This window comes from Aliiroseovarius crassostreae (assembly GCF_025137635.1).
Lineage (GTDB): Bacteria > Pseudomonadota > Alphaproteobacteria > Rhodobacterales > Rhodobacteraceae > Aliiroseovarius > Aliiroseovarius crassostreae.
The window spans coordinates 454,116-511,387 of sequence record NZ_CP080772.1 but is presented as its reverse complement, the minus strand read 5'-3'; the positions used below and the strand labels follow the sequence as shown (position 1 = coordinate 511,387).

Below are 57,272 nucleotides of genomic sequence, written 5' to 3'. Positions count from 1 at the left end.
ATCATCCATCCGGTCGCCACCCACGCGCACCGAGCGCGCATAAACGATGTCGCCCAGGGACAGGACCGCCACCTCGGTGGTGCCGCCGCCAATATCCACAACCATGTTGCCGGTCGGGTCGGTGATCGGCATGCCAGCCCCGATGGCTGCGGCAATCGGTTCCGCGACCAGCCCGGCGCGGCGCGCGCCAGCAGACAGAACCGACTGGCGAATCGCGCGTTTTTCAACCGGGGTGGCGCCATGCGGCACGCAGACAATGATCTTCGGTTTTGAGAAGGTGGTGCGTCTGTGGACCTTGCGGATGAAGTTCTTGATCATCTCCTCCGCACTGTCGAAATCGGCAATCACCCCGTCACGCATCGGGCGGATCGCCTCGATCGAGCCCGGTGTACGGCCCAGCATCAGCTTGGCATCTTCCCCCACGGCGAGCACTTTTTTCACGCCATCCTTGACGTGATAGGCCACCACCGAGGGTTCATTCAGGATCACGCCCTTGCCCTTGACATAGACCAGCGTGTTCGCCGTTCCCAAATCAATGGCCATATCCGATGAAAACAAACCTGCGAGACCTGCCATGTGTTGCCAACCTTCATGCAAAATAGAAATGGTCCACGACTCCCCCCGAGTGCAGACCATAGCGTTATAGGCCCCGATGGGGTTTGGTGGAAGCCCGAATTGCAAGGGTCCGGCGGCTTCTCGCCGCCCTCAATCGACGGGTTGCACATTTCCGATTTATGCTAGCCACCAAAGATGAAAAAGCGCGGCCTTTTCGGGCCACGCTTTCACTTTTCGAACATCCGGGTCAGATGCGTCAGACCGCCTCGGGTTTGGTCTTTTCCCGGCGCACCAACAGGTTGTTGAGCGCGTTGACATAGGCTTTGGCCGAGGCAACCACCGTGTCGGTATGGGCCGACTGGCCGGTCACGATCTTGCCGTTCTCTTCCATCCGCACGCTGACGGTGGCCTGCGCATCGGTGCCTTCGGTGACCGCATGCACCTGGTAAAGCTTGAGCCGCGCCTCATGCGGGAACAGCATCTTGATCGCATTGAACGTGGCATCAACCGGGCCGTCCCCCTGGGCGGTGACCTGACGGTCCACCCCGTCGATCTCCATGGTCAGATCGGCAGATTGCGGGGCCTCGGTGCCGCAGATCACGCGCAGGAATTTCACCTGAAGGCGGTCATTCTGCGCATCAGTCCCGTCGGTCATCAGCGCGATGATGTCCTCGTCGAACACCTCTTTCTTGCTGTCGGCCAGATCCTTGAAGCGGACAAACACATCCTTCAACTGATTGTCGCCCACATCAAAGCCAAGATCGCTCAGCTTTGCCTTCAACGCGGCGCGCCCCGAATGTTTGCCAAGCGGCAGCGAGGTGCCGGCGAGGCCGATATCTTCGGGCCGCATGATCTCAAAGTTTTCCGGGTTCTTCAGCATCCCGTCCTGGTGGATGCCGCTTTCATGGGCAAAGGCGTTTTTGCCGACAATCGCCTTGTTGAACTGCACCGGGAAACCCGACACCTGCGCCACGCGGCGCGAAATGTTCATGATCTTGCGCGTGTCGATCTGGGTTTTATAGGGCATAATGTCATGGCGCACCTTAAGTGCCATCACCACCTCTTCCAGCGCGGTATTGCCCGCGCGTTCGCCGAGGCCATTGATGGTGCATTCGATCTGGCGCGCACCGGCCTCAACCGCGGCCAGCGCGTTGGCGGTGGCCATGCCGAGGTCGTTATGGCAATGGGTGGCAAAGGTGATCTCATCCGCGCCGGGCACGTTTTCGATCAACATGCGAATGAGGTCGGCGCTTTCACGCGGCGCGGTATAGCCCACCGTGTCCGGGATATTGATGGTGGTGGCCCCGGCCTTGATCGCAATCTCGATCACGCGGCACAGGTAATCATGCTCGGTCCGGGTGGCATCCATCGGCGACCATTGCACATCATCCACGAGGTTGCGCGCATGGCTGACGGTTTCATGGATCAGCTCGGCCATCTCGTCTTGCGTAAGGTTGGGGATCGCGCGGTGCAGCGGCGAGGTGCCGATAAAGGTATGGATGCGCGGCTTGGCGGCATTGCGCACGGCCTCGGCGCAGCGATCAATATCCTTGAAATTGGCGCGCGACAATCCGCAGATGGTCGAGTTTTTCGACCGCTGGGCAATCTCGGATACGGCGGCGAAATCGCCTTCTGAGGCAATCGGGAAGCCCGCTTCGATAATGTCGACACCCATCTCGTCCAGCATCTCGGCAATTTCGAGCTTTTCGTCATGGGTCATGGTGGCGCCGGGCGATTGTTCGCCGTCGCGCAGCGTGGTGTCGAAGATCAACACGTGGTCGGATTTGGGCTGGGTCATATCTCTGGTCTCTTCATCAAATCTTGGGTCGGGCCATAACGTGCCCGTGGAGTATCCCGGTTCGCGGCGGATTACCAGTTTTCGCATGCCATTTTTGGCGGGGATCAACGAAAGAACAGTGATCGGCTGCAAGCGGGATGTTGGGAAGGGGCGCGGTCAGGCAAATCCTCTGAGCGGACGCGCCGAGATGGCACGCTCAGAGGCGTGTTAGCAGCGAAAGAGCAGCCAGGCCGATACGGGCCGAGGGAGCGATATGTGTCTGCGTTACCATGGCGGTGACTATAGGGCAGTTTTTACCGGGGGAAAGAGGTTTTTTCGGTTTCCCTCATAATTCGCCCGCAATTCTCCGGTAAATCTCTGGCAAATCCGATGATGGATCCGCCAGGAACACCGCTCGGAAACACAACCCAGGGGCACACCCGGAGCGAGCGCTTCAGGTCCGGTCTCAGTTTCCGGTCTCAGTTTTCGGTCGATGTGTCAGGCTCAGCTTCTGCGGGTACCTCGGGCGATGTTTCTACCGTCGTTTCCGGTGCCGCGTCAGAGCCGGGATTTGATCCGGCATCCGGCTGATCTGCGGTCGCATCCCCGTCATCTGCGGGCAAGGACGGATCCGGGTGCCGCACGCTGCCTTGCAGAAAGCCCTCCTCCCAGACGCCATCTTCCCGCGCGCCATCCGCGCGGATCACCACACCCGGGCCATGGCGTTTGCCATCGACAAAGCCACCGTCATACAGATCGCCATTGGCATAGACCGCCACGCCCTTGCCATGAAAGAGCCCCGCCCGCCATTCGCCTTCGTAGCGGAAGCCATCGGCGGTTTTCAGCACGCCCTGTCCCTGACGCTGGCCGGCAAAGAAACCGCCTTCATAGGTGCTGCCATCTTCCAGCACCGACACCCCCTGCCCGCTGGGCAGACCGGCCTGCCAGTCCCCCTTGTAGCTTGCCCCCGTGGCGGTGGTCAGGCTGCCCTGCCCATCATAAAGCGCATTCACAAAAGCGCCGTCATATTGCGTTCCATCGGCATAACGGGCCACGCCATTGCCTTCGATCACCCCGGCGACCCATTCCCCTTCGTAGGAACTGGTGTCGGGATAGACGATCATGCCCTGCCCCTGGGCCACCCCATCCACAAACGCCCCCTGATAGACCGAGCCATCCGGATAGGTGGCCACGCCGGTCCCCTCGATGCGCCCCTCGATCCAATCCCCTTCATAGACATAGCCATCCGCACCGGAGAAGCGGCCCTTGCCGTGGCGCTTGTCGCCCGAGAACATCCCCTCGTAGACATCGCCCCCCGCATAGGCCACCTTACCCTTGCCATCGCGCGCACCGGCGCTGAACATGCCTTCATAGACATCGCCGTTGACCTGGGTCAGCTTGCCCTGCCCATGCATCTGCCCCTTGGCCCATTGGCCTTCATAGATCATCCCGTCCGCCGAGATCAGCTTGCCCTCACCATCGCGCTGGTCATCGCGCAGCTCTCCGTCATAGACCGAGCCATCGGCGTAGCTGGCAACACCGCGCCCGGTTTTCACACCGATCACCCAGTCGCCCTCATAGATATAGCCAGAGGGGCTCTCCATCCGGCCCTTGCCATGGTGCATGGCATTGCGAAACCCACCTTCATAGGTCACGCCATTGGCATAGATTGCCAGGCCGGTGCCGTTGATCTTGCCATCCACCCAATCGCCCTCATAGGTGCCGCCATCGGCAAAGGTGATCCGGCCAAACCCGTCCGGCTTGCCCTTGGCGAAACTGCCTTCGTAAACCGATCCGTTCGGGAAGCGGGCCACACCCTGCCCGACAATCTCGCCGTCAATGAATTCGCCGGTATATTCATAGCCCGAGGGCAGGCGGTAGGTGCCCATCCCATGCTGAAGCCCACCCTTGAACGTGCCCTCATAGACAGCCCCGTCATCATATTGCTTGATCTCGACATCCTGGGCCACGACGCGCCCCGGCATCAGGCCCGCAGCCAGAGCTGTTGTGGCCATCACGGCCCCGATCGCGGGAAAGCGCAGCAGGTGCTTCATGCCCAACCTCTTCAAATCAAACGACAAGACAGGCCCCGACATCATCAGGGCATCTTCGGCAAGATAGAGGAGCCTCCGGGGCGAAACAACGCTTTTCCCCTGCCGGGGCTTCCCCTTCGGCCAAATGCTGCTACATCTGTGCGCAAATGTCCTGAGACCCGGTAATAGAAGACGCGCGATGAGTGAGAATTTCCACACCCCCGATTTCCGCCCCGCCCAATTCCGCCTGACCCTGGCCCAGCTGAACCCCACGGTCGGCGCCATCGCCGCCAATGCCGACAAGGCGCGGGCCGCCTGGGCCGCCGCGAAAGAGGCCGGCAGCCAGATGGTCGCCCTGCCCGAGGCCTTTCTCACCGGCTATCAGACCCAGGATCTGGTGCTGCGCCCACAATTCTACCGCGACGCCATGGCGGCCGTAGAGCAGCTCGCCCGCGACTGCGCCGATGGCCCTGCCATGGGCATTGGCGCACCGTATCATGACGGAAGCGACCTGTATAACGCCTGGTGGGTGCTGGAAGGGGGGGCGGTGAAAACCCGCGTCCTCAAACAACGCCTTCCCAATGAAACCGTGTTTGACGAAGTGCGCCATTTCACCTCTGCCCCCCCGCAGGGCCCCTATTCCATCGGGCCGCTGCGCATCGGCACCCCGATCTGCGAAGATGCGTGGCATGCCCATGACGTCTGCGAAACCCTGGCGGAAAGTGGCGCCGAGATCCTGCTGATCCCCAATGGCTCGCCCTATTTCCGCGGCAAATATGACGTGCGCCTCAATCACATGGTGGGTCGCGTGGTGGAAACCGGCCTGCCGCTGATTTACCTCAATATGGTGGGCGGTCAGGATGATCAGGTGTTTGACGGCGGCACCTTTGCGCTGAACCCCGGCGGGGAGCTTGCCCTGCGGATGGGCGTGTTTGACGAAGAAATCCGCCATATCGACCTGCAAGAGACCGACGCGGGCTGGCGCATTGCGGCGGGCGAGGTCGCCCCCCAGCCCGACGAATGGGAACAGGATTACCGCGCCATGGTGGACAGCCTGCGCGATTACATGGGCAAAACCGGGTTCAAACAGGTGCTCTTGGGTCTTTCTGGCGGGATCGACAGCGCCATCGTGGCCACCATTGCCGCCGATGCGCTGGGGCCCGAAAATGTGCGCTGCGTGATGCTGCCCTCAGAATACACCTCTCAAGGCTCACTGGAGGACGCCAAGGACATCGCCCAGCGCCTTGGCTGCCAATATGATTTCGTGCCGATCAAGGAAGGGCGCGATGCGATCACCAACACGCTTGCGCCGTTTTTTGAAGGGATGGCAGCGGATATTACCGAAGAAAACATCCAGTCCCGCCTGCGGGGCCTGCTGCTGATGGCGCTGTCGAACAAAACCGGGGCCATGCTGCTCACCACCGGCAACAAATCCGAGGTCGCCGTGGGATACGCCACAATTTATGGTGACATGTCAGGCGGATACAATCCGATCAAGGACCTCTACAAAACCCGCGTCTTTGAACAATGCCGCTGGCGCAACGCCAATCATCGCCCCTGGATGAAGGCACCAGCAGGGGAAATCATCCCGGTGTCAATCATCGACAAACCCCCGTCGGCCGAACTGCGCCCGGACCAGAAAGACGAGGACAGCCTCCCCCCCTATGACGTGCTGGACGCGATCCTCGAAGGGTTGGTCGATCACGAGAAATCGGTGGAAGAGCTGGTCACGGCAGGGTTTGACCGGGCAATTGTGAAAAAGGTCGAACATCTGGTGTTCATCTCGGAATATAAACGCTTCCAGTCGGCGCCGGGCACGCGGCTCACCAAAGGGGCATTCTGGCTGGACCGCCGTTATCCCATCGTGAACCGCTGGCGCGACATGAGCTAACCGGGCGCGCTGCCCGAACGGACATAACAGATCTGCCCGAGCGGTTCCGGCCCGCGGGCAGATCCACCAGCCACGATGGCCGCCACGCCTCCCGTCACGATGACACGAGGAACGGACGAAAAGAATTTTTCCAAAACTCTACCCGGACAACCGGAAATGGCCTTGACCCCCAATTTGTCATGTCATAGATCATGACCTCACTGCGCGGGCGTTGTGTAGTGGTAAGACCTTAGCCTTCCAAGCTAATGACGCGGGTTCGATTCCCGCCGCCCGCTCCAGACCCTCCCCAAATTGGCAGACCTTTTCGTTTCAGATGCCCGTTGAGCCATTGGTCCGGCGCTTGATGGCCCGGTATCTGTTCGGCGGCGGACACTGGGAACAGACCCGCAGGAAACCGCCGCCCCACTCACTTTCTGACCTGCTCATCACCCGGCTTTTTCTTGCTCAAAATACCTCGGGGTGAGGCCGCAGGCCGAGGGGCAGCGCCCCTCTTCCCTCATCCGCGCCTCAAAACCCGCCCGTGCGCAGGAACGCCCCGGTCAGCACAAACAGCACCGAAAGTGTCGTGACCGCGCGGATGTGCCAGCCCATCAAAGGCAACGTATCCGGCGACAGGGTCGGGATCACCCGAAACCGGGCATTGACCGCAAAGCCCGCGGTGATCGCCAGCAGCACAAGCTTCACCCCGATCCCGGTGCTTGCCGGGTCGGAAAAGCGCACCCAGTCACCGATATCCGGCACAAACGCATGGGCCAGCCACAGGCCGGACGCCACCTGCGCCAGCAGGGCAGGCATCCCAACCCGCTCATATCCCTGTTCAAACCTGAGCAGAATTCCGGGGTCGCGCGCCTTCAGCGCCCGCGGCAGCACCGTGGTCGCCAGCACGATATGCCCCCCGGTCCAAACCGCGGCCCCCAGTAGATGCACCACCAAGACGAGATAAAACATGTTGCTCTTTCCAAACCCCTGCTGCGGGGCCTTCACGCCCCGGCTTCTGCCCCCGCACCCTAGCCGCCATCCGGATCAGAGCATTGATATTTGCTAAGAAGGGGCGGAAATTCTCTCCCTTCGCAGTCGTCCCTCCGGCGCGGGCAGTGGACAAATCCGGCCTGATATGAAAGGAGGTGACATCTGACCGGACAGCCCGATCCACAGCCCGATCCGAGGAGCATATGACAAAACTCTTTGCCGCAATGACAACGGTTCGAAACGACGACCTGTTCCTGCCCAAATGGATTGACCACTATGGCCGGGCCTTTGGCCATCGCCATCTTTACGTGTTTCTGGACGGCCATGATCAGGAAAAACCTGATTGCGAAGGCGCCGATCAGGTGAATTTCCTTTACCTGCCGCACCAACCAATGGAACGCGTGGGCGCCATGCGGCGCCGGGCACGGGTCATGTCTGCGCTGGCACGCGGGCTTTATCGGTATTTCGACAGTGTTCTGGCCTGCGACGTGGACGAGTTTCTGGTGGTGGATCCCAATCTGAACACCACATTGGCCGGCTACCTGTCTTTGCTTACCGACAAGGTTTCCGTCTCCGGGCTGGGGCTGGATGTGGGGCAGCATATGGTCGAAGAAGGGCCGCTGGATCCCAGCCGCCCCTTTCTGGATCAGCGCCGCTACGCGCATCTTTCCGCCCGCTACACCAAGCCGATCACCACCTTTCGTCCCGTCACCTGGGGGTCAGGCATGCACCGGATCAAGGGGCACGGGTTTCGGATCGACCCCAACCTGTTCACCTTCCATTTCGGCATGGTCGATTATGAACGCTCCACCGGCAAGACACTGGACAAGGACCGGCTGGCCACCGGCTGGGGCGGGCACCTGGAGCGGCGCGAGGCGCTGTTCAAGATCATCACCGAAGCAAGCGCCCATGACGGCGACACCTATTTCCCCACCGCCCGCCAGCGCCAGCGCCGCGAACGCGCGCCCTATGCGCTGAACAAGCCGGGCATGTTGAAAGACGAGCCGGTTGTCACCATCCCGGATCGGTTTCGCGGGCTGATCTGACGCCACCCGCTGCCCGCCCCCGCACTTTTTGCGGATATGGACAAAAGCCGCGTGATGTGAAACACGTCCCGGCCAAGGAGATCTATGCATGACCACCACCCGTTTCGCCCCGTCGCCCACCGGCTATATCCATGTGGGCAACCTGCGCACCGCGCTTTTCAACTACCTGATTGCCCGCAAATCCGGCGGCCAGTTCATCCTGCGTCTGGATGACACCGACCCGGAGCGGTCGAAGCAGGAATATGCCGATGCGATCATGGAAGATCTGGAATGGCTGGGCCTGACCTGGGACCGGGTGGAAAAGCAATCCGACCGTCTGGAACGCTATGAGCAGGCCGCGCAGGAGCTGCGCGACATGGGCCGGTTTTACGAATGTTTTGAAACCCCAACCGAGCTGGATCTGAAGCGTAAGAAACAGCTCAACATGGGCAAACCGCCGGTCTATGACCGCTCGGCGCTGGCGCTCAGCGAGGCCGAAAAGGCCGCCCTGCGCGAAGAGCGTGGGCAAGGTCACTGGCGGTTCAAGCTGGATCATGAACGGATCAACTGGACCGATGGGATCCTTGGCGACATTTCGATCGATGCGGCCTCGGTCTCTGACCCGGTGCTGATCCGGGGGGACGGGCAGTTCCTCTACACGCTCGCCTCGGTCTGTGACGACGTGGATTTCGGCGTGACCCATGTGGTGCGCGGGTCCGATCACGTGACCAATACCGGCACGCAAATTCAGATCATCGAAGCCCTTGGCGGCGCGGTGCCCAGCTTTGCCCACCACTCGCTTCTGACCGGCCCGCAAGGGGAAGCCCTGTCGAAACGTCTGGGCACGCTGGCGCTGCGCGATCTGCGCGAAAACGGTGTGGAGCCGGCAGCACTTCTGTCGCTGATGGCGCGTCTGGGATCGTCACAGCCGGTTGAGTTGATGAGCTCCCTTGATGAGATTGCGGACGGGTTTGACCTGAGCAGCTTCGGGGCCGCCCCGACCAAGTTCGATGTCGATGACCTTTATCCCCTGACCGCGCGTTATCTGGGCGCCCTGCCTTATGATGCGGTGGCCGAGACCGTGACCGGGCTGGGTGTGCCCGCAGAGCAGGGCGAAGCGTTCTGGAACGTGGCCCGCGAAAACATCACCGTGCTGAAAGATCTGGCGCCGTGGTGGGACCTCTGTTCGACCGGCGCCGATCCGGTGATCGACGAGGAAGACCGGGAATTTGTCGCCGAGGCGCTGGCGCTGCTGCCCGAAGGCCCGTTTGATGGCGAGACCTGGGGCAACTGGACCAAAGAGGTGAAAGCCGCGACCGGCCGCAAAGGGCGTGGCCTCTTCATGCCGCTCAGAAAGGCGCTCACCGGCATGAGCCACGGCCCGGACATGTCGGCCCTTCTGCCGCTTTTGCAGGTGATCCGCGCCAAGGGCTAAGCCCTTAACAAAAAACAGAAAAGCCGCCCCAATCGGGCGGCTTTTTCATTGTAGCATCCGGGTGCCAGATCAGTCCCGCCAATAGTTATTGGCCTGCGCCACGGTCTGGAAATTGGTGGCAACGACCTGCGAGACCTGTGTCAGGCTGTCGGCATTATTGGCATATTCCGGGCGCATTTTGCTACGCGCCTCATCATCGGGCTGGGTCTTTTTCACCGCCATGCGCGACAGTTTAATCGCCAGGTCATAGCCTTCTTCGGGGGTTGATGTGATGAGAGTGGGTAGCCAGGACATGGCTGCCTCCTTTTGACTGGTTTAGCTGACAGAACCCTGCCGGGCTGTTGTACTGCGGTCAAGGCATCAGGGTATGGCAAATGGTCCGGGCATATGGCCCAGAAAAGAGGGGCAGGCCAGATGTCACAGCTTTGCCCGCGTTTGCGCACATCCCCTGTGCATCCCGCCCACTGGCGCACCGTTCGGTTTTCCGGCAAGCTGGCAAAAGCGCGACAGGAGGCCCGGATGGCAGATGAAATCGATAAGGCAGGTGGGGAGCCCTCGGATGCCAGCCCCCCTGCACAGGCGAAGTTTCTGACCGGCAGCCTGATGCGACATATCACGGTGATGGCGCTGACCTCTTCCGTGGGCCTCATGGCGATTTTCCTTGTCGACCTTGTGGACATGATTTTCATCTCGTGGCTGGGCCGAGATGAGCTGGCGGCGGCGGTGGGCTATGCGGGCGCGATCCTTTTCTTCACCTCGTCTTTCGGGATTGGCATGTCCATCGCGGCAGGCGCATTGGTGGCCCGCGCGCTGGGAGAGGGCGAGGTGCAGAAAGCACGCAGGCGCGCGGCCACGGCCCTCTTTTACGGGGCCGTGCTGGGGGGCGTGTTTGCGGTAATTGTCTGGATGAATATCCGGCCCCTGGCGGCTCTTCTCGGGGCGTCTGGCACCACGCTTGATCTTGCTCAGCATTACCTGCAGATCATTCTGCCCTCCCTCCCCGTTCTGATCATTGCCATGGTCGCGGGGGCGATCCTGCGCGCCCATGGGGATGCGCGCCGCGCGATGATGGCAACCATTGCCGGGGGGGCTGTGAACGCCGTGCTCGACCCGATCCTGATCTTCGGGCTGGGGCTGGATCTGACCGGTGCCGCGCTGGCCTCGGTCGCGGCACGGATCACCATCGCCATCCTGTCGATCTGGCCGATCCTGACCCATCATGGCGGCCTTGACCGCCCCACCCGCGACGCGTTCAGCGTCGATTTCCCCGACCTGATGAAGATTGCCATTCCCGCCATCCTGACACAGTTTGCCACGCCGATTGGCCAGGCCTATATCACCCGCTCCATGTCAACCTTCGGGGAAGACGCGGTGGCAGGCATGGCCATCACCGGTCGGTTGGTGCCGGTGGCCTTTGGGGTGATTTTTGCGCTCTCTGGCGCAATCGGGCCAGTCATTGGCCAGAATTACGGGGCCGGGAACATGGACCGAGTGCGTCAAGCATTCCGCGACGGGCTGCTGTTCACCGCCATTGTCACCCTCTGTGTTGCCACGCTTTTGTTTGCCTTTCGCGCACCGATTGCGGATCTGTTCAACGCGCAGGGCATCGCACGCGAGCTGGTCTACCTGTTCTGTGGGCCGCTGGCATTGCTGTGGTTCTTCAACGGGGTGATTTTTGTCACCAATGCCGGGTTCAACAATCTGGGCCACCCGTTCCGCTCAACCATGATCAACTGGGGCCGTCAGACCGTGGGCACCGTGCCTTTCGTGATCCTTGGCGCGCAGCTTTGGGGCGCGTCGGGGGTGATGATCGGCTGGGCGATGGGCGGGCTGGTCTTTGCAGTGATCGCCCTGGTGATGTTCCAGCGCATGTTGATGCGCGAGACCTGCACGGTGGCCACGGGATTTACCCGGCAACGCCGTCAACTGGCACTATTCAACTTCCGCCGCTAGGTCTTTGAGCCAGCCATCCACCAGATCCTTTTCCTCAGCAGACGTGACCTGCGCGCGGGGATAAATCGGATCGGCCCGGTCATTTCGGATCGGCGCGTGCCAGCCATCTGTGGTCTGAAAGAAATGATCCACTCCCGCCCGGCCAAACACGTCCAGATAGCCCTGCACCACAACGTCGAGATAGGACAGCAGCACCGGGTTGTCGCGCGTGGGGTCAAAATGCGCGCCGGGTTCAATGGCGTAAACCGCAAGATCCACCTCCCCCGCCTGATGCGCCACACTGCCATTTTCGCTCTGGCCATTTCCAGTCTGGCCATTCCCGGTCTGGCCGTTTAGCGGCACCCGCACATAGGCCCGTTCGCGCAGGTCTAGTGCGTCCCAATCCGCACCGGGCACCGAAGCGATGAGGCCATCAATCTCGCTCCCTTCATCCGGGACCGCGGTCAGGTAGCACACGGCCCTGAGCGGCGAGGCCCGCCACGCCCTGCGCCAGCCGCTCAGCCGGGCAGGTTGCGCGTTTTCGTAAGAATGCGTGCGCCGGTTCACCAGCGATCCATATCCAAAGAAAAACGGGTCTTTCATAAACGGCCCCTCCTGCCCGCACCCTGCCCTGATCCTGGCATAAGGATCAACCAGTGGAAATCAACCAAGGGATTGCCACACCGCCCGACCGGCGCTACCAAAATGAAAAAGGCAAATTCTGGAGAAACCTTGATGAAATACACCGAAGAACATGAATGGCTGCGCGAAGAAGACGGGCTGATGGTGGTGGGCATTACCACACATGCCGCTGAACAGCTGGGCGACGTGGTGTTTGTGGAACTGCCGGAAGAGGGCGACACCGTGTCGAAAGACGATGAGGTGGTGGTGATCGAAAGCGTGAAAGCCGCATCCGATATCCTTGCCCCTCTGGATGGCGAGATTGTCGAGGTGAACGAAGCGCTCGCCGACAATCCCGGCGCGGTGAATGACGACCCGGAAGGCGAGGCATGGTTCTTCAAGATGAAAGTCTCCGACCCCTCGCCGCTGGAAGACTACATGGACGAGGCAGGGTATAAGAAGTTTATCGGCTGAGTGCTGCCCGCCCCCGAAAGATGCAACCCGCGCGGCCCTTTCCGTGCGGGTTCTTTTTTGGCGGTGGTGCAGGGGGCGTTTCATTGCCGCCTGCCCTTGAAGTCCTTCATCATCGCATTAGATATGCATCAACTGGAATATGATAGGGACCCCCATGACAAAATCCCTGAAAATGACCTGCCTTGAGTGCAGCGCCGTCAATCGCGTGCCCGCAGACAAATTGGGCGCGGGGCCGAAATGCGGCACCTGTGGCGCAAAGATGAATGATGGCAAGGTACGCGCCTTGGATCCGGCCACGCTGACCAAGGCGATGAAAAACGACGACGTGCCGCTGCTGGTGGATTTCTGGGCGCCGTGGTGTGGTCCCTGCCGGATGATGGCCCCCGCTTTTGAACAGGCCGCCCGCGCGCTGGCCCCGCAGGTTCGGCTGGCCAAGATCAATACCGAAGACCATCCCAAAGTCTCGCAGAAACATGGCATTCGCGGCATTCCGGCGCTGATCCTGTTTCAGGGCGGGCGTGAGGTGACACGGCATGCCGGTGCCATCCCCGCCCCGGCGATTGAGCAGTTTGTTCGGAAAAACGCCAATATCCCAACCTGAAACACGCACGCGCCCTTCTCCGCGTCACGTTTGAAAGGGCATTATCCGAGTATTTCTGTCAGATTATCCTTTACCTCTCGGTCCATCCGGCGTAGAGCACGGAAAACGGAATGTTACCATGCTCTGCCGCCCCCTGCGCCTCGCCGCACTGTGTCTTGCCCTTTCCCCCTTCGCCGCTTCGGCAGATGTGTCAACGGCGTTCGGAGACCCCCACCTGAAACATCTGCCGCTTACCGCTGCGCAAAAGGCAAAACGGGCGGCCGCGCTGCGATGGGCCGAGGACTTCACCACGCTCGAGACATTCGAAGCCCTTCCCGGTGGGATCAGCACACAGCTGGTGCCTTCTGACCGCACCCCCTTTTCCACCCCCGCACCGAAGCTGAGCGCAGAGGCACGGTTGGATTTCAGCCTCGGCGAGGCTCTGTTTGAAAAGCTTTGGGTGGTGGGCCCTTCCTCCACCATTTCTTCCGACGGGTTGGGCCCGCTTTACAATGCGCGCGCCTGTTCCGCCTGTCACCGGCAGGATGGGCGCGGGATGCCGCCCAAGGATGCCATGGATCCAACGCCGGGGCTGGTGCTGCGGCTATCAGTGCCCGGTGCGGAAGAAAACGCCCCGTTCAGGCCGCACCCCATCTATGGCGCGCAATTGCAGGACCGCGCCATCACCGGCCACGCGGCAGAGGGCAAACTTCAACTGCGCCACACGACCACGCCGGTCCTGCTGGCGGAGGGTGAGGTGGTCGAGCTGCGCAGGCCCGACTATGAGATCACCCAGCTCGCCCATGGTGCCCCCGGAGAGGCGCTGATGACCTCCCCCCGCGTGGCGCCGCAGATGATCGGGCTGGGGCTGCTTGAGGCCATTCCCGAGGCCGATATCCTTGCCCTCGCGGACCCCGAAGACAGGGATGGTGATGGAATTTCCGGAAAGGCGCAAAAGGTCTGGTCGCGCGAATATGACCAATGGATGCTGGGCCGGTTTGGTCACAAGGCCGGCAATCCGACCCTGAGCCAGCAATCGGCAGATGCGGCAAACGGGGATATCGGCCTTTCCAGCCCCTTATTTCCCGCAGCCTGGGGCGATTGCACCGACGCGCAGGCAGCGTGCCGCGCTGAGCGGGATGGCAACTCACCCAGCCAGGGTAATGTCGAATTGGGGGCACAGGCGCTGGATCTGCTGACCCATTATACGGCCAATCTGGCGGTGCCCGCCCGCCGCGCCCCTGACGCCCCCGAGGTGCTGCGCGGCAAGGCCCTTTTTTACACCAGCGGCTGCGCCGCCTGTCATAACCCCAAATTTGTCACCCACCCGCTGGACGGGGACCCCACCCGCTCGTTCCAACTGATCTGGCCCTATAGCGACCTGTTGCTGCATGACATGGGCGAAGGGCTGGCGGATCACCGCCCGGAGGGGCAGGCAACCGGACGCGAATGGCGCACACCGCCGCTTTGGGGCATTGGCCTGACCCGGCAGGTCTCTGGGCGCGAGGCCTATCTGCATGACGGGCGGGCGCGCAGCCTGCTTGAGGCGATCCTGTGGCATGGGGGCGAGGCAGAGGCCGCCCGGAACCGGGTGCAGCAAATGACGCGCTCTGACCGCAACGATCTAATTTCTTTTGTGAGGTCGCTATGAAACCCTTCCTTGCCATCGCAGCAGCCTGCCTGCTTCCCTTCACCGGCTGGGCCGGAAACCCCGATCATGGCGCCACGGGCGACCGGCTGTTAGGCGTGCTGCAGCATCAGTTCGGCACGTTCCAGACCCATGCGACCCGGCTGGCCGAGGAGGCAGAGGGGTTTTGCGCAGGGCGCAGGACAGAAGAAGAGGTCACTTCGGCCTTTCGCGCCACCTGGCTTGCCTGGGCGCCCCTCGACCCGTATCAGTTCGGTCCGATGGAAACCCTCGGCGCGGCGTTGCGGGTGAATTTTTTCCCGGACAAGAAAGGGTTTGTCGGGCGGGCATTGACACAGCTGCGGCGGCTCTCGGCCGAGGAACAGGCCAATCCGGCGGTCATCGCACGCTATTCGGTCGCGGCGCAGGGATTGCCGGCAATTGAACGGCTTTTGTTTGATGCCCCGCGTGACGCCCCCGCCCAATGCCCGGTCCTGATCGGCATCACCGGCCAGCTGTCCGCCACATCCAACGCCCTTTACGATCAGTGGTTCGGCCAGCCGGGTTGGGCGGATCTGGTGCGCAGCGCCGGGCCGGACAACCCGACCTATCTGAGCGATCAGGAGTTTTCGCGCCAGATGTTCACCGCGCTTGGGTTTTCCATCCTGCGGATGCGCGACCATCGCCTGAAACGCCCGCTGGGCAGTTATCAACGCGCCTTTCCGAAACGTGCCGAAGCCTGGCGCGCGGGGCTCAGCACCCGGATCATCGCCGCCCAGCTGCACGGGATGGAAGCGGTGATCTTGAACGGGTTTGGCCCGGCCCTTCCGGGGGAAATCCGTGCAGAGCTGACCCGGAGGCTTTCCGACCTCGCACAACGGCTGGAAAAGATTGATCAACCGTTGCAGAATGCGGTGGAAGATCCGCTTTTGCGGGTTCGGATCGAAGGGGTGATCAGCCGGTTTCAAACCCTGCAGATCTATCTTGAGAACACGGTGGGCCCGGCACTTGGCCTGCAGGCCGGGTTCAGCGCGGGAGATGGGGATTGATCAGATGAAACGACGCCACTTTCTGGCTTCTGCCGCCGCCCTTGCCACGACCCCCGGCCTGACCGGATGGGCCGCAGCGGGCGCACCGGATGTCATCACCGCTGCCAACCGGCCTGACAAATCCACCTGGCTGGTCGGGCTGCAGGCAGACGGCACATTGTGTTTCCAACTGCCCCTGCCCGGTCGCGGCCATGGCGCCACACCCCATCCCACCCGCGCCGAGGTGGTCGGGTTTGCCCGCCGCCCGGGCAGGTTTGCGGTTGTGCTGGACTGCGTGACGGGACGGGAACGCGCGCGGATCACCAGCCCGCCCGGGCGCCATTTCTATGGGCATGGCGCGTTTTCCTCTGATGGCAACCTCCTGTTTGCCACCGAAAACAACTATGATGACCTGACCGGGACAATTGGCATCTACGATGCCGACAGGGCCTATCGACGGGTGGGCGAACTGCCATCCGGCGGCCTTGGCCCCCATGAAATCCTGCGCCGGGAGGAGGGTGGGTTTGTGGTTGCCAATGGGGGAATTCAGACCCATCCCGATATGCCCCGCGCCCGGTTGAACATCCCCAGCATGCAATCCTCTCTTGTCTATCTGGATGCGAAAGGGATGCTGGAAGAACAGGTATTTCTACCTGAAAACATGCAGAAAAACTCGATCCGTCATATCGACATTGCCACCGATGGCGCGGTGCTGATGGCGCTGCAATGGCAGGGCAACCCGCTGGATGACGTGCCGTTGGTGGCGCGCCATAAGCGGGGCGAAGAGATCACCCTTCTGACCCATCCCGAGCAGGGGCAGCTGAAAAACTATGCCGGATCGATCGCCTGTGCGCCGCATGATGGGGGATTTGCCATCACCGGCCCGAAAGGCAGCGTGGTGATTTACTTTGACGCCGAAGGACAGCCTGCCGGGGCGCGCTCCCTCGGGACAGCCGCTGGCGTGGCACGCAGCCGCGCGGGTGGGCTGATCATTTCCTGTGACGGGGGGCTGTTTCACCATGGCCCCTTGGGGGATCACTTTACCCCGGTGGCGGGCAAGTGGGCCTGGGACAACCATCTAATCGCGGTGTGATCCCGGCGCTGAAGGTCCTGATCAGTCGAGGAACTCCCAGCTCTCTGCCCCATCAAAACGGCGGATGCGCAGCCCGTGCAATGCGGCGGGGTCTGCCATGTTCAGATTGACGGCAAACCGGTCCTGATCCGCGGCGGACCCCGGCCCCCAATGGGTCACGCAGCCACAGGTTTTGCAGGCATGAAAATCAATCAGGTGGTCGCCCCAGGAATAGCTGGTCACGTGATCTTCCCCGGTCAGGATACGCCCTTCATTCGGGGGGCAATGCGCCCATGTGGCGGCATATCTGCGACAGATCGAACAATTGCAGCGCACTGCAAATTCCGGGCGGCTCACTTCGAAGGTGACCTTGCCGCAATGGCAGCGTCCCTGGATCATGTCACTCATTCTGAAACCCTTTCGCAGTTCACTGCTGCCACAGTTTCAAACCGGGGAGGGTTTCGCAAGCTTTCCCCTTGTGCCCGGCCAGGGATCCGTGAAGAAAGGCAAAATGTAACCATTTCAGGGCGGAGGACCCCCATGTCCCTTTTACATCTTTTGCAACAAGCCCAGAACGGTCAGGGCCTGTCGGTGCTGGCCGAACAGATTGGTCTGGATCCGGCACAGGCCACCCAGCTGACCGAGATGCTGGCCCCACAGCTTGGTCAGGCCACCAAGGCACAGGTTGAAAACGGCGGCCTGTCCGGTGTGATCGGCGCGTTGCAGGGGCAAGAACAGGCCGCTCTATATGAGGATGCAAGCCTTGCCGCAAGCGCGCAGGGCCAGGCGCAGGGCGCACAGTTCCTGACCGGCATTCTGGGCGACAAAGGCACCAAAAACCTTGCCAGACAAGCAGCCCACAGCACCGGGATCGAGCTTGACCAGATTGCCGCGTTCCTGCCGGCGCTCGCGGCGATGGCCCAGGGCGGGTTGCAGAAAACCATGCCGGACGAGACGCTCTCCACCATGATGCCTGAGCGGACCGGCACGGGTGGGTTGATGTCACTGGTCAGCGGGGTTCTGGGCAAGCCGGCGGACGATGCCCCCAAATCCGGTCCGGCTCTGGATCTGTTGACTTCTTTTCTTGACGCAGATGGCGACGGATCGGTGGTGGACGACATTCTGGAGAAGATTCAGGGCTGATTTCCCTATACATGTTAAGGGGTTATGCGGTGACAAAGCGCCGCATAACCAGGGTGTTTGCTTGCGAAACCGGGGCGGGAATGACAGGCAGGCAACAGGACACCCCACCGCAGAGGACCCCATGCGCCACTTCTTTCTTCTCCCCCCGACCCTTGCCATCATCAGCCTAGCAACCGGTGCCGCCATGGCAGAGCCTTCGGCCATGGTGCGTCATTTCTTTGCCCAGTTTGACACGGATGGCAGCCAGTCGGTGAGCCTCAAGGAACTCGCCTCGGCGCGCACGGCGGACTTCCTGAAATTTGACATGGATGGTGACCGGGCTCTGACGGCAGAGGAGTTTGCCCGCCTGACCCTTGCCCATGCCGCGCATGAGGCCACGCCCGAGGTCAGCGCCCTTGGCGACAAACCGCACCGTATCCTTGCCAGCCTGAGCTGGGAGGAAAGCGACCTTGACGGGAATGGCCTGGTCAGCAAGGCCGAATATCAGGGCAATTCTGCCCTCTGGTTCAAACGGGTGGACACCGATCTTGATGGCAGCATCACCGCCCACGAATTGGACGCCTGGTAAAGACACCCGGACAACAGCCCCCCTGCGCCCCTGCACCTTCCTTCACCGGCGCCCTGATCGCCCCCGTGGCCACATAAAGAAAAAGCCCCGGCACATGTCCGGGGCTTTTCCAGTTTCAAACCAGATCGCGGTTACGCACCTTCTGCGTTTTTGCGGATGGTTTCGTTTTTCGGGTCATAGGGGCTGTCGACGGTCACTTCCGCATCCCACAGGTTGCCCATGATCTTGACCTTGAGCTTCTGGCCCGGAACGGCAAGCTCCGGCGGCAGGTAGCCCATGCCGATCGACTTCTCAAACGCCACCGAGTAGCCGCCCGAGGTGAGACGACCCACTTTCTTGCCATCGAGGAACAGCGCCTCGCGGCCCCACGGATCCGCATCATCCGGCCCGTCGATCAAGAGGGTGCAGCATTTGAAACGCACGCCTTTCTCGATCATCGCTTCTTTACCGTGGAAGTCTTTTTCCAGGTCGATGAAGCGCGGCAGGTCGGCCTCGGCCGGGGTCGCGTCGCGGCCCAGTTCGGTGCCGAACGCACGGTAGGATTTCTCCTGACGCAGCCAGTTCTGCGCACGGGCGCCAACCAGCTTCATGCCGTGTTTCTCACCAGCTTTTTCAAGCAGATCAAACAGATAGTTCTGCATCTCGATCGGGTGGTGAAGTTCCCAACCCAGCTCACCCGTGTACGCCACACGGATCGCATTCACCGGGCACATACCCAGTTCGATCTGCTTGGCCGAGAGCCACGGGAAGCGTTTGTTGGTCAGCGCAGTGGCCGGATCGGCATCCACGATGATCTCGTTCAGCACGTCACGCGACTTGGGTCCTGCGATGGCAAACACGCCCCACTGGGTGGTCACGTCCTGGATCTCGATGTAACCGAACTCTTCCATTTTATCTTCTGCGGCTTTGCGCAGGAAGTCGGCGTCATATTCGGTCCAGGCACCGGCGGAAACGAGGTAGTAGTTGTTCTCGCCATTGCGCACGATGGTGTATTCGGTGCGGGTCGTGCCGGCCTCGGTCAGGGCATAGGTCAGGTTGATACGGCCGATTTTCGGCAGTTTGTTACAGGTGAACCAGTCGAGGAACTGGGTGGCACCCGGGCCTTTGACCACGTGTTTGGTGAAGGCGGTGGCGTCGATGAGGCCGACGCCTTCGCGGATCGCCTTGGCTTCTTCCACGGCGTATTTCCACCACTCCCCTCGGCGGAACGAACGGCTTTCTTCGTCGAAGTTTTCCGGTGCGTTCAGCGGGCCGTAGTAGTTCGGGCGTTCCCAGCCGTTGACCCAGCCAAATTGCGCACCGCGCTCTTTTTGCCGGTCATAGGCAGGCGAGCAGCGCAGCGGGCGACAGGCCGGGCGCTCTTCGTCCGGGTGGTGCAGAATATAGACATGCTCGTAGCATTCTTCATTCTTGCGCGCGGCAAACTCGGTGGTCATCCAGTTGGATGAATAGCGTTTCGGGTCAAGCGACGCCATGTCGATCTCGGCCTCACCATCGACCATCATCTGGGCGAGGTAGTAACCGGTGCCGCCAGCGGCGGTGATCCCGAAGGAGAAGCCTTCGGCCAGCCACATGTTGCGCAGACCCGGCGCCGGACCGACCAGCGGGTTGCCGTCGGGGGTGTAGCAGATCGGCCCGTTGAAATCGTCTTTCAGACCCGATTCAGCACAGGACGGCACGCGTTCCGCCATTGCCATATACTGGTCGGCAATCCGATCCAGATCCAGCGGGAACAGGTCGGCGCGGAAGCTGTCCGGCACGCCATGTTCGAAACGGGCCGGTGCGCCGCGCTCATAAATGCCGAGGATCCAGCCGCCACGCTCTTCGCGGGCATAAGATTCGTTGTCGGCGTCACGCACAACCGGGTGCTCCGGGTTGCCCGCTTCGCGCCATTTCACCAGTTCGGGATCCTGGTCCATCACGATGAAGGTGTGTTCCACCGGGATGGCAGGCATCTTGATGCCCAGCATCTTGGCGGTGCGTTGGGCGTGGTTGCCCGAGGCGGTCACGACGTGTTCAGCGGTGATCACAACCTTCTCGTCGCTCTCGATCAGGTTGCCGCCTTTTTCCACCATCTTGGTGCAGGTCACTTCCCAGTGGGTGCCGTTCCAGTGGAAGTCATCGGCCTGCATCTTGCGCACGATCTCAACACCGCGCTGACGGGCGCCCTTGGCCATGGCCTGGGTCACGTCGGCGGGGTTAATATAACCGTCTTCGGTGTGATAAAGCGCACCCTTGAGGTCCGAGGTCTCGATCAGCGGCCAGCGTTCCTTGATCTGGTCCGGGGTCAGGAACTCATAGTTGATGCCCACGGTGTCGGCGGTCGAGGCGTAGAGCTGGTATTCGTCCATCCGCTCATCAGTCTGCGCCATCCGCAGGTTGCCCACCACGGCAAAACCGGCATTCAGCCCGGTTTCCGCTTCCAGTTCCTTATAGAACTTGACCGAATAGTCGTGGATGTGGGTGGTGGCATAGCTCATGTTGAAGAGCGGCAGCAGGCCTGCTGCGTGCCAGGTCGAGCCGGAGGTCAGCTCGTCACGCTCGATCAGCATGACATCATCCCAGCCCGCTTTGGCCAGATGATAGGCGATCGACGTGCCAACGGCACCACCGCCGACGACAAGCGCTTTGACTTGAGTTTTCATGGACGACTCCCTTTGGGAAAACTGTTTGCGTATTTGTGCCGCAAATCCGGTTGCATCTCAAAGTCTGGCCGACCGAAAACAGGGAAAAAGCGACATGGAAGCAATCCGTCCGCCAGATAAGGCGCCGATCCGATGCGTCACGCCCCGCCAAATGCCCCCCTGCCCTTGCCGCGCCGTGGGTAAAACACGACAGGTCCTGTAGGTGAACGCGCGCCTTCAGGGGCCGAAATTTCGGGTCACGGGCAGCGTGTCCCCAATGAGCGCGGCCAGCTCGGCACGTTTTGGATGGTCCGGCAACAGCAGGCTGTAACACAGGTAATCTTCGACAATCGTGGCCTGCGCTTCGAAATTGAAGGCCAGCAGCGTCTTGTGGCCTTTGTCGGGCCAGTAATACGGGTCACCTTCGCGGAAGGATTCGGCCCCGGATTTCAGCGTGGTGAACCCGGTCCGCGCACGGTTCTGATACTGCCAGACATGCACCAGCTCATGTGCCATCAGAAGCGACTGCGCCATCGGCAGCGCCACTGGCCAGCCCGCAAACATGTCGGGGCGATAGGCGGCGCGCACCAAAAACACCTGATTGCCCAGCACGAACCCTGCCGGGAACCGCCAGCCCACCGCATCAGGGGTGGCCACCCGGTCGCAGGCGTCGTTGGGGATATCTTTGCCTGAGACAGGCGCAGGGCGCCCGCCATCTTGCCCCTTCTTTTCCGCCAGACGCGCCGCGCGCCCGTCGGATGGCGCCTGTGCTGGCAGGGCTGCCAAGCCGACCCCGATGCGCACCCGCACCGGATCCGGGTCGAAACTGTCGCCAAAAACCTCCTGCGCCAAGGCGCGCTCATTCGGGGTCAGCGGACGGGCACAGCCCGCCACCACGGCGATCAGCCCCAGCCCGAACAGCAGCGTCTTAGAAAGAGCGGCGCGCATGTCTGACTTTCCGCCCCATCAACACCAGCCCCACCAAGAGGCCAAACCCTCCCGCAAGATAGGAGGTGTCATGCAACATCGCGGCCCGGCCAAATCCGATCGCATCAATGGTGCCGCGCGGCAGGGGAATATGCTCCATCGGCGGGTCCGCCAGCAGGCTGAGCATCCCCAGCGCAAAGGTCAGCACCACCACCAGCACTGCAATGCCCGCAAAGGCCCGCCAGGCGGCGCGCCCATCCGGGATGGCCAGTGACAAAAGCGCAATTGGCAGTCCGATCACCACCCCCATCCACCAGCTGGCCTGCCAGCCCACCCAGGCGGCCCCGATCCGGGGGGCCAGCTCTGGCGAGATACGGAACTGGATGAATTTGAACGCGTGGAAATAATCCGGGCCAACACTGTAGCTGACCTGATTATGCACCATGCCATAAAGGCCCGCCAACAGGCAGGCCAACCCGACCATCAGGATCAGTTGAAGCACTCGAAACATGGTGAAAGCCTAGCAACCCCAATCGGGGAGGGAAAGAGGCACGCCCCCCTTTCCCCTGGGTTTTGTCCGCAGATCGCAGGACCTGCCTGGGGCATGGCCCGTCTTACAGCATCCCCGGAACAACCTGGTCCGGCGGGCGGTGGCCATCTTCGAAGGTCTTGATGTTCAACAGCACCTTCTCCCCCATCTCCAGCCGGCCCTCAACCGTGGCCGAGGCCATGTGCGGCAAAGACACGACATTCGGCAGATCCCGCAGCCCCGGATTGATCTCTTCGCCGTTTTCGTAAACGTCGAGCCCGGCCCCCGCGATTTCACCCGCCTGCAGCATCCGCGTCAGCGCGTTTTCGTCGATCACTTCGCCGCGCGAGGTGTTCACGATCACCGCTTCGGGCTTCAGCAGCTTCAGACGGCGGGCATTCATCAGGTGGAAGGTCGAAGGGGTGTGCGGGCAGTTGACCGAAATCACGTCCATACGCGACACCATCTGATCAAGGCTTTCCCAATAGGTGGCCTCATATCGCGCTTCGATATCCTTATGCAGGCGTCTGCGGTTGTGATAGTGGATCTGCATGCCAAAGGCGCGGGCGCGTTCCGCCACGGCCTGACCGACACGGCCCATGCCGATGATCCCCACGCGACGCCCCTGGATGCGGTTGCCCAGAAGCGCGGTCGGAGACCAGCCCTGCCACTTGCCGCTATCCATTTCGCGAATGCCCTCAGGGATGCGGCGTGTGACCGCAAGGATCAGGGCAATCGCCATATCCGCCGTGTCATCCGCCGACACACCGGGGGTATTGGACACCAGAACGCCACGCTGACGCGCGGTGCCCACATCAATATGATCCACACCGGCACCGTAATTGGCGATCAGGCGCAGGCGCTCACCGGCTCCGGCCAGCATATTGGCGTCAATCTGGTCATTGACCGTGGAGACCAGCACGTCGCAGTTTTTCATGGCCTCGACCAGCTCTGCACGCGTCATCGGGGTCTCGCTGTCGCGCAGCGTGACGTCAAAAAGTTCTTTCATCCGGGTCTCGACAACCTCGGGCAACCGTCGCGTGACAACAACACTCAGACGTTCCGCAGCCATTATGGCACTCCCTTTACTTCCCTTTTCCGCGTCTCCCTGCCAAACTGCCTGCAAATGAGGTGAGGCACAAGCAGCAACGATGACGCATGCGCAATAATATTGCGCAGAGCGGGGGCTGCAATAGACAAAAAGAACTCTGATGCGATTTTTTGCAGGTTTGCTTTCGGCATTCATAAGCGTCATGCCCCTGGGCACGCTGGCAGATGAAATCCCGCGTGGCAAAGTCACCAATCTCCCGATCCCGCGCTATGTGTCGCTTAAGGCGAGCGAAGGGAATGTGCGGCGCGGCCCGTCCCTGCGCCACCGGATTGACTGGGTGTTCAAACATCGCGGTCTGCCACTGGAAGTGGTGGGGGAATTTGGCCATTGGCGTCAGATACGCGACCGGGACGGGGTCGGCGGCTGGGTGCATTACTCGCTTCTGTCCGGGGTGCGGCATGTGATCATCGACACCGACCTGACCCCGCTTTATTCCCGCGCGGATGAAAGCGCGCAGGTCAATGCCTATCTGGAAGCCGGTGTCATCGCGCGGGTCGAGAAATGTGGGCCGATCTGGTGCAGGTTGCAGGCGGATGGCATTCGCGGCTGGACCACCAAACCCAATATCTGGGGCGTCAATCCCGACGAGGTGATCGAATGATTGAGCTTCTGACCCACCCCAACAAGGCCCGCGCCACCGGATCCCGCCGCGTCGTGTTCCATGCAGATACCGCCTGGATGAATTCGATTGAGGCGCAGGAACACCCGATTTTCGACCAGATCCAAAAGGCGTTCGCACGGCGCTCGATCCCGGTGCAGCGGGTCAGGCTGGACAGCCCGGCCGCGGCCAAGGTGCTGGACGATCCCGATGCCGCCCATATCATGCTCGGGGACAATGCCCGGTTTGGTTCGCGGATCCTGCATCTGTGGCGCGCCCCTGTCTGGGGGTTCTGGCATCTGGACGAGCTGGGCGCGGGGTGGCAGTCGGCGCTGCGGCTGAGCGAATTCGACGCCAGCAGCATCGACGAAGAGCGCGCCACCTATTTCTTCAACGGGGTCACCGGCTATATGCTGCGCGAAAACGTGTCACTGTCGGTGCAGGAAGAGCGGATGCATGGCAGCCTGCAGGGCGCCAAGGCCACGGTGTTCTGTCAGGCCAGCCGGGATGACGACGCGCAGAGCTGTTACCTGTCGAGCGAAAACATGATCCGGATCACGGCCGAGTTCGACCCGAAGGCGCTGGTCTATGTCAAGCTGGACCCGGCCATTGGCAAGGATCAGCGGCGGCGCATCATGGCAATCACCCAAGATTACCAGAACGTGCGCCTGACCGATGCCTCCGTGCATGATCTGGTGGAGGCCTCTGATCTGACCGTGACCCAGAACGCGACACAGGGGTTTGAGGCATTGATGCAGAAATGCCCGGTGATCTATTGCGCCAAATCCCCCTACTGGCAGGCGGCGCTCACGGCGAAAACCGCGGGGGACCTGCGCGAGGCGCTGGAATTCGGCACGCTGGGCATGTTCGACTTTCCCTATGAGAAATATTTCTACTGGGCGCTGGTGCGACACGGGCTGGAACCCGCCAAAGAGGTCTTTGTGAAACGGTTCATGGCGCGGTTTTACGACAAGGTGATGTGGCGCTGATCGCGCCCACCGCTCAGCACAAGGTTGCAACCATTTAATTGACGCGGTAGCCCAAAGACATGGACACGCACAGCACCCGCATGAACCTTTCCGCAGGGATCGCATCGAGCACGGTCGCCATCACCCTGGTGGCACTGAAGCTCTGGGCGCTGGGAGAGACCAACGCCCTGTCCGTGGCCGCGTCACTGGCGGATTCGGCGATGGATCTGATGGTGTCACTGGGGGCATTGGCCGCGATCTGGTATGCGGCCCGCCCGGCGGATGAAGATCACACATTTGGCCATACGGCGGCCGAGGATCTGGCGGCCCTTGGTCAATCCCTGTTCATTCTCGTCTCTGCCGGGGTGATTGCCTGGGCAGCGGTGGCCCGGTTGATTTCAAATGAACCTGCGCCGATCCTTGCCTTTCACAAAGGCATGGTGGTGATGGGGGTTTCAATTGCGCTGACCCTCGCCCTGGTCCTGTGGCAACGCCATGTGGCGGCGCGCACGGGCTCTGCCGTGGTCAAGGCCGACAGCCTGCATTACCTTGGGGACCTTATCCCCAATATCGGTGCGATCCTGTCGCTTTGGGCAGCTCAGCTGTTTGGCATGGAAAGCATCGACAGCGTGGTCGCAATCGGCGCGGCCCTGTTGCTGGCCGTGGGGGCGGTTCGTATTTTCAAAACCGCCTGGGACGGGTTGATGGACCGGGCAGCGCCCGATGACATGGTGCGCGGGATTGAAGAGATTGCCCGCACGCATCCCGGCATTCACGGCTATCACGACCTGAAAACACGCCGCTCCGGATCGGTGGTTTTCGTCAATATGCATATCGAACTGGACGGGGCGCAGTCGCTGGACGAGGCCCATGCAATTGGTGCCAGCCTGCGCCGCGCGATCCTGCGCGCCTATCCGATGAGCGACGTGATGCTGCACAAAGACCCGGTGGGGGTGCAACCACACCCGGAGGATCCGTCTCGCGGTCCCCACCGCTGACCGGAAAAGGGGGCGTAGCGGCGGGTTTCCGTGTCCTTACGCCTTGCATCCAACTGAACGCCCCACCCCAACTGGCTTGGGCTCCAGCATTTCGGTTTGAACCTGAGACAGGTTTGTCGCGAAACGTATGAAGCCTCGCACCGCTCGGCAGGGGCGCTGCCCCTCGCCGCCTTGCGGCTCACCCCGGGATATTTATGACCAGAAAATGAGCGGTCGAAACGCAAATTCAGGCGCGTTTCAATCCGGTCTCAAACCCGTCTCAAACCAGGCCACGCCCTTTCAAAAGCGCCTCAACCCCGGGCATCTTGCCCCTGAAGGCAAGGTAGAGTTCCTTGGCATCAACGGACCCTCCTCGGGACAGGATATGGGTCTCCAGCCTCTCTGCGGTCGCGGCATCAAACGCGCCGCCTGCCTCCTTGAACGCTGCAAACGCATCCGCATCCATCACCTCGGACCACATATAGCTGTAATAGCCCGAGCTGTAGCCATCCCCTGCAAAGACATGGGCAAAATGGGGGGTCGCGTGGCGCATTCGGATCGCTTCAGGCATGCCGATCCGGGCCAGCGTCGCGGCCTGGGCGGCCATCGGATCCTCGGGAGCAGCCCCATCATGGAAATCGAGATCCACCAATGCGGATGCCGTATATTCGACCGTCTGGAAACCGGTGTTATAGCTGCTGGCAGCCAACAGACGTTTGAGCAGGTCGGCGGGCATCACCTCACCTGTTTGCGCGTGGGTCGCAAAGCGTTCCAGCACCTCGGGCACCTCCAGCCAGTGTTCGAAAAGCTGGCTGGGCAGTTCCACGAAATCGCGCGCCACCGAGGTGCCCGACACGCTTTCATAGGTCACATCCGACAGGATATGATGCAGCGCATGGCCAAATTCATGAAACAGGGTGCGCGCATCATCCCAGCTGAGCAGCGCGGGTTGCCCTTCGGCGGGTTTTGCGAAATTGCAGACATTGGTCACGATCGGGCGGATATCCCCGGCAAGCTTCTGCTGACTGCGCATCGCGCCACACCATGCGCCCGAACGCTTTGATCCGCGCGCGAAGTAATCCGCCACGAATACCGCCATCAGGCGCCCGTCCCGCGTCACCTCCCACGCGCGGGCATCCGGGTGGTAAAGCGGCGCGTCCATTGCGGCAAATTCAAGTCCGAACAGCCGGTTGGCACAATCAAATGCCGCTTCGATCATACGCTCGAGCTGGAAATAGGATTTCAGCTCTGCCTCGTCCAGATCATGCTCTTCACGGCGGCGGGCCTCGGAATAATAATGCCAGTCCCACGCTTCAAGCGGCCCATTGATCCCATCCGCCCGCAAGCGTTCGGTCAAGACGTCCTGATCTTCGAGTGCGGCCGCCCGGGCCGGCTCCCAGACCGCCATCAGCATGTCCCGCACCGCCTCCGGGCCACCGGCCATTTCGGTTTCCAGTTTGAACGCGGCAAAACTGTCATAGCCCAGCAGCCTCGCACGTTCTTCACGCAGGGCAAGCGTTTCACGCGCGATCAGCCGGTTGTCCGCGGACCCGTCTCCTTCTCCGCGCGACACCCAGGCGGCAAATGCCTTTTCACGCAGGTCCCGGCGCGGGGAAAAGGCCAGGAATGGTGTGATCAGCGAGCGGGAGGTGGTGATGACCGGCCCCTGACAACCCTTCTCTTCCCCGGCTGCCCGCGCCGCCGCCACAACGAAATCCGGCAGGCCGACCAGATCCTCTTCTTCCAGTTCCATGAACCAGCTTCGTTCGGCAGCCAACAGGTTTTGGGTAAATTCGGTGCCAAGCACCGACAGGCGCTGCATGATCTCTTTGAGCCGCTCTGCCTTTTTGCCCTCAAGCTGCGCACCGGCCCGGACAAAACCACGCCGGGTCAATGTCAGAACCCGCATCTGTTCGGCGTTCAGGCCAAGGCTCTCGCGCCGCACCCACAGGTCTTCAATGCGCGCAAACAACGCCTTGTTGGAGGACACTTCCGAGCCGAAAGCCGCAAGCTGCGGCCCGAACACCCGCATCAGATCCTCGCGCTTGTCCGTGCTGTCTGCCCCGGCCACGGAATAAAAGACACCCAGAACCCGGTTCAACTTCTCTTCCGCGCGTTCCAGCGCCTCGATCGTATTGACGAAACTGGGCGGGTTTGCGGATAGGGAAATCGCCTCAATATTTGCGCGCGCCTGAGCGAGGGCGACCTCAAAGGCGGGCTCAAAATCTGCGTCCTCGATCAGATCAAACGGAGGCAGCCCATGCGGGGTTTTCCAGGTTTCAAGCAACGGATTGGTCATGCGGATCTCCTTTGCCCGAAAGCTATGCGTCGCCGACCAAAACTTCCAGCCCAAACACCCGGCTCATTCCCCTGCCACAAATATCCCGGGGTGAGCCGCAAGGCGGCGAGGGGCAGCGCCCCTTTTGCCGGACCCCGTCTGGTCAGTCTGGGCGGTCAGGCCTAGGTGTCCACCTCGCCCTTCGCCCGTAACCGCTTCTCCAGCCGGCGCAGCACCAGCGACAGGCTTACCGTCATCAGAAGATAGACAAAGGCCACCACGTTATAGGTCTCGAAGTACCGGAAATTTCCGGCAGCCGTCACCTTGCCCAGCTGGGTGATGTCAGCCACACCGAGCACGGAGACAAGCGAGCTGTCTTTGACCATGGCCACAAAATCATTGCCCAGCGGCGGCAGGATCATGCGAAAGGCCTGTGGCCAGATGATATGGCGAAACCTTTGCCAGCCATTCAGGCCCAGCGCCTTGGACGCTTCGATCTGGCCGATTTCCACCGCCTGAAGCCCGGCCCGAAACACTTCGGCGATAAATGCCGAATACCCGATGGTCAGCGCCACGATGGCGCGCCACAGAAGGGAAAATTCGCGGGTGCGGACCGGGTCCATCCCCACCAGGTCCCCGAGCCAGTTTCGCAGCGCCACCAGCGCGGGCGCAAAGACAAAGGCGACGTAAAGCAGCAGCACGATGATCGGGATGCCGCGGATGATCTCGATATAAAACCGGGCCATCTGGCGCAGGATCTGAAAGCGCGACATGCTGGCCACGGCAAGTCCGAGGCCAATCACACTGGCGCAGGTAAAGCCGACCAGCGTGACAAATACCGTGACCCCCACCCCTTTGCCGAGGGTGCGCAGCACCTGCAGGTAGATTCCGTCATTGACGATATAAAAAAGGAACAGACCTGACAGTCCGACGGCAAAGACCAGCCACCAGGGAAAGTCTTCATCCGGCTTTGGGGGTGGGACCATGGGGATCGACCTCAGGAAAAATGGGGGCCGAAGCCCCCACCGCAAACATGATTATTGGCCGATCTTGTAGTCGAGGAACCACTTCTTGTTCAATGCATCAAGCGTGCCATCCGCACGCATCGCCGCAATCGCCGCATTCATCGGCGCAACCAATTCCGAGCCTTTCGGGAAGATGAAGCCGAAATCCTCGGTTCCAAGCGTTTCGCCAATGATCTTCAGCCCCCCGTTCGACGCCTCCACATACCCATTGGCGGCGGTGCTGTCGGACAGGACCAGATCCACATCCCCGGTTTTCAGCGCCTGAACCGTTGCCCCGAAGGTCTCAAACAGCTTGATCCGCGGATTGGCCTCGTTGCCATCAAGAACATCATAGACCCCCACGTAAAACGGCGTGGTGCCGGGCTGGGCGGCCATCAGGAAATCTTCCTCTGCGGCAAAGCTCTTGGCATCGGTAAACCGATCTTCATCGGCGCGCACGATCATCATCATTTCAGACCGCAGGTACGGGGCTGAGAAATCCACCTTCTCGGCGCGGTCTTCGCGAATGGTGATGCCGGTCATGCCCATGTCAAACTGCCCTTCGGACACGGCGGGGATCATCGCATCCCACGAGATATTTTCATATTCCACCGAGATATTGATCCGCTCGGCAATATCCGCCATCGCGTCATATTCCCACCCAATCGCATTGCCGGAATTCGGATCCACAAATTGAAGCGGAGGATAGGCGTTTTCGGTCACCACCACCACGGTCTTCCCGCCAAGGTCAGGCAGGTCCGCAGCCATCGATACGGTGGAAAACAGCGCCATGGCAATGGCACCAACAGTTGCAAGACGTTTCATGATATCCCCCCGGGATCGTAAAAGAAAGTAACCCAAGGACCCTAGGGCGAAGCGGATGAGTTTGGCAAGTGGGGGGCATGCCCCGCCTTTCTTCTTGCCCGAACCAACCTGCCCCCCTGCTTCCCCCGCAGGCCCATGGGGCCGGGCAGGCCTGCCTATGTTAGGGTCAAAGCGTTGAGGAACAACCATGTGTCACAGGCTTTTCCTGAAACGCTTTAATCAAGGTCCCGGCGAAACAGCGTCATCTGATGCCCGGCAAATTCGATTTGTCCGGTTTCGAGAAAACCGTTCTTTTCCAGCACACCACGAGAGGCTGGATTGTCGTTCGCCACACGAGCCTCCAGCGCCCAGAGACCAAGTTTGCGCGCGCATTCAAGGGCCTGGGCCACGGCGGTGCTGGCCACACCCCGCCCCACATGGCGCTTTCCGACCCGGTATCCCAGCTGGGCCACGCCGCCCTCCCGCGCGGTCAGGTTCAACCGGCCAAGGATCTCGTCGTCGCGCCGGATCAGGAACATCGCATCATCCCCGACCAGCTGGGCGCGGATCACCTGCGCCAGCGAGGTGACTTCCCAATATGTGTGCGGGCGCGGTCCAACCCATGCTTCAAACCAGGCGCGGTTTTCCACCTCGAAGGCGAACAGGGCTGGCGCATCCTCCTCGGTCAGGGGGGCAAGGGACAGCTCAGCCACAGGTCGCACAGCCCTTGCGCCTCGACAGGCGGATCACCCGGGTTTCGGCATACATGGCATCATAGATGAACATCTTGCCGCGTAGCCCGCCCCCCGCACCGGCAATTTCCTTGATCGCCTCCAGCGCCATCATCGCCCCGATCACACCGGGCAAGGGGCCAACCACCCCCGCTTCCGAACAGTTCGGCGCCAGACCGGGGGCCGGGGCTTCGGGGAATATGCATTGATAACAGGGGGCCTCCCGGGCTGGATCAAAAAGGGAAATCTGCCCCTCCCACTGGCTGAGCGCCCCCCCGATCATCGGCTTGCCCAGCTTGGCGCAGGTGCTGTTGACAAGGTAGCGGGTGGCAAAATTATCGGACCCCTCAAGCACCAGATCAAAATCGGCAATCAGCTCTTCGGCGATGTCCTCGGTCAGACGGCGATTATAGGGCAACACGTCAATGGCAGGGTTCTGCGCCCGCATGAACCGTTCGGCTGAAAAGACCTTGGGCGTGCCGATATCCGCATCACGATGCACCACCTGTCGCTGCAGGTTGGAATTGTCCACCACGTCATCGTCGATCACTCCGATCGTGCCCACACCGGCAGCGGCCAGATACATCAGGATCGGAGAGCCAAGCCCCCCTGCCCCAACCACCAGAACCCGCGCGTTTTTCAGCGCAACCTGGCCGGGGCCACCGATTTCGCGCAGCACAATATGGCGGGCATAGCGGTCCAGTTCCGTATCCGAAAACGGACCCTCCTGCGCGGCCACCGGGGCGGCGGGCGCGCGGGATTTCAACCACTTTACCCCGGCCCCATAAAGACCGATCACCGCCACCAGACCAAACCCGACGGCCCAGCTGGTAAAACTGCCGCCCAGCGCGCGCACCAGCATGTTGCCCTCCGGCAAAACCAGAAGGGTCAGCAGAACCACCAGCGCCAATAGCGCCGTCATGACCCAACGCCGCGCAACAGACAGACCCACATAGGCCCCGCCCAGCCAAATCAGCGCCGCTATGAATAGAACCCAGCTCATCTTGCCCTCATTTGCTCCGCCCGCCCGGCTGGCCAACCAGACCCCGGCTTTCGTCAATGCCGCCCGGTCGATCCAAACCCACCGCCCCCACGGTCGGTTTCGCTCAGCACCTCAACCACCTGATAGCGCGCCTGAAGAACCGGGGCGATCACCGCCTGAGCAATCCGTTCGCCATGCGCTACCACAAAGGGGACATCGCCGTAATTGATCAAGATCACCCCAAGCGGGCCACGATAATCACAATCAATTGTGCCCGGCGTATTGGGCAGGGAAATCCCGTGTTTGATGGCCAGCCCCGAACGCGGGCGCAGCTGCAACTCATAGCCCACTGGGATTTCCATCCGGACCCCGGTGGGGATGATGGCCCGCCCCATCGGCGCCAGCACCAGCCCCTCCGCGCGATCTTCGGGTTGCAGATTGGCACGGATATCGGCCCCCGCCGCCCCCGCGGTTTCATAAGAGGGAAGCGCGACCCCACGATCCGCCCAGTCTTCCCACAGCACCCTGACCACAGGTTGATCCATCTCCGCGCCCTTTTCCTCTTGCCAAAAATATCCCCGCCGGAGGCCAGAATTCTATTGCGTCAACGCCTCGGCAATCCGCAGTGCCAGCTGGCGGGCAACCTCATTCTTGCCCATACGCGGCCAGGCCTCGGCTCCCGTATCAGAAATCAGCGTCACGGCGTTTTCCGCCCCGCCCATTATGCCCGTCTCCGGGCTGACATCATTGGCCACAATCCAGTCACAGCCTTTGCGCACACGCTTCGCGGTGGCATTGGAAATCACATCATCCGTCTCGGCGGCAAACCCCACCACCAGCGACGGGCGCCCTGTTTCCATCCGGCTCACGGTCTTGAGGATGTCCGGGTTTTCCGCAAATTCCAAAACCGGAAGCGACCCTTTTCCATCCTTCTTGATCTTGCTGTCACTGGCCGAAGCCACACGCCAGTCCGCAACCGCTGCTGCAAACACGGCAGCATCCGCAGGCAGGCCCGTCTCGACCGCCTCAAGCATTTCCTGCGCAGATTGCACCCTGACCACGCGCACCCCATCGGGCGGCGGCACATCGGCGGGCCCGGTGACAAAGGTCACCTCTGCCCCCAGTGCCGACAGGGCTTTGGCAATGGCGGTGCCCTGCGCCCCGGAGGAGCGGTTGGCGATATAGCGCACCGGATCAATTGGCTCATGGGTGGGACCGGATGTCACCAGCACATGTTTGCCTTTGAGGGGTCCATCTTTCAGAGCGGCCTCGATGGCCGCGACAATCTCCAGCGGTTCCGCCATGCGACCGGGGCCAAACTCACCGCAGGCCATCGGCCCTTCATTGGGGCCGGCAAACCGCACCCCATCCCCGATCAGTGTCGCCACATTGCGTTGACAGGCGGGATGTTCCCACATCCGCACATTCATCGCGGGGGCCACCAGAACGGGTTTGTCGGTCGCCATCAGGAGCGTCGACGCCAAATCATTGGCCAGCCCCCCCGCCATCTTGCCCAGCAGGTCCGCCGTCGCCGGGGCCACCACCAGCAGGTCCGCCGCCCGCGACAGTTCGATATGGCCCATTTCGGCCTCGTCCGTCAGGTCAAAAAGCTCGGTATAGACCTTGCGCGCGGCCAGACCAGAGGCCGACAGCGGGGTTACAAATTCCTGCCCCGCCCGCGTGATCACCGGTGTCACCTCCGCGCCGCGTTCGCGCAGCCGGCGGATCAGGTCCAGCGATTTGAAGGCCGCGATACCGCCACCAATGATCAGGAGGATATGTTTGCCTGCCAGCATGGCGTCACCCTTTCGGTCGATCTTTCACCTTTCAGGTGATTTCCCCAAAGTGTTAAGCGGTTGCGCCCCCGGGTTCAATGGTCCGCTTTAATGGACGGGTCGGTGGCTCGGCTCAGTTCTCCGCTTCCATTCACGCGATCATTGCGCGCTTTTGCCAAATTGCAGGCACGGGTCCGGCCGTTGCGCAGCGGGCGCATCCAGCACGAGGTCAAAACCCCCTTCCGGCGTGCCGCCATCCTCACCCTGCCCAAGGCTGAACACCGCCAGATCCGGGCGCAGGCGTGCCAGATAGCTGGGCACCCCCCAATCCTTACGCGCATGACCATTGCCAGTGATCACCACCACCGGACCACCATGGGCTTCAAACGCGTCAATGGCCGCCTTGGCCAGCGTTGCATCCCGCAGACGCTGCATTTCGATCATGCCCCCAAGGGCGGCGCGCGGCATCGCTTCGCAATGGGCGGCAAACTGCAGATCCAGCCGCGCAGCCTGCTGATCGTCCGGCAGGGGGGCGGTCAACCCATAGGCGCTGGCATCCCCGCTGAAATGCGCAGCACCCCCATCCGTGTAAACCTGCCGCGCCACTTCCCGCGGCACGGCCGCCCCAAAGAGCGGCACATCCGCCGCCGTAAACACCGGCAGATACAGGTCGTAATCCGGCCAGCCGGACGCGTTCCAGCGGTCCCGATACCCCTCGGGATCCGCCTTCAACTCTTCCGCCTGTTCCGGGGTCAGCATCTCAACCACAAGCGCCGAGGGCGAGATCGCCCGCACAAATCGCGCCTGCGCCTCGTGATGGGTGGGATTATCATGCACCTCGCCCAGGATCACCACATCCGAGGCCTGCATCACCTTGCCCCCCGCCTGCGCCAGGGCCAATTGCGGCCACATAAAAGCAAACAAGATTAGAAACCGCATGAATTCCGCTCCGGCTGATCGCGGCCCAATGGGAAAGCGTCGCATCTCGGCTGGTCCCGGGCCGTCGGGTTTGTTATCTGGAGGCATGAGCATCACACTTCCCCCTCTGACCTTGGTATTGGGTGGCGCGGCCTCGGGCAAGTCACACTATGCGGAGCATCTTGTCGCGGCAACCGCACGACCAATGGTCTATATTGCCACCGCCCAGGCCTTTGATGGCGAGATGGAGGCGAAGATTGCCCGGCATCAGGACCGGCGCGGGGCGGGCTGGCGCACGATCGAAGCGCCGGGCGACGTGTCGCTGGCCCTCGCCGATGCGAACCACAACGAGGTGGTGCTGTTCGACTGCGCCACCATGTGGCTGTCAAACCAGCTGTTTGCCCAGCCCGATCCGGATCATCCCGACCTGTCCCCGGCCGAGGCGGCGCTGTTTTCCGCCCTGGCCAGCTGCGCCGCCCCCGTGGTGGTGGTCTCAAACGAGGTGGGCGCGGGGATTGTGCCCGAAAACAGGCTTGCCCGCCAGTTTCGCCAGGCCCAGGGAGAGCTGAACCAGCGCCTTGCCGCAAGGTCCGATCTGGTGGTGGGGGTGATGGCCGGCCTCCCCTTTGCCCTCAAAGGGAGCTTGCCCGAGGTGCCCCAATGCCGGTGACAAGCTGGTGGTGGGTGCGCCATGGACCAACCCATACCAGGAACATGGTGGGATGGCGCGATCTGCCCGCGGACCTGTCCGACACCGCAGCGATCCGGCGCTTGTCCGACCACCTTCCATCCGATGCCGCGGTGATCTCATCCGACCTGATCCGGGCGGTTGATACGGCCAACGCCCTGCAGGGACAGCGATCACGCCTGCCGCATGATCGCAACCTGCGCGAATTTGATTTCGGCCTGTGGGACGGTATGCACTGGAGCGATATGTCTGCCCGGGACCCAGAACTGGCCCGCCGCTTCTGGGAAGAGCCCGGTGACGTGGCCGCCCCCGACGGCGAAAGCTGGAACCAATTGGCGGCACGGGTCAGTGGCGTGGTCGCGCAACTGAACGGTCAGCATCGCCATATCATCGCGGTGGCCCATTTCGGCGTGATCCTGACCCAGATCGCCATGGCAGGCCGGATGACCCCCTATCAGGCGCTTGGCCATAAGATTGACAACCTGTCCGCCACACGGCTCGACTGGGACGGAGGCGGCTGGTCTGTGGGCGCCATCAATCACCTGCCCTGATGGGGTCCGTCACAAATCTCCATTTGCGCACCTCCCCCGACGCCGCCATGCTGCCCGCATGGACAATATGACTTACGACCTTTTCATTGGCGATCGCAGCTTTTCCAGCTGGTCCCTGCGGGGCTGGCTGATGTTTGATAAATTCGACCTACCCGTGAACACAACACGGGTAGGGCTGTATTCCGGGACGTTGCAAGATGACCTGGCCCCCCTTGCCCCTGCCCGGTTTGTGCCTGCCATGCGTTGCCCCGATGGGGTTGTGGTGGGCGATACGCTGGCAATGGCGGAGACCCTGCATGAGCGCCACCCCGAGGCAGGCCTGTGGCCAGAAGACCCCGCGGCACGGGCGCTTGCCCGCTGGATGGTGGCCGAAATGCATTCCGGCTTTGGCGCCCTCAGAACCGATTGCCCGATGCAACTGCTGGGATTGGTCACGGATTTCACCGCGTCAGAGGCTGTCATGGCTGATCTCGACCGGCTCGAACAGCTCTGGTCACTGGCGCGCAGCCGCCACGGCACGGACGGGCCCTGGCTGTTCGGCGCGTATTCCCTGGCGGACGTGTTCTTTGCCCCGGTGGCCGCACGGATTGCCGGGTTTGGCCTGTCGGTCAGTGATGAAGCGCAGGCCTATGTGGATCTCCACCTCGCCGATCTGTCCTTCCGCCGCTGGCGGGCCCTCGGATTGACCATCTCCTATGACCCGGTGCCTTATATCGACGGACGCCCACTGGCAGACTGGCCTGGCCCAGCTCCCCGCGCCGCCCGCCCAAGCAACGGCCCGTCGCTCAACCACCACTGCCCCTACTCAGGCGATCCAGTCACCGATTTTCTGGAGATGGAGGGTAAGATCTGGGGCTTTTGCAACCCGACCTGCCGGGACAAGACCCTGAACGATCCCGAAGCCTGGCCCGCTTTCATGACCATGGTGGCGGAAACCACCTGACCCCCTTTTTCTTGCTTCAAATACCTCGGGGTGAGCCTCGAAGAGGCGAGGGGCAGCGCCCCTTGCCCGCTCAATTGCCGTGAAACAGGTCACGTTAACCTTTTCTTCACCAAGATTACGATAGCGTCATTCCAATCTTCTCAGGGTTGGAAACATCATGGTCGCCCACGCCTATACCGTCGCCTTCGAAGGCATTCGCGCCCGCCCGGTCGAGGTGCAATGCGCCCTGACCCCTGGCCTGCCCGGCTTTTCCATCGTCGGCCTGCCCGATAAAGCCGTGTCCGAAGCGAAAGAACGGGTGCGCGCCGCCCTGTCAGCCCTGTCCATCGCCCTGCCCGCCCAGCGCGTCACCATCAACCTCTCTCCCGCCGACCTGCCAAAGATCGGGTCGCATTTCGACCTGCCCATCGCCCTTGCCCTGCTTGCCGCCATCGACATCTTGCCGAAAGAGGAGGTGGCAGGCACCATTTCACTGGGTGAATTGTCGCTCGACGGTGCGCTCCTGCCCGTGATTGGCGCCCTCCCCGCAGCCATGGCCGCCGCCGAAGAGGACCGGACACTGATCTGCCCCCGCCCGTGCGGACCGGAAGCAGCCTGGGTTGGTGCCACCAAAGTTCTGGCCCCCGCCACGCTGACTGCCCTGATCCAGCACTTCACCGGACAATCCCCCCTGCCCCCCTCTGACCCGGGCACATTGCAGACACCGCAGGGCGGCAAGGATCTGCGCGATGTCAGGGGGCAGGCCCGCGCCAAACGCGCGCTCGAAATTGCGGCTGCGGGGCGCCACCACATGCTGATGATCGGCCCGCCCGGCTCAGGAAAGTCCATGCTTGCCGCGCGCCTGCCCACGATCCTGCCGCCGCTCTCCCCCACCGAAGCCCTGGAAACCTCGATGGTGCATTCGCTTGCGGGCCTGCTGCAGGAAGGGGGTATTTCCCGCACCCGCCCATATCGTGATCCCCATCACACCGCATCAATGGCCGCCATTGTCGGCGGCGGGCGCGGCGCGGGTCCGGGAGAGGTCAGCCTTGCCCATAACGGCGTCCTGTTTCTGGACGAATTGCCCGAGTTCAACCGCCAAACGCTGGAAACCCTGCGCCAACCGATCGAAACCGGAGAGGTCATGGTCGCCCGCGCCAATGCCCATATTACCTACCCGTGCAAATTCCTGCTGATCGCTGCTGCAAACCCCTGCAAATGCGGACAACTGGGCGACGCCAATCTGGCCTGCCCCAGAGCGCCCGGCTGCGGAGATGACTATCTTGGGCGGCTATCAGGGCCGCTTCTGGACCGGTTTGACCTGCGTGTGGACGTGCCACGCGTTGAGATGCAGCATCTGGATCTGCCCCCGGATGGGGAAGGTTCGGCCGATGTTGCAGGGCGCGTCACCCGTGCCCGCGCTTTGCAGGAGGAGAGGTATCGAGACCACGCTCAGGTGCGGGTGAATGCAGATATCAGCGGAGATCTTCTCGACCAGGTTGCCCAGCCGGATGCGGAGGGGCGCGCGCTTCTGATCAAGGCCGCCGACCGGTTCGGCCTGTCGGCACGCGGCTATCACCGGATCCTGCGCGTGGCACGCACCATTGCCGATCTTGAGGGGAGCGATCAGGTTGCCCGCCACCATGTGGCGGAAGCGGCGAGCTATCGGTTGTCGATTGCCTCAACCTCCTGATCAGCCCGCACAGCGCCCTCCTGAGCCGAGACAAAAGCTGCCACCCGGCGCAGGGCCTCTCGCGCTTCCGGCAGGAGCCGGGAAAAGAACACCCAGACATGGGGCGGATCAGGCCAGAGATCCACAGTGACACGCCCCCCCGCGGCCCGCAGTTTTTCCGCCATCCGCACTGTGTCATCGCGCAGGATTTCCGTGTCGGAGACCTGCAGGAACACGGGCGGCAAGGGTGATCTGAAGCTGGCAAAAAGTGGGGAGATGCGCGGATCTTGCGGGGACATGCCTGCGAGGATCCAGTCCGCCACCTGATCCTTGCGGGCAGGCGGCAGCAACGGGTCGCGGGTGGCGTTCTCATGCATCGAACCGCCCGAAAAGCTTGCATCCGTAAAAGGTGAAAATGCAAAAACAGACGCAGGAACAATACCTTGCGCGTTAAGATGCGCGAGAAGCGCAAGCGCAAGGCCGCCGCCTGCACTGTCACCCCCTATGGTGATGTTTTCAGGGGCATATCCTTTTGCAACCAGCCCGTCGAACGCCGCCACCGCATCCTCGAACGCCGCCGGGCTGGGGGCTTCGGGGGCTTTGCGATAGTTGGGGGCGCAAACCTGCAGGCGGGTCAGCCGTGCCAAGCGGGCAAGCAGGTGGGTATAGGCTTTGGGCGAGCCGGCAATATACCCCCCACCATGCAGATAGAGCAGCACCCGTTCGGGTTCTGGTGGATGGGTCTGGGCACGATTTGTGACCCAGAGGCAGGGAATGCCTGCAATCGTCTCTGGCCAACGTTGTGTCTGCGGGGGCGGACGAAACAGAAGCTCTGTTCCGAAATCCAGTGCCCAGCGCATGCGGGCCGGCTGGCCCATCCGACGCAGGACAGGCTTGACGGTCCATCGCAGACTGCGGTTCAGCCAGAGGAGACGGCGGCTCATGTTATGTCCACGACGATCAGCCGATCCTGGCCTCAATCCTGTCCTCAATCGCTTGCCAGATCTTTTCCGCCGTGTTGGTGCCGTCGAACCGCTCCAGTTCCTGAATGCCGGTGGGGGAGGTCACGTTGATCTCGGTCAGATAGTCGCCGATCACGTCGATGCCGACGAAGATCTGGCCTTTTTCCCGCAACAACGGGCCGATCGCGGCACAGATTTCGCGGTCGCGCTCGGTCAGGCCGATCTTTTCGGGGCGGCCGCCGACATGCATATTCGAGCGGGTTTCCCCTTCGGCAGGCACACGGTTGATGGCCCCAACCGGCTCACCATCCACCAGGATAATACGCTTGTCACCATTGGATACATCCGGCAGGAATTTCTGCGCAATCAGCGGTTCGCGATTGATACCGGTGAACAGCTCATGCAACGATGCAAGGTTGCGATCATTGTGGTCAAGGCGGAAAACCCCGGCACCGCCGTTTCCGTAAAGGGGTTTCAGGATGATGTCGCCATGCCTGTCCTTGAATGATTTCAACGTCTCGAAGTCACGTGCAATCATCGTGGGCGGTGTCAGGTCAGGAAACTGCAAAACCAACAGTTTTTCCGGATAGTTGCGCACCCAGAAGGGATCATTGACCACCAAGGTCTGCGGATGGATCATATCAAGGATATGGGTGGAGGTGATGTACCCCATGTCGAAAGGAGGATCCTGGCGCAGCCAGACCACATCCCAATCGGCAAGATCGACATCCTCGACCGGCGCCATGGTGACGTGATTGCCATATTCCCGGCGCAATGTGATCCGATGGCCACGAGCCATCACCCGCCCTTCCCGGAAGCTCAGATGCTCAGGCGTGTAGAAAAACAACTCATGCCCACGCTTCTGCGCCTCTTCTGCAATGCGAAACGTGCTGTCGGCGTCAATATCCACCCGATCGATCGGGTCCATCTGAAGGGCAACTTTCAATGACATGGGCGGCTCCTTATGCGTTTTGTCCTAAATGGAGCAGCCGCTGCAGGAGATCAATGGGGCGCCCTGCAAATTCCCTTCATCCCGCTGGCCTGAGTTAATAGGCCGAGACGTTTTCAATAATCTTGCGTTCGCCGAATTGGTTGACCAGGGCCACGTCAATTCGAATTGGTGTCAGCATCCCTTTTGGCTGCTGAGCCACAAATTCACTTGCAGCATTGTAAATCCGAAACAGTTGCCGCTTTGTCAGCCTTTCGGCAGCACGAGCAAAATCCCGGGCCTTCTTGACTTCGATGAAAATGAAACCGTCCCCATTCTTTGCAACCAGATCAATCTCTCCCCCCTTTCCACGCCAACGGCGCGCAGCGATATCATGCCCCTTTTGCGTATAATCCACACTCACGGCATTTTCCGCTGCAATCCCCGCCAGGTAGGAGGTTTTTCCGCTCATTCCTCACTCTCCAGTTCCAACGCCGCCTGATATACCTTTCGCCGCGGAAGGCCCAAAGCTTCCGTGACAAAAGCGACCGCATCTTTTTTCGACATATCTTTCATTGCTCTTCTCAAAGCCTGTTCCAGCGTCTCTTCCCCCGGTGCCGCGGCGACATGCCCGATGACCAGAACGATCTCACCTTTCAAGGTGCGATCCTCAAGTGTTTCGGACAGTTCCTGCACATTGCCACGCAAGACCTCTTCAAATCGTTTTGTCAGCTCACGGCAAATGGCGGCGGGGCGATGACCCGCTTTAAGAGAACACAAATCCATTAACAGCCGGTTGATCCGTTTGGGGCTTTCGTAAAGGACAATTGTGGCCTCGGTGATCAACAGGTCGGACAACCAGGTTTTACGCGCCCCTTTGGCCGCTGGCGGAAAGCCCGCAAAAAGAAACCTGTCTGAGGGAAGCGAGGAAAGGCTAAGCGCCGTCAAAACGGCAGACGCCCCGGGCGCAGCTGTCACCAGCCCTTCGTCCTGGGCCACATCACGCGCCAGCGCATAGCCCGGATCGGCAACAAGTGGCGTACCGGCTTCACTGACATAAGCGACCGAGCGCCCTTCTGCGATCAGCTTGCGAATCCCGTCCCGGCCATTTTGCCCGGAGTGATCGTGATAGGGGATCATCGGGCGGCCCCTGACCGGAATTGCGTGAATATCCATGAGCTTACGCGCAGTGCGGGTGTCTTCTGCCGCGATCACATCGGCAGAGGCCAGGATATCAAGGGCGCGCAGGGTAATATCGCGGGCATTTCCGATGGGCGTTGCCACCAGGTAGAGGCCTGCATCAAGGGGAGAGATTTCGGGTTTCACACTGGACCTATCGAGCAAGGTGATTATTATGTCGGCGTCTGCAATGGGCGGCAGGACCGTCCAGCTTGTATCCGGGAGAGGATGTTTCATGTTCGCTGTTTTCCAGCGCGCCCGCAAGTCAGCCGGGGTCGCGATTTCAATTGCTTCAGCCATTTTTCTGACCGCTTGTACCATTGATACGTCAAACGGGGGGGGACAACGGATCAATCCGTCGAAACCCGTGCCGGTGGCTCTGCTGGTGCCTGGGGGATCGGGGTCATCCACGGACACGGTGTTGGCCAGTTCGCTGGAGAATGCGGCCCGCCTTGCGATGTCGGAGCTTTCGGGTGTGACGATTGATCTGCGCGTCTACAACACGGCCGGCAACCCGGATCAGGCTGCCCGCGTGGCGGTGCAGGCCGTGAATGACGGGGCCAAGATCCTGCTGGGGCCGGTATTTGCGAAAAATGCCAACGCGGCGGGGCTTGCCGTGGCCAGACGGAACGTGAACGTTCTGAGCTTCTCGAACAACCCGTCCATCGCTGGCGGCAATGTCTTTGTGCTGGGCAACACGTTCAACAACACCGCCAACCGACTGGTGAGCTATGCCAAGACGCAGGGCAAGGGCCGGATCATGGTAGTGCATGGCAATGATGGCGCCGAAACCGATGGCAGCCGCGCCATTCAGAACGCCATCGCTGCCAAAGGGGCGACCCTGGCTGGCGTTCGCGGATTTGAGCTGTCGCAGAATGGGATCGTGAACGCGATCCCGGGCATCAGCCGCGAGGTGAAATCCTCGGGTGCACAATCCCTGTTCCTGACCTCGGGCACCTCTGGCGCCCTGCCCTTCCTTGCCGGACTGCTGCCTGAAAACGGTGTGGCGGCGGGCAGCGTGCAGCTGATCGGGCTGCAGCGTTGGGACATCCCGTCCAATGCCCTGAGCCTACCCGGCCTGCAGGGCGGCTGGTTTGCCATTCCCGACCCGGCCCTGAACAATCAGTTCCGCGCCCGCTATCAGGCCAAATACGGCGCCCCTCCGCACCCGATTGCCGGGCTGGCTTATGACGGTATTGCCGCCATTGGTGCCCTGGCCAAATCAGGCAAAGCCAACGCGCTCACCTCAACCGCACTGACACAGGCACAGGGGTTTGCAGGGGTCAACGGCATCTTCCGCCTGCGTGGCGATGGCACCAATGAGCGGGGTCTGGCAGTGGCCCAGATCCAGAACAACCAAGTTGTGGTCATCGACCCTGCACCGAGAAGTTTTGCCGGTGCTGGTTTCTGAGCCCGCTGCCCTGCCATATGCCCAGACAGATCAGTTGATCTGCCCGCCCGCCGCGATTTTTGACGCGGCGGCGCTGTGGGATGATCTTGTTCCTGCGCTGGAGGAGGCAAAAGACGATGCCGATCGGCGCAAGCTGACCGTTGCCGCGCTGCGTGTCGCGATGAAGGACGGCAGGAAATCCATTGCGGCGGCGTTGGAAAAAACCCCCTTTGCCGCCTATGCCGCCACCGCCTCTTACGCTCACCTGACCGACGGGATCGTGCGCACCGTGTTCCGCGTGGCCACCGAAGTGCTGCACCGGCTGCAAACCCCCACCGCATCGGAACGTATGGCGGTCTGCGCGGTGGGCGGCTATGGCCGCGGCGAGATGGCGCCGCAATCCGACGTGGATCTGTTGTTCCTGACGCCCTACAAAATCACCGCCTGGGCCGAAAGCGTGATCGAAAGCATGCTTTACATGCTGTGGGACCTGCGCCTGAAAGTGGGCCATTCCGCCCGCACCATCGACGACTGCCTGCGGCTGGGGCGCGAAGATATCACCATCCGCACCGCCCTGCTGGAACAGCGCGCCATCTGTGGCGACGCGGCGCTGGCAGGTGAATTGACCGACCGCCTCTGGTCGGAACTTTTCAAGGGCACTTTGCCGGAATTCATCGAAGGCAAGCTTGCCGAGCGTGACGCCCGTCACAAGAAACAGGGCGGACAGCGTTACGTTGTGGAACCCAATGTGAAAGAGGGCAAGGGCGGGCTGCGCGATCTGCAGACGCTTTACTGGGTTGCGAAATATCAGCACCGGGTTGTGGACACGTCCGATCTTGTCGGGCTGGGTGTTTTCACGGAAGAGGAATATGACACGTTTCGCAGCGCGGATGAGTTCCTCTGGGCCACCCGCTGCCAGCTGCACCTTCTGACCGGACGCCCCACCGAACAGATCACCTTTGATCTGCAGGTCGAGATTGCCGACCGGCTTGGGTTTCGGGACAAGGATGGCCGGCGCGGGGTTGAGCATTTCATGCAGACCTATTTCCGCCACGCCACCCAGGTGGGGGAGCTGACCCGCATCTTCCTGACCGCGCTTGAGGCGCAGCACCTGAAGCAGGAGCCCGCCCTGATGCGGTTTCTGAAACGGCGCAAAAAGGTCAAATCCGGGTTTGTCGTCAATCAGGGGCGGCTGGATGTGGCCAAACCCGTCAGCTTCCTGTCCGACAAGCTGAACCTGTTGCGCCTGTTCGAAGAGGGGCTGCGCACCGGCATGCTGATCCATCCGGACGCGATGCGGCTGGTGTCAGCCAACCTGCACCTGATCGACGACGAGATGCGCGCCGACAAGGAAGCCACCCGGATTTTCCTCGACCTTCTGTTGAAACACGGAAACCCCGAACGCGCGTTGCGACGCATGAACGAGCTGGGCGTGCTGGCGGCGTTCATCCCGGAGTTTGAACCGATCGTGGCGATGATGCAGTTCAACATGTATCATTCCTATACGGTGGACGAACACACCATTCAGGTGATCTCCAACTTCGCCCGGATCGAACGCCACGAGCTGGAAAACGAGCTTCCGATCAGTTCGGAAATCATCAACAAAGGCGTCAACCGCAAGACGCTGATGGTGGCAATGCTGCTGCATGATATCGGCAAGGGGCGCCCGCAGGACCATTCCGTGCTGGGCGCACAGATTGCCCGCAAAGTGGCCCCCCGTCTGGGGCTGACCGCCAAGGAATGCGAAACGGTGGAATGGCTGGTGCGCTATCACCTTCTCATGTCCGATATGGCGCAGAAACGCGACATTGCCGACCCGCGCACGGTGCGCGACTTTGCCAAGGCGGTGCGGTCGGTCCGGCGCCTGAACCTGCTGACCGTCCTGACGGTCTGCGACATTCGCGGCGTTGGCCCGGACACCTGGAACAACTGGAAAGCCACGCTGATCCGCACTCTTTACAACCAGACCCACCGGGTGCTGGAAGGCGGGATGGAAGAGCTGAGCCGCGAGAACCGTGGGGCCGAAGCCAAACGGGCCCTGCGCGAGGCGCTGTCGGATTGGGATCCAAAGGACCTCAAGCGCGAGACCAAACGTCATTATGACGCCTATTGGCAGGGGCTGCATGTCACCGCTCATACGGTGTTTGCCAAGATGCTGCGGGGGATTGGCGATGACGAGGTGCGGGTTGAGCTGGAACCGGATCACGACCGGGATGTGACCCGGGTCTATTACGTTTTGGCGGATCATCCGGGGATCTTTTCACGCCTTGCCGGTGCCTTGACGCTGGTGGGCGCCAATATCGTGGATGCGCGCACCTATACCTCAAATGATGGCTATGCCACCGCCTGTTTCTGGGTGCAGGATGCCGATGGCGGCCCGTTTGACGTCTCGAAAAAGGCGCGGCTGAGCAAAATGGTCGACAAGGTGCTGAAAGGCGAGGTCGTGGCAACCGAAGCCATAGCCGGGCGCGACAAGATCAAGAAGCGGGAACGCGCCTTCAAGGTGCCCACGACAATCACCTTCGACAATGAGGGGTCCGAGATCTACACGATCATCGAAGTGGATACGCGCGACCGGCCCGGACTGCTTTACGACCTCACCCGGACCCTCGCCAATTCCAACGTCTATATCGCCTCGGCCGTGATCGCGACCTATGGGGAACAGGTGGTCGACAGCTTCTATGTCAAAGACATGTTCGGGCTGAAATTCCACGCGGAAAGCAAGCAGCAAACCTTGGAGAAACGACTGCGCGAGGCGATCGAACGCGCGGCTGAGCGGGCACAATCATGAGACCGGGCATGAAACCGGGCCTAAAACTGGGCATCAAGGCGGGCATGAAGACAGGCATGAAACTGGAATGAAACCGATCCGATTGATCTCCGGGGTTCTGACCGTCGGGTTCTGGACCCTGATGAGCCGCGTTCTGGGCCTTGTGCGCGAGGTATTCCTGCTGGCTTATATCGGCCCCGGCCCGGTGCTTGATGCTTTTGTCGCCGCGTTTCGACTGCCCAACATGTTTCGCCGTTTCTTTGCCGAAGGCGCATTTAACGCAGCCTTCGTGCCGATGTTTTCCAAACGCTACGAAGCGGACGATGATCCGGGCGGATTTGCCTCGCAGGCGATGAGCGGGCTTTTGTTTGTGCTGATGCTGCTCACCGGGCTTGCGCTGTTGTTCATGCCTGCGCTGGTCTGGGCGGTTGCCGGTGGGTTTGCCGGAACCGAGAGTTTCGACCTGACGGTTGGCTATGGCCGGGTGATGTTCCCCTATATCCTGTTCATCTCGCTCGCGGCGCTGTGCTCCGGTGTGCTCAATGCCACCGGGCGTTTTGCCGCCGCGGCCGCCGCGCCGGTCTTTCTGAACATCCTGGTGATCGGGGCGATGCTTGCCGGGTCGCTTCTGGGCGGAGAGGTGATCTGGTGGGTGGTCTGGATGGTGCCGGTGGCAGGCATCGTGCAGCTGGCCATCGTCTGGGTGGCAACAGCCCGCGCCGGGATTTCGATCAGGCCCGGTCGCCCGCGCTGGACACCGGAAATGAAAAAACTGGTTGTGGTGGCCATCCCTGCGGCGCTCTCCGGGGGGGTGATGCAGATCAATCTTCTGGTTGGGCAGCAGGTGGCGTCGAATTTCGAAAAGGCCGTGGGCTGGCTTTACGCCGCGGACCGGCTTTACCAGCTGCCCCTTGGTGTGGTGGGGATTGCAGTGGGGATCGTGCTGTTGCCGGATCTTGCCCGGCGCCTGAAAGCCGATGATCAGGACGGGGCGCGGGCCGCCTTTTCGCGGGCAGGTGAGATCTCTCTCGCCCTGACCATTCCGGCCGCCGTGGCGCTGATTGTCATGCCCCTGCCGCTTGTTTCCGTCCTGTTTGAGCGCGGACAGACCGGTGCGGATGACACGGCGGCCATTGCGATGGCTGTGGCAGTCTACGGGCTGGGCCTTCCCGCCTTTGTATTGCAGAAATTCCTGCAACCGCTGTTTTATGCCCGCGAGGACACCCGAACCCCCTTTCGCTATGCGCTATGGTCGATGGGGGTAAACGCGGTGCTGGCCATCGGACTGGCCCCGGTGCTTGGCTGGGTTGCCCCGGCGATTGCCACCACGATTGCCGGCTGGTTCATGGCGGTGCTTTTGATGCTGGGCGGACGGCGTTTTGGTGAGGTCGCCCGGTTTGACGCCCGTTTTCGCCGCCGGATCTGGCGTATTGGCTTTGCCGCGATTGCCATGGGGGGCGTGCTCTGGACGTCTTGCCTTGTGCTCGGCCCTGCCCTTGCTGCGCCCGGCTGGCGGTATCTTGCCTTGCTTGTGCTGATTGCGATTGGGATGGTCAGCTACTTCCTTTTCGGACGTATGCTGGGCGCGTTTTACCCACACGAGCTGAAAGCGGCCTTCCGGCGCGGCGGCTGACAGGCTCAAGCAGGGTCAAGGATCCCAAGGCGGATAAGGGGCGCGGGTAAGGGGCGTTGCCCCTCGGGCTTCGCCCTCACCCCAGGATATTTTTAACAAGAAAAAAAGGGGGGCGGATTACCGCTGCCTCAGGCGCATCAACACGCGCCGCCAGCCACCGGGGCTAACGAGAAACGACAGGCCGAAACCAGCAAAGAAACCGCCAAGCTCTGCCACCCAGTCAATGCCGCCGCCAAACAGAAGGCCAAAGATGAGCTGGATCCCCAGGAGAAAGCCAATCAGGCTGAACGCCTGTATCTGATTGCCGCCGGTGAGGGCGAGCCTGGTCCAGATCAGGAAAGTATAGGCCCCGATCAGGCCGTAGACTGCGGGGTAGCCGCCATAAAGCACAATGGCGCTGTCCCACACCGCCCAATAGGCAAGCGCGCCCGCAACAGAGGATCCAAAGAAGACGGCAAGGAAAGCGGGGGCCGAGAAGACCTCACCCACCATTTTCCCAAGCGCCAGCAGGAAGACCAGCACAAACAGGAGGTGCTGAAAACTGAGATGCAGGAACGGGTAGGTCACGAAGCGGGCAAGATCGCGCAGCGGGAAATCGCCACGTTCGAGCATCCAACTGAACAGGGGCGCGCGAAAGCCCCAATCTTCGATTGCAGAAATACGCCAGCCAAGTGCCTCGGGACCGCCGATGAGACCGGAACTGCCTGCGGCAAACAGGATTTCGATCCCGATCATGAAGACGGTCAGGGCAATCACCACGGGGGGCAGCGGATTTACTGCGGGGCCAGGAGGGGTATCATGGGGGGGATCGCGCGTCTCGTCGGTTCTCTTCGGGGTCGCATTCATGCTCATCTGCCTTGATCGGTGCTACACAAAGGGGGGCTTCTTGACGTGGCCCTGGAGCATGGGTAAGCGAGGGGGCACGGAAAATCCAGATCCTTCAAACGGAGCACCCTCATGACCACACATACGCCGCGCGTTTTCTCGGGCATCAAACCATCGGGCGGTCTGACGCTGGGCAATTACCTTGGCGCGATCAAACGGTTCGTCGACATGCAGGGGCAGGCATATGAAACCATCTATTGTGTGGTGGATTTGCATGCGATCACCGTCTGGCAGGATCCGGCAGAACTGACCGATGCCACCCGCGAGGTGGCCGCGGGCTATCTGGCGGCGGGCATTGATCCGACCCAGTCGATCCTGTTCAACCAGTCGCAGGTTTCGGCCCATGCAGAGCTGGCCTGGCTTTTCAACTGCGTGGCGCGGGTGGGCTGGATGAACCGGATGACCCAGTTCAAGGACAAGGCGGGCAAGAATGCCGAGAAGGTCTCACTTGGCTTGTATGCATACCCGTCACTGATGGCGGCGGATATTCTGCTTTATCACGCCACCCATGTGCCGGTGGGTGAGGACCAGAAGCAGCATGTGGAGCTGACACGCGATATTGCGCAGAAATTCAACCATGACTTCAAGGCCGGGGAGTTCTTCCCCTCGCCCGAACCGATCATTGATGGTCCAGCAACACGGGTGATGAACCTGCGGGACGGATCGAAGAAAATGTCGAAATCCGGTGAAAGTGACATGGAGCGCATCAACATGACCGATGATGCGGACACGATTGCGAAGAAGTTCAAGAAGGCCAAGACCGACCCGGAACCGCTGCCGGATACGCTGGACGGATTGAAGGACCGCCCCGAGGCCCGCAACCTGGTCGAGATTTATGCAAGCCTGTCGGATGCAAGCCCGGAAGCGGTGATTTCAGAGTTCGCCGGGGCTGGCTGGGGCCGTTTCAAACCTGCATTGGCCGATCTGGCGGTCGAAAAGCTTGCTCCGATTTCGGCTGAAATGGCGCGGCTGATGAATGACAAGGGGGAGATCGACCGCATTCTTGGCGAAGGCGCGGATAAGGCCGAGGCGATTGCCCAGCCGATCCTTGAGAAAGCCTATGACATCACCGGGTTCCTGCGCTCGCGCAAACGGTAAATGGTCAGGCCGGGGGCGCGGCCCCCGGGATATTTTTGGCAAGAGGAAGAGGGCGCGGGATTTCCGCGTCCTTCTTATATGTGGGGGTGGCGTCGCATCTGGTGGTGATCCGTGTGCCCGCGTGGCGCGGCCTGGGGCAAGACAGCTTTGGCAAAGCGGATTTCGGGAAACAGGTGGTCAGAAAAAAGGCGGCCCGGTAACTGGCCGCCTTTACAAGATCTGCCCATTTCGGAAGGGCGTTTTGCGTGTGTCGCCGGTTTAGCCATTGATGCCCAGCTTGCTGGTCAGGGTCTTGAGCGTGGCCCGATCCTGTTCGTCCCAGAGGGCTTTTCGCGACTTGAACAACGTGGCCTGGCTTTTGTGCACCGGACCATCGCCGAGGATTTTCAGGTGATTGGCGCGCAGGGTTTCGCCGGTTGAGGTGATGTCGGCCACCGCTTCGGAGGTTTCGTTTTTCACCGTGCCTTCGGTTGCCCCCTGGCTGTCGACCAGTTGATAATCCGCCACGCCGTGGTCGCGCAGGTGATCGCGGATCAGGCGGTGATATTTCGTGGCGATCCGCAGGCGGAAGCCGTGATTGGCGCGAAACTGCGCCGCCACCGCATCCAGATCATCCAGCGTGTTCACATCCACCCAGCATTTGGGCACCGCGATGATCAGATCCGCATGGCCAAACCCCATCGGAGCGAGCTCGGTCACCTTATCGGCCCAGCTGGGCAGTTTTTCACGCACCAGATCGGTCCCGGTCACGCCCAGATGAATGCGCCCGGCGGCCAGTTCGCGAGGGATTTCACCGGCGGACAGCAGCACCAGTTCAATGCCGTCAATGCCACGCACCGCGGCCGCATATTCGCGGTCTGACCCGGTGCGGGCAAGCTCGATGCCCCGGCTGCCGAACCAGTCAAAGGTCTTTTCCATCAAGCGCCCTTTTGAGGGCACTCCCAGTTTCACACTCATGATGCGGCTCCCAGCAAAAGGGACAGTTCCGGGCGGATCACGCCACCCACGGCGGGAATGTCGCGGCGTTCCCCGTTCTGATGCCCCAGCACACGGGTCAACGCATCATAGCGCCCCCCGGTGGCCACCGGCTGCAGGTCGGGGCGGGCCTCGGCATAAAAGCCAAAGACGAACCCGTCGTAATATTCCATCGAGGTGCGGCCATAGCTGCCTTCGAAATCGAGGCGGTCAACATCCACCCCGCGCTTTACCAACGCCTCACAGCGCAGCTCCATCCGGTCGACAGCCGGGGCGATGGCAGGCATGTCGACGGCAATGTCCCGCAGATGCTCCAATACGTTGGATGTGGTTTCGCGAAGGGCCAGCAGATCATCCAGCAGCTCAACCTCGCCTGCGGAGATCGGCGCCGCCTGGGCATCTTCGCGCAACGTATCGACACGGGCTGCGATCTCGGACTGTGAGCGCAACCCGATCTGAGGGGCATCCACATCCATCGGATGCTCTCTGGCCAGAAGGGCCGCTCGGCCTTCGGGCATTGGGGCACGCCCCGCGAAACGATCCAGAAGCGCGCGGAAACGGCGGGGACGCCAGATGTGACGTTCAAGGGCGGCCTTGCGCCGGTCGGTGGTCTTCAACCCCCGCACCGCAGCCAGCAGCAACCCCAGATCCCCGGTGGCCGCACGCAGGTTCAGCGGCGCCAGCACGTCCTGCATGATTGCAAACACTTCAGCATCCGCCTCAGCGGGGGCCTCGCGATCAAACACCTCATAGCCGACCTGGAACTGTTCGGAGGTACGGTTGGTGATGTCATCCTGAGCGCGAAACACTTCCCCCATATAGGCATAGCGGGCCGGTTCCGCCCCCTCGGCCATATGCATCTGCACCACAGGCACGGTAAAGTCCGGGCGCATCATCACCTCGCCGCGGACCGGATCATGGGTCACATAGGCGCGCGCGCGGATGTCTTCGCCATAAAGGTCAAGCAGGATTTCGGCGGGCTGCAGGATGTCTGCTTCGATCACCTGTGCGCCCTTGCCTTCGAACACATCCAGCAGGCGGGCGGCTTCGGCTCTGATCAGGGCTTTATCCATTGTCGGCCTCAAGGATTTCGCGCACTTTGGCAACCATATCGGCGCGCGTGCATTCGAACTGGCTCGGGCGTTCCTTCCATTCCTCAAGCGTGGCGCTTTCGGCGATTTTGGCCCCCAGAACCAGATCCTTGATCTGGATCTTGCCCGCCTCAAATTCATCACTGCCGGCGATGACCGCAACTGGCGAGTTGCGCTTGTCGGCATATTTCAACTGGTTGCCGAAGTTTTTCGGATTGCCCAGATAGACCTCAGCACGGATGCCCGCCTGACGCAGCTCTCCAACCATCGCCTGATAATCCGCGAGACGGGTTTTATCCATCACGGTCACAACCACCGGCCCCTGCCCGTCATTGGTCAGGCGACCTTTCGCCTCCAGCGCGGCGAGCAGACGGTCGACGCCAATCGACACGCCCACGGCGGGCACCTTTTGCCCGGTGAAACGCGCGACGAGGTCGTCGTAACGCCCGCCCCCGGCCACGGACCCAAACTGGCGTTTGCGGCCCTTCTCGTCGAGGATTTCAAAGGTCAGTTCCGCCTCGAACACCGGGCCGGTGTAATAGCCAAGGCCGCGCACGACCGAAGGGTCAATCTCGATCCGGTCGGGGCCATAGCCCTGTGCAACCAGAAGCTCTGCAATCTGTTCCAGTTCGGCAATGCCCTCGGCCCCAATGGCACTGTCGCCCACGGCCGCGCGCAGGTTTGCGAGCGTTTCCGCAGCGTCGGCGCCTTTCGAGGTCAGGAAGGCAATCACGGGTTCCGCGTTTTCCGGCTCCAGCCCGACCCCATCAATATAGGCGCCCGAGGCATCCAAACGGCCCTTGCCAAGCAGTTCACGCACGCCGCTTTCACCCACTTTGTCGAACTTGTCGATGGTGCGCAGAACGGCTTCGCGCACGGGGCCATCTTCGACCCCCATCACCTCAAGCACACCGTTCATGACCTTGCGGTTGTTCACCCGCACCAGATAATCGCCGCGCGGAATGCCGACGGTTTCCAAAGTGTCCGCCAGCATCGCGCAGATCTCGGCATCTGCCGCCATGGACGAGGTGCCAACCGTATCCGCATCACATTGATAAAACTGGCGAAACCGCCCCGGCCCTGGCTTTTCATTGCGCCACACAGGCCCCATCGCATAGCGGCGATAAGGGGTGGGCAGGTCATTGCGATGCTGTGCATAGACCCGCGCGAGCGGAGCGGTCAGATCATAGCGCAGCGCCATCCAATCCCCGTTCCCCTTCTCGTCAAACTCCTGCCAGGCAAACACACCTTCATTCGGACGGTCCACGTCCGGCAGGAATTTACCCAGCGCCTCAACCGTTTCCACGGCGGAGCTTTCCAGCGCATCAAACCCATAGCGATGATAGACAGCCGCAATCTGATCCAGCATATGTTTGCGCCGTGTCACCTCGGTGCCGAAGTAATCACGAAACCCCTTGGGCGTCTCTGCCTTGGGGCGGGGCTGTTTCTTTTGCTTGGCCATCGCTTTGGTCCCATTGTTTGCTTACGCGGGCGGTCTAGCCGATGGGGGGCGTTGGGGCAAGGCAAGCGGCACGGAAAGCCCCATGTTTTACGCAATCTTCACATGTAAGGGCCGCGTTTCCCGCGCCACGCTGTTTTCGGGCTAGGAAGCAGGCGCAAAACCCGATATCCCGACCTCATGTCACAAGATCGCCTCACCCATCTGGAAGAAACCGTCGCCCATCTGACCAAACAGGTCGAAGAGCTGTCGGATGTCATTGCCCGTCAGGATATCGAACTGGCCCAAATGACCCATCGGGTGCAGATGCTGATGGAGCGAGAAGCCCAGCGCGAAGCGGGCGGCACTGGCGGCGTAATCCTGGGCGACGAACGCCCGCCACATTATTAAGCGGCCTCCCCTCTTCCTCTTGCGACAAATATCCCCGCCGGAGGCCGCCGAGCGAAGCGAGGCCACCGCCAAGCCTGAGCGCCCGAAAGGGCAATCAGGCGCGGCAGCTACACCTCTTCCACATCCACCACACCATCCAGTGACTTCAGCGCCCCCTTGATCTGCGGGTTCAGCGGATAGGACCGGCCAATGGTCATCTCGACCTCTCCGGGCAGGGTCGGGTCCAGCAGGCACAGGCTCACCTCGCCGGGGCGCACATTCCTGGCGGTCTCCGCCGCTTCGTTCAGCAGGTTGGCGACCATCGCCACCGCGCCCGGCTCGTCCAGATACACTTTCAGCGCCATGCCGCCCGCATCCGCCACCACCGCTTCAATCGGCGCGACCGAGCGTGCGATCGGGTCGAACTGTCCGTCGTTAAACCGTCCTTCCAACGTCATCACCACCTGCAGGGTCTCATCAAACACCTTGCGGCAGGCTTCGAAATCATCGGCAAACAGCGCCATGCCCGACACCTGTTCCGTCGGGTCAGAGATGTTCATGCGGAAAAACGGATTGCCCCGCCCGGATTTGCGTTGCTGCAATCCGCCGACAATCACCGCCACCTTGCCCACCACCGCGCCGTTGCGTTCGGCCTTCTCGCGCAATTCCTGAAGTGTCATCACCCCCTTGCGCTTCAAGGCAGGCAGGTAGTCATCCAGCGGGTGCCCGGACAGGTAAAATCCAATGGCCTTATGTTCTTCCGCCAGCCGCTCATTCGGCAACCAGTCATTCACCGGCGGCATTTTCGGCTCCGGCAGGTCCTCGCCGGCTTCGCCAAACAGCGACACCTGATTGGAGGCCCGCTGTTCATGCACCGCACCGGAATAGGCCACAAGCGCGTCCAGAACGTCAAACACCCGGCGGCGGTTCGGGTCGATCTGGTCAAAAGCGCCCGCCCGCGCCAGCATCTCCATCGGGCGTTTGCCGACCTTTTTCAGATCCACCCGGCGGGCGAAATCATAAAGCGTGGCAAAAGGCTTATCGACACCGTCGACCTTGCGCCCTTCGACCACCAGCTGCATCGCCTCGACCCCGACATTCTTGAGCGCGCCCAGCGCATAGACAACCGCGCCATCTTTCACACTGAAGGTCGCAACAGAGCGGTTCACGCAGGGCGGAATGATCTCGATATCCAGCCCCCGGCGCACCTCTTCGGCATAGATCGACAGCTTGTCGGTCAGGTGGATATCGCAGTTCATGACGCCCGCCATGAACTCAACCGGGTGGTTCGCCTTGAGCCAGCCGGTCTGGTAACTCACCACCGCATAGGCCGCGGCGTGGGATTTGTTGAAGCCGTAATTGGCGAATTTTTCGAGAAGGTCAAAAACCTCGGACGCCTTCTTGGCGGGGACCCCGTTTTCGGCAGCCCCCTTTTCGAACTTGGGCCGCTCGGCGTCCATCGCCTCCTTGATCTTCTTACCCATGGCGCGGCGCAGCAGGTCGGCGCCGCCAAGCGAATAGCCCGCCATCACCTGGGCAATCTGCATCACCTGTTCCTGATAAACGATAATGCCCTGAGTTTCCTCAAGAATATGGTCAATCAGCGGGTGGACACTCTCGATCTCCTTCAGCCCGTTCTTGACCTCACAATAGGTCGGGATGTTCTCCATCGGGCCTGGGCGGTAAAGCGCCACCAGCGCCACGATATCCTCGATACAGGTGGGTTTCATGCGCCGGAGCGCATCCATCATGCCCGAGCTTTCCACCTGGAACACCGCAACCGTTTTGGCCGAGGCGTAGAGCTTGTAGGTTGCCTTGTCATCCAGCGGGATGGCGTTGATCTCATTCACCGCACCTTCCGGCGGATCATAAAGCTGCGTGCCATCCGGACCGATATGAATGTCGCGCCCCTGCCCTTTAATGAGGTCCACCGCGTTTTGAATGACCGTCAGGGTCTTGAGGCCCAGAAAGTCGAACTTCACCAGCCCGGCCTGTTCGACCCATTTCATGTTGAACTGGGTCGCTGGCATGTCGGAGCGGGGGTCCTGGTAAAGCGGCACCAGCGCGTCCAGCGGCCGGTCACCAATCACCACACCGGCGGCGTGGGTCGAGGCATTTCGCAAGAGCCCCTCAACCTGCTGGCCATAATCCAACAGGCGCTGCACCACCTCTTCAGACCGTGCCTCTTCGCGCAGACGCGGTTCCTGTTCGATCGCTTCCTTGATCGACACGGGCTTTACGCCCTCAACAGGGATCAGTTTCGACAGGCGGTCCACCTGCCCGTAAGGCATCTGCAACACGCGCCCCACGTCACGCACGGCGGCCTTGGACAGAAGCGCACCGAAGGTGATGATCTGGCCCACCTTGTCGCGGCCATATTTCTCCTGCACGTATTTGATCACCTCTTCCCGGCGATCCATGCAAAAATCGATATCGAAGTCCGGCATCGACACCCGTTCGGGGTTCAGGAACCGTTCAAACAGCAAGCTATAGCGCAGCGGATCAAGGTCGGTGATGGTGAGCGCATAGGCCACGAGGCTGCCTGCACCGGACCCCCGCCCCGGCCCCACCGGAATGCCGTGATCCTTGCCCCATTGGATAAAGTCCGCCACGATCAGGAAGTAGCCGGGAAAGCCCATGCCTTCGATGATGCCCAGCTCAAAATCCAGCCGTTTCTGGTATTCCTCAACACTGACCGCGTGCGGGATCACCGCCAGCCGTTTTTGCAGCCCCTCATTGGCGATGCGGCGCAGTTCGGCCACCTCGTCGTCGGCAAAGCGCGGCAGGATCGGCGCGCGCTTATAGGCCTTGAACGCGCAGCGGCGGGCGATTTCCACCGTGTTTTCAACAGCTTCAGGCAGATCCGCAAAAAGCGTAACCATTTCCTGCGGGCTTTTGAAATAGTGCTGCGGCGTCAGACGGCGGCGGCCCTCGGCCTGATCCACATAGGCCCCTTCCTTGATGCAGATCAGCGCATCATGCGCTTCGTAAAGATCGGTCTTGGGAAAGAAGACATCATTGGTGGCCACCAGCGGGATGCCCATCGCATAGGCCATTTCAACGAACCCCCGTTCGGTGGCCCGCTCCCCCGCGGTGGGCTGCCCTCCTTCTCCGGGATGGCGTTGCAGTTCGACATAAAGGCGATCCCCGAAGGCGCGATGCAGGCGGGTCATCAGCACCTCGGCCTTGTCACGGTTGCCCATCTGCAAAAGCTGACCCACCGGGCCCTCAGCCCCACCGGTCAGACAGATCAGCCCTTCGCAATGCGCCTCCAGTTCAGCCAGCTGCACCTGCGGCAGGTCATCATGCTTGTCCACATAGAGGCATGAATTGAGCTTCATCAGGTTCTCATACCCGCCTTCATTCTGCGCCAAAAGCACAACAGGCGCCGGGGCACGGGGTTTTTCCCCCGGCGCGGGCGGGTCATAACAGACATCTACCTGACAGCCGATGATCGGCTGGATGCCCGCGCCTGCCGCGGTTTCGGAAAACTCCAGCGCGGCGAACATATTGTTCGTATCGGTCACGGCAACGGCAGGCATCCCCATATCGGCGCAAAGTCCGGGCAGTTTCTTGACCGGAACGGCGCCTTCGAGAAGCGAGTATTGCGTATGGGTGCGGAGGTGGATGAATCGGGGCATATCACTCATCCCGCAACCCTAGCCGCCCCGCCCGGTTAACGAAAGTCAGATTGCTTCCAGAATTTCAATCCGGTTGCCAAACGGGTCAGTGGTGTAGAAACGG

General features: G+C 61.4%; 52 protein-coding genes and 1 tRNA gene (2 of these 53 cut by a window edge). 24 read left to right on the top strand and 29 right to left on the bottom strand.

Translation table 11 applies throughout. The features are described from left to right. The 3 genes from K3J57_RS02475 to K3J57_RS02465 all read right to left on the bottom strand — a co-directional run. Positions 1-576 carry the 5' portion of a rod shape-determining protein gene (locus K3J57_RS02475; RefSeq protein WP_173485264.1) on the bottom strand. 462 nt of this gene lie to the left of the window's left edge, so the window shows 576 of its 1,038 coding nt (coding positions 1-576); the start codon lies at positions 574-576; its stop codon lies off the left edge, out of view. A gap of 235 nt (positions 577-811) precedes the next feature. Continuing rightward, a complete protein-coding gene (locus K3J57_RS02470; RefSeq protein ID WP_259786996.1) occupies positions 812-2,353 on the bottom strand; it encodes a 2-isopropylmalate synthase in 1,542 nt (513 codons plus the stop codon). A 458-nt stretch (positions 2,354-2,811) separates the two neighbouring features. Next, the gene (locus K3J57_RS02465) at positions 2,812-4,386 is read right to left on the bottom strand and encodes an MORN repeat-containing protein (protein WP_375542819.1); all 1,575 of its coding nucleotides are present in this window, start codon (positions 4,384-4,386) and stop codon (positions 2,812-2,814) included. Positions 4,387-4,564: 178 nt separating this feature from the next. Here K3J57_RS02465 and K3J57_RS02460 point away from each other — a divergent pair, with 178 nt between their 5' ends. Together K3J57_RS02460 and K3J57_RS02455 are read left to right on the top strand one after the other, a co-directional pair. Continuing rightward, the gene (locus K3J57_RS02460; RefSeq protein WP_259796948.1) at positions 4,565-6,256 is read left to right on the top strand and encodes an NAD+ synthase; all 1,692 of its coding nucleotides are present in this window, start codon (positions 4,565-4,567) and stop codon (positions 6,254-6,256) included. 204 nt (positions 6,257-6,460) lie between these two features. Further along, positions 6,461-6,534: transfer RNA gene (locus K3J57_RS02455), tRNA-Gly, on the top strand. A 229-nt stretch (positions 6,535-6,763) separates the two neighbouring features. Here the strand turns inward: K3J57_RS02455 and K3J57_RS02450 are convergent. Next, positions 6,764-7,204 carry a CopD family protein gene (locus tag K3J57_RS02450; RefSeq protein WP_259786218.1) on the bottom strand — a complete coding sequence of 147 codons (441 nt, stop codon included), beginning with the start codon at positions 7,202-7,204 and terminating at the stop codon, positions 6,764-6,766. A gap of 224 nt (positions 7,205-7,428) precedes the next feature. Here K3J57_RS02450 and K3J57_RS02445 point away from each other — a divergent pair, with 224 nt between their 5' ends. Together K3J57_RS02445 and gltX are read left to right on the top strand one after the other, a co-directional pair. Continuing rightward, the gene (locus K3J57_RS02445; protein WP_055188396.1) at positions 7,429-8,271 is read left to right on the top strand and encodes a glycosyltransferase family 2 protein; all 843 of its coding nucleotides are present in this window, start codon (positions 7,429-7,431) and stop codon (positions 8,269-8,271) included. Between the two features lie 88 nt (positions 8,272-8,359). Next, positions 8,360-9,685, top strand: coding sequence for a glutamate--tRNA ligase (gltX, locus tag K3J57_RS02440; protein ID WP_259786216.1), 1,326 nt, complete (start codon positions 8,360-8,362; stop codon positions 9,683-9,685). A 69-nt stretch (positions 9,686-9,754) separates the two neighbouring features. Here the strand turns inward: gltX and K3J57_RS02435 are convergent, their stop codons facing one another. Further along, entirely contained in the window at positions 9,755-9,979 is a 225-nt protein-coding gene (locus tag K3J57_RS02435) for a hexameric tyrosine-coordinated heme protein (protein WP_055188392.1), read from the bottom strand. A gap of 225 nt (positions 9,980-10,204) precedes the next feature. Here K3J57_RS02435 and K3J57_RS02430 point away from each other — a divergent pair, with 225 nt between their 5' ends. Then, entirely contained in the window at positions 10,205-11,638 is a 1,434-nt protein-coding gene (locus K3J57_RS02430; RefSeq protein ID WP_259797724.1) for an MATE family efflux transporter, read from the top strand. Here the strand turns inward: K3J57_RS02430 and K3J57_RS02425 are convergent. Further along, complete coding sequence (locus K3J57_RS02425; protein WP_259796946.1) at positions 11,618-12,220, bottom strand: gamma-glutamylcyclotransferase family protein; 603 nt, start codon at positions 12,218-12,220, stop codon at positions 11,618-11,620. The two genes, K3J57_RS02430 and K3J57_RS02425, sit on opposite strands and share 21 nt — an antisense overlap. 132 nt (positions 12,221-12,352) lie before the next feature. Between K3J57_RS02425 and gcvH the strand changes: the two genes are divergently transcribed. From gcvH to K3J57_RS02400, 5 genes are all read left to right on the top strand, one after another. After that, a complete protein-coding gene (gene gcvH / locus K3J57_RS02420) occupies positions 12,353-12,712 on the top strand; it encodes a glycine cleavage system protein GcvH (protein WP_259772925.1) in 360 nt (119 codons plus the stop codon). A gap of 154 nt (positions 12,713-12,866) precedes the next feature. Then, positions 12,867-13,313, top strand: coding sequence for a thioredoxin TrxC (trxC, locus tag K3J57_RS02415; RefSeq protein ID WP_259776655.1), 447 nt, complete (start codon positions 12,867-12,869; stop codon positions 13,311-13,313). Between the two features lie 118 nt (positions 13,314-13,431). After that, on the top strand, positions 13,432-14,943 hold the full coding sequence (locus tag K3J57_RS02410) for a di-heme oxidoreductase family protein (RefSeq protein ID WP_259796943.1): 1,512 nt from the start codon (positions 13,432-13,434) through the stop codon (positions 14,941-14,943). Continuing rightward, complete coding sequence (locus tag K3J57_RS02405; protein WP_259796940.1) at positions 14,940-15,968, top strand: imelysin family protein; 1,029 nt, start codon at positions 14,940-14,942, stop codon at positions 15,966-15,968. The genes K3J57_RS02410 and K3J57_RS02405 overlap by 4 nt, the downstream gene beginning before the upstream one ends. A 4-nt stretch (positions 15,969-15,972) precedes the next feature. Further along, positions 15,973-17,040: a DUF1513 domain-containing protein gene (locus tag K3J57_RS02400; protein WP_259796938.1), complete on the top strand. Its 1,068-nt coding sequence runs from the start codon at positions 15,973-15,975 to the stop codon at positions 17,038-17,040. Between the two features lie 21 nt (positions 17,041-17,061). On the opposite strand, the gene K3J57_RS02395 is transcribed toward K3J57_RS02400, so the two are convergent. Further along, a complete protein-coding gene (locus K3J57_RS02395) occupies positions 17,062-17,427 on the bottom strand; it encodes a GFA family protein (protein WP_259796937.1) in 366 nt (121 codons plus the stop codon). A 132-nt stretch (positions 17,428-17,559) separates the two neighbouring features. On the opposite strand from K3J57_RS02395, the gene K3J57_RS02390 reads away from it, so the two are divergent. Continuing rightward, positions 17,560-18,162 (top strand): DUF937 domain-containing protein, encoded by a 603-nt coding sequence (locus tag K3J57_RS02390; RefSeq protein WP_259796936.1) that lies wholly within the window; start codon positions 17,560-17,562, stop codon positions 18,160-18,162. Positions 18,163-18,346: 184 nt separating this feature from the next. Then, on the top strand, positions 18,347-18,730 hold the full coding sequence (locus K3J57_RS02385) for an EF-hand domain-containing protein (RefSeq protein ID WP_173495690.1): 384 nt from the start codon (positions 18,347-18,349) through the stop codon (positions 18,728-18,730). A gap of 131 nt (positions 18,731-18,861) precedes the next feature. Here K3J57_RS02385 and K3J57_RS02380 read toward each other — a convergent pair whose 3' ends face one another. The 4 genes from K3J57_RS02380 to K3J57_RS02365 form a co-directional block, all read right to left on the bottom strand. After that, the gene (locus K3J57_RS02380) at positions 18,862-21,375 is read right to left on the bottom strand and encodes a GcvT family protein (protein WP_173485249.1); all 2,514 of its coding nucleotides are present in this window, start codon (positions 21,373-21,375) and stop codon (positions 18,862-18,864) included. 216 nt (positions 21,376-21,591) lie between these two features. Next, positions 21,592-22,302 (bottom strand): hypothetical protein, encoded by a 711-nt coding sequence (locus K3J57_RS02375; protein ID WP_259796933.1) that lies wholly within the window; start codon positions 22,300-22,302, stop codon positions 21,592-21,594. Continuing rightward, positions 22,283-22,792: a hypothetical protein gene (locus K3J57_RS02370; RefSeq protein ID WP_259793814.1), complete on the bottom strand. Its 510-nt coding sequence runs from the start codon at positions 22,790-22,792 to the stop codon at positions 22,283-22,285. The genes K3J57_RS02375 and K3J57_RS02370 overlap by 20 nt, the downstream gene beginning before the upstream one ends. Positions 22,793-22,895: 103 nt before the next feature. Next, complete coding sequence (locus tag K3J57_RS02365; protein WP_259786206.1) at positions 22,896-23,882, bottom strand: 2-hydroxyacid dehydrogenase; 987 nt, start codon at positions 23,880-23,882, stop codon at positions 22,896-22,898. A 181-nt stretch (positions 23,883-24,063) separates the two neighbouring features. Between K3J57_RS02365 and K3J57_RS02360 the strand changes: the two genes are divergently transcribed. From K3J57_RS02360 to K3J57_RS02350, 3 genes are read left to right on the top strand one after another with little or no spacing between them, the layout of a single operon-like run. Then, positions 24,064-24,522, top strand: coding sequence for an SH3 domain-containing protein (locus tag K3J57_RS02360; protein ID WP_259793813.1), 459 nt, complete (start codon positions 24,064-24,066; stop codon positions 24,520-24,522). After that, the gene (locus tag K3J57_RS02355) at positions 24,519-25,508 is read left to right on the top strand and encodes a hypothetical protein (RefSeq protein WP_259786205.1); all 990 of its coding nucleotides are present in this window, start codon (positions 24,519-24,521) and stop codon (positions 25,506-25,508) included. Before K3J57_RS02360 ends, K3J57_RS02355 begins: the two co-directional genes overlap by 4 nt. A gap of 59 nt (positions 25,509-25,567) precedes the next feature. Continuing rightward, positions 25,568-26,485: a cation diffusion facilitator family transporter gene (locus K3J57_RS02350; RefSeq protein ID WP_259796930.1), complete on the top strand. Its 918-nt coding sequence runs from the start codon at positions 25,568-25,570 to the stop codon at positions 26,483-26,485. Between the two features lie 259 nt (positions 26,486-26,744). On the opposite strand, the gene K3J57_RS02345 is transcribed toward K3J57_RS02350, so the two are convergent. The 8 genes from K3J57_RS02345 to K3J57_RS02310 form a co-directional block, all read right to left on the bottom strand. Then, a complete protein-coding gene (locus K3J57_RS02345) occupies positions 26,745-28,763 on the bottom strand; it encodes a M3 family metallopeptidase (RefSeq protein ID WP_259796928.1) in 2,019 nt (672 codons plus the stop codon). Positions 28,764-28,924: 161 nt separating this feature from the next. Further along, positions 28,925-29,728, bottom strand: a complete 804-nt coding sequence (locus K3J57_RS02340; RefSeq protein WP_259796925.1) for an amino acid ABC transporter permease — start codon at positions 29,726-29,728, stop codon at positions 28,925-28,927. Positions 29,729-29,779: 51 nt separating this feature from the next. Continuing rightward, positions 29,780-30,571 carry a transporter substrate-binding domain-containing protein gene (locus K3J57_RS02335; RefSeq protein ID WP_259778679.1) on the bottom strand — a complete coding sequence of 264 codons (792 nt, stop codon included), beginning with the start codon at positions 30,569-30,571 and terminating at the stop codon, positions 29,780-29,782. A 215-nt stretch (positions 30,572-30,786) separates the two neighbouring features. After that, entirely contained in the window at positions 30,787-31,263 is a 477-nt protein-coding gene (locus K3J57_RS02330; protein WP_259796922.1) for a GNAT family N-acetyltransferase, read from the bottom strand. Then, positions 31,256-32,284, bottom strand: a complete 1,029-nt coding sequence (locus K3J57_RS02325; protein WP_259793803.1) for a HesA/MoeB/ThiF family protein — start codon at positions 32,282-32,284, stop codon at positions 31,256-31,258. The genes K3J57_RS02330 and K3J57_RS02325 overlap by 8 nt, the downstream gene beginning before the upstream one ends. Before the next feature lie 53 nt (positions 32,285-32,337). Then, positions 32,338-32,808 carry a dUTP diphosphatase gene (gene dut / locus K3J57_RS02320; RefSeq protein ID WP_259796920.1) on the bottom strand — a complete coding sequence of 157 codons (471 nt, stop codon included), beginning with the start codon at positions 32,806-32,808 and terminating at the stop codon, positions 32,338-32,340. Positions 32,809-32,859: 51 nt separating this feature from the next. Further along, the gene (coaBC, locus tag K3J57_RS02315; RefSeq protein WP_259796917.1) at positions 32,860-34,059 is read right to left on the bottom strand and encodes a bifunctional phosphopantothenoylcysteine decarboxylase/phosphopantothenate--cysteine ligase CoaBC; all 1,200 of its coding nucleotides are present in this window, start codon (positions 34,057-34,059) and stop codon (positions 32,860-32,862) included. A 138-nt stretch (positions 34,060-34,197) separates the two neighbouring features. Beyond that, positions 34,198-34,950: a ChaN family lipoprotein gene (locus K3J57_RS02310; RefSeq protein WP_259796914.1), complete on the bottom strand. Its 753-nt coding sequence runs from the start codon at positions 34,948-34,950 to the stop codon at positions 34,198-34,200. 112 nt (positions 34,951-35,062) lie between these two features. On the opposite strand from K3J57_RS02310, the gene cobU reads away from it, so the two are divergent. From cobU to K3J57_RS02290, 4 genes are all read left to right on the top strand, one after another. Continuing rightward, the gene (gene cobU / locus K3J57_RS02305) at positions 35,063-35,626 is read left to right on the top strand and encodes a bifunctional adenosylcobinamide kinase/adenosylcobinamide-phosphate guanylyltransferase (RefSeq protein ID WP_259796912.1); all 564 of its coding nucleotides are present in this window, start codon (positions 35,063-35,065) and stop codon (positions 35,624-35,626) included. Further along, positions 35,623-36,195, top strand: coding sequence for a histidine phosphatase family protein (locus K3J57_RS02300; protein WP_259797721.1), 573 nt, complete (start codon positions 35,623-35,625; stop codon positions 36,193-36,195). Before cobU ends, K3J57_RS02300 begins: the two co-directional genes overlap by 4 nt. A gap of 67 nt (positions 36,196-36,262) precedes the next feature. After that, positions 36,263-37,138 (top strand): glutathione S-transferase, encoded by an 876-nt coding sequence (locus K3J57_RS02295; RefSeq protein WP_259794830.1) that lies wholly within the window; start codon positions 36,263-36,265, stop codon positions 37,136-37,138. Between the two features lie 157 nt (positions 37,139-37,295). Beyond that, on the top strand, positions 37,296-38,810 hold the full coding sequence (locus tag K3J57_RS02290; protein ID WP_259793790.1) for a YifB family Mg chelatase-like AAA ATPase: 1,515 nt from the start codon (positions 37,296-37,298) through the stop codon (positions 38,808-38,810). Here the strand turns inward: K3J57_RS02290 and K3J57_RS02285 are convergent. From K3J57_RS02285 to rsmI, 4 genes are all read right to left on the bottom strand, one after another. Continuing rightward, positions 38,780-39,733: an alpha/beta hydrolase fold domain-containing protein gene (locus tag K3J57_RS02285; RefSeq protein WP_259796909.1), complete on the bottom strand. Its 954-nt coding sequence runs from the start codon at positions 39,731-39,733 to the stop codon at positions 38,780-38,782. The genes K3J57_RS02290 and K3J57_RS02285 overlap by 31 nt on opposite strands. 16 nt (positions 39,734-39,749) lie before the next feature. Then, entirely contained in the window at positions 39,750-40,697 is a 948-nt protein-coding gene (gshB, locus tag K3J57_RS02280) for a glutathione synthase (protein WP_259794829.1), read from the bottom strand. Positions 40,698-40,797: 100 nt separating this feature from the next. Continuing rightward, a complete protein-coding gene (locus K3J57_RS02275) occupies positions 40,798-41,151 on the bottom strand; it encodes a YraN family protein (protein WP_259786192.1) in 354 nt (117 codons plus the stop codon). Further along, positions 41,148-42,095, bottom strand: coding sequence for a 16S rRNA (cytidine(1402)-2'-O)-methyltransferase (rsmI, locus tag K3J57_RS02270; protein WP_259793785.1), 948 nt, complete (start codon positions 42,093-42,095; stop codon positions 41,148-41,150). Before rsmI ends, K3J57_RS02275 begins: the two co-directional genes overlap by 4 nt. Here rsmI and K3J57_RS02265 point away from each other — a divergent pair. From K3J57_RS02265 to murJ, 3 genes are all read left to right on the top strand, one after another. Next, positions 42,094-43,269 (top strand): penicillin-binding protein activator, encoded by a 1,176-nt coding sequence (locus K3J57_RS02265; protein WP_259786190.1) that lies wholly within the window; start codon positions 42,094-42,096, stop codon positions 43,267-43,269. The genes rsmI and K3J57_RS02265 overlap by 2 nt on opposite strands. Further along, entirely contained in the window at positions 43,256-46,039 is a 2,784-nt protein-coding gene (locus K3J57_RS02260) for a [protein-PII] uridylyltransferase (protein ID WP_259793781.1), read from the top strand. Before K3J57_RS02265 ends, K3J57_RS02260 begins: the two co-directional genes overlap by 14 nt. 67 nt (positions 46,040-46,106) lie before the next feature. After that, positions 46,107-47,651, top strand: coding sequence for a murein biosynthesis integral membrane protein MurJ (gene murJ, locus K3J57_RS02255; protein ID WP_259796906.1), 1,545 nt, complete (start codon positions 46,107-46,109; stop codon positions 47,649-47,651). A 117-nt stretch (positions 47,652-47,768) separates the two neighbouring features. Here murJ and K3J57_RS02250 read toward each other — a convergent pair whose 3' ends face one another. Next, a complete protein-coding gene (locus K3J57_RS02250; RefSeq protein WP_311196494.1) occupies positions 47,769-48,503 on the bottom strand; it encodes a rhomboid family intramembrane serine protease in 735 nt (244 codons plus the stop codon). A 105-nt stretch (positions 48,504-48,608) separates the two neighbouring features. Between K3J57_RS02250 and trpS the strand changes: the two genes are divergently transcribed. Next, positions 48,609-49,634 carry a tryptophan--tRNA ligase gene (trpS, locus tag K3J57_RS02245; RefSeq protein WP_259786187.1) on the top strand — a complete coding sequence of 342 codons (1,026 nt, stop codon included), beginning with the start codon at positions 48,609-48,611 and terminating at the stop codon, positions 49,632-49,634. Positions 49,635-49,892: 258 nt separating this feature from the next. Here the strand turns inward: trpS and hisG are convergent, their stop codons facing one another. From hisG to hisS, 3 genes are read right to left on the bottom strand one after another with little or no spacing between them, the layout of a single operon-like run. Further along, positions 49,893-50,591 carry an ATP phosphoribosyltransferase gene (gene hisG / locus K3J57_RS02240; protein ID WP_259786185.1) on the bottom strand — a complete coding sequence of 233 codons (699 nt, stop codon included), beginning with the start codon at positions 50,589-50,591 and terminating at the stop codon, positions 49,893-49,895. Continuing rightward, positions 50,588-51,682 carry an ATP phosphoribosyltransferase regulatory subunit gene (locus K3J57_RS02235; protein ID WP_259796903.1) on the bottom strand — a complete coding sequence of 365 codons (1,095 nt, stop codon included), beginning with the start codon at positions 51,680-51,682 and terminating at the stop codon, positions 50,588-50,590. Before K3J57_RS02235 ends, hisG begins: the two co-directional genes overlap by 4 nt. Then, positions 51,675-53,162: a histidine--tRNA ligase gene (hisS, locus tag K3J57_RS02230; RefSeq protein WP_259796899.1), complete on the bottom strand. Its 1,488-nt coding sequence runs from the start codon at positions 53,160-53,162 to the stop codon at positions 51,675-51,677. Before hisS ends, K3J57_RS02235 begins: the two co-directional genes overlap by 8 nt. 177 nt (positions 53,163-53,339) lie before the next feature. Here hisS and K3J57_RS02225 point away from each other — a divergent pair, with 177 nt between their 5' ends. Further along, positions 53,340-53,549, top strand: a complete 210-nt coding sequence (locus tag K3J57_RS02225; RefSeq protein ID WP_055188226.1) for a SlyX family protein — start codon at positions 53,340-53,342, stop codon at positions 53,547-53,549. Between the two features lie 107 nt (positions 53,550-53,656). Here the strand turns inward: K3J57_RS02225 and dnaE are convergent, their stop codons facing one another. Next, positions 53,657-57,178, bottom strand: coding sequence for a DNA polymerase III subunit alpha (gene dnaE, locus K3J57_RS02220; RefSeq protein ID WP_259796894.1), 3,522 nt, complete (start codon positions 57,176-57,178; stop codon positions 53,657-53,659). Positions 57,179-57,214: 36 nt separating this feature from the next. After that, positions 57,215-57,272, bottom strand: the end of a protein-coding gene (locus K3J57_RS02215; RefSeq protein WP_259796892.1) for a VOC family protein. The gene runs 305 nt beyond the window's last position; the window shows 58 of its 363 coding nt (coding positions 306-363); its start codon lies off the right edge, out of view — the gene reads right to left on this strand; its stop codon occupies positions 57,215-57,217.

Bases quoted from the DNA above. Each gene is read 5' to 3' on its own strand.
- K3J57_RS02470 (WP_259786996.1), bottom strand. From the start codon at position 2,353: ATGACCCAGCCCAAATCCGACCACGTGTTGATCTTCGACACCACGCTG.
- K3J57_RS02465 (WP_375542819.1), bottom strand. From the start codon at position 4,386: ATGAAGCACCTGCTGCGCTTTCCCGCGATCGGGGCCGTGATGGCCACA.
- K3J57_RS02460 (WP_259796948.1), top strand. From the start codon at position 4,565: ATGAGTGAGAATTTCCACACCCCCGATTTCCGCCCCGCCCAATTCCGC.
- K3J57_RS02450 (WP_259786218.1), bottom strand. From the start codon at position 7,204: ATGTTTTATCTCGTCTTGGTGGTGCATCTACTGGGGGCCGCGGTTTGG.
- K3J57_RS02445 (WP_055188396.1), top strand. From the start codon at position 7,429: ATGACAAAACTCTTTGCCGCAATGACAACGGTTCGAAACGACGACCTG.
- gltX (WP_259786216.1), top strand. From the start codon at position 8,360: ATGACCACCACCCGTTTCGCCCCGTCGCCCACCGGCTATATCCATGTG.
- K3J57_RS02435 (WP_055188392.1), bottom strand. From the start codon at position 9,979: ATGTCCTGGCTACCCACTCTCATCACATCAACCCCCGAAGAAGGCTAT.
- K3J57_RS02430 (WP_259797724.1), top strand. From the start codon at position 10,205: ATGGCAGATGAAATCGATAAGGCAGGTGGGGAGCCCTCGGATGCCAGC.
- K3J57_RS02425 (WP_259796946.1), bottom strand. From the start codon at position 12,220: ATGAAAGACCCGTTTTTCTTTGGATATGGATCGCTGGTGAACCGGCGC.
- gcvH (WP_259772925.1), top strand. From the start codon at position 12,353: ATGAAATACACCGAAGAACATGAATGGCTGCGCGAAGAAGACGGGCTG.
- trxC (WP_259776655.1), top strand. From the start codon at position 12,867: ATGACAAAATCCCTGAAAATGACCTGCCTTGAGTGCAGCGCCGTCAAT.
- K3J57_RS02410 (WP_259796943.1), top strand. From the start codon at position 13,432: ATGCTCTGCCGCCCCCTGCGCCTCGCCGCACTGTGTCTTGCCCTTTCC.
- K3J57_RS02405 (WP_259796940.1), top strand. From the start codon at position 14,940: ATGAAACCCTTCCTTGCCATCGCAGCAGCCTGCCTGCTTCCCTTCACC.
- K3J57_RS02400 (WP_259796938.1), top strand. From the start codon at position 15,973: ATGAAACGACGCCACTTTCTGGCTTCTGCCGCCGCCCTTGCCACGACC.
- K3J57_RS02395 (WP_259796937.1), bottom strand. From the start codon at position 17,427: ATGAGTGACATGATCCAGGGACGCTGCCATTGCGGCAAGGTCACCTTC.
- K3J57_RS02390 (WP_259796936.1), top strand. From the start codon at position 17,560: ATGTCCCTTTTACATCTTTTGCAACAAGCCCAGAACGGTCAGGGCCTG.
- K3J57_RS02385 (WP_173495690.1), top strand. From the start codon at position 18,347: ATGGCAGAGCCTTCGGCCATGGTGCGTCATTTCTTTGCCCAGTTTGAC.
- K3J57_RS02380 (WP_173485249.1), bottom strand. From the start codon at position 21,375: ATGAAAACTCAAGTCAAAGCGCTTGTCGTCGGCGGTGGTGCCGTTGGC.
- K3J57_RS02375 (WP_259796933.1), bottom strand. From the start codon at position 22,302: ATGCGCGCCGCTCTTTCTAAGACGCTGCTGTTCGGGCTGGGGCTGATC.
- K3J57_RS02370 (WP_259793814.1), bottom strand. From the start codon at position 22,792: ATGTTTCGAGTGCTTCAACTGATCCTGATGGTCGGGTTGGCCTGCCTG.
- K3J57_RS02365 (WP_259786206.1), bottom strand. From the start codon at position 23,882: ATGGCTGCGGAACGTCTGAGTGTTGTTGTCACGCGACGGTTGCCCGAG.
- K3J57_RS02360 (WP_259793813.1), top strand. From the start codon at position 24,064: ATGCCCCTGGGCACGCTGGCAGATGAAATCCCGCGTGGCAAAGTCACC.
- K3J57_RS02355 (WP_259786205.1), top strand. From the start codon at position 24,519: ATGATTGAGCTTCTGACCCACCCCAACAAGGCCCGCGCCACCGGATCC.
- K3J57_RS02350 (WP_259796930.1), top strand. From the start codon at position 25,568: ATGGACACGCACAGCACCCGCATGAACCTTTCCGCAGGGATCGCATCG.
- K3J57_RS02345 (WP_259796928.1), bottom strand. From the start codon at position 28,763: ATGACCAATCCGTTGCTTGAAACCTGGAAAACCCCGCATGGGCTGCCT.
- K3J57_RS02340 (WP_259796925.1), bottom strand. From the start codon at position 29,728: ATGGTCCCACCCCCAAAGCCGGATGAAGACTTTCCCTGGTGGCTGGTC.
- K3J57_RS02335 (WP_259778679.1), bottom strand. From the start codon at position 30,571: ATGAAACGTCTTGCAACTGTTGGTGCCATTGCCATGGCGCTGTTTTCC.
- K3J57_RS02325 (WP_259793803.1), bottom strand. From the start codon at position 32,284: ATGAGCTGGGTTCTATTCATAGCGGCGCTGATTTGGCTGGGCGGGGCC.
- dut (WP_259796920.1), bottom strand. From the start codon at position 32,808: ATGGATCAACCTGTGGTCAGGGTGCTGTGGGAAGACTGGGCGGATCGT.
- coaBC (WP_259796917.1), bottom strand. From the start codon at position 34,059: ATGCTGGCAGGCAAACATATCCTCCTGATCATTGGTGGCGGTATCGCG.
- K3J57_RS02310 (WP_259796914.1), bottom strand. From the start codon at position 34,950: ATGTGGCCGCAATTGGCCCTGGCGCAGGCGGGGGGCAAGGTGATGCAG.
- cobU (WP_259796912.1), top strand. From the start codon at position 35,063: ATGAGCATCACACTTCCCCCTCTGACCTTGGTATTGGGTGGCGCGGCC.
- K3J57_RS02295 (WP_259794830.1), top strand. From the start codon at position 36,263: ATGACTTACGACCTTTTCATTGGCGATCGCAGCTTTTCCAGCTGGTCC.
- K3J57_RS02290 (WP_259793790.1), top strand. From the start codon at position 37,296: ATGGTCGCCCACGCCTATACCGTCGCCTTCGAAGGCATTCGCGCCCGC.
- K3J57_RS02285 (WP_259796909.1), bottom strand. From the start codon at position 39,733: ATGAGCCGCCGTCTCCTCTGGCTGAACCGCAGTCTGCGATGGACCGTC.
- K3J57_RS02275 (WP_259786192.1), bottom strand. From the start codon at position 41,151: ATGAGCGGAAAAACCTCCTACCTGGCGGGGATTGCAGCGGAAAATGCC.
- K3J57_RS02265 (WP_259786190.1), top strand. From the start codon at position 42,094: ATGTTCGCTGTTTTCCAGCGCGCCCGCAAGTCAGCCGGGGTCGCGATT.
- rsmI (WP_259793785.1), bottom strand. From the start codon at position 42,095: ATGAAACATCCTCTCCCGGATACAAGCTGGACGGTCCTGCCGCCCATT.
- murJ (WP_259796906.1), top strand. From the start codon at position 46,107: ATGAAACCGATCCGATTGATCTCCGGGGTTCTGACCGTCGGGTTCTGG.
- K3J57_RS02250 (WP_311196494.1), bottom strand. From the start codon at position 48,503: ATGAGCATGAATGCGACCCCGAAGAGAACCGACGAGACGCGCGATCCC.
- trpS (WP_259786187.1), top strand. From the start codon at position 48,609: ATGACCACACATACGCCGCGCGTTTTCTCGGGCATCAAACCATCGGGC.
- hisG (WP_259786185.1), bottom strand. From the start codon at position 50,591: ATGAGTGTGAAACTGGGAGTGCCCTCAAAAGGGCGCTTGATGGAAAAG.
- K3J57_RS02235 (WP_259796903.1), bottom strand. From the start codon at position 51,682: ATGGATAAAGCCCTGATCAGAGCCGAAGCCGCCCGCCTGCTGGATGTG.
- hisS (WP_259796899.1), bottom strand. From the start codon at position 53,162: ATGGCCAAGCAAAAGAAACAGCCCCGCCCCAAGGCAGAGACGCCCAAG.
- K3J57_RS02225 (WP_055188226.1), top strand. From the start codon at position 53,340: ATGTCACAAGATCGCCTCACCCATCTGGAAGAAACCGTCGCCCATCTG.
- dnaE (WP_259796894.1), bottom strand. From the start codon at position 57,178: ATGAGTGATATGCCCCGATTCATCCACCTCCGCACCCATACGCAATAC.